We start from the raw sequence: 56,630 nt of genomic DNA, 5'->3' as shown, positions 1-56,630 counted from the left end.
CTTCCGCATACTGGAAAAGCACCAGTGGCGCGGCCTGGACTTCGGAGCCCAAGCGCGCAGCATCGAGCAAATCACGCAGCGTTACACCGTCACGTATATGGCGATCGATACGACCGGCATCGGGCAGGGCGTCTATCAGCTCGTGCGTCAGTTTTACCCGCGTGTGGTCGCGTTTAATGACTCGCCGGAAGTGAAGGGCCGGCTCGTGCTCAAAGGACTGTCGGTGGTTGGCCATGCCCGGTTGCAGTTCGATGCGGGTTGGACCGACATGGCGCAGTCGTTCATGGCCATTCGCAAGACGCTGACCGTCAGCGGCCGGCAGTTGACGTATGAGGCCAGCCGCAGCGAGCAAACCGGTCATGCGGATCTCGCCTGGGCGGCGCTGCATGCGATATCGAACGAGCCGCTCGAAGGCATGACGGCTCGTCATGCTGGATTTATGGGGATTTGCTCATGATGGGAAAAATCGAGCGGCAAAGGCAGGCTCGCAACACATCCGCTCGATGCCGTCCTGCTCGGGCGAGCGCCTTCACGTTTGGCGATTCCCGACGCTGGCTTTTGAGGCTTGCGATTCGTTTGCTTGCAGTCTTCAAGATCAAGATAGTGATCGATGGCTGCATGAAAATCTTGCTTCAGTTCAGCAACCGTCTCGCCGTGAAAACTGATCTTGTCGTCAACACCGAGCACGTGGCCGATGAAGATGTTGTCTCGCCCGTCAAAATCGACGCGAGCGAAATAGCCCTTGTAAGTCATTGCATTGGTCATGGTTTGATTCCCAATTCGATGAACCAGTCGCGCAAATTTTCCACCTGATACCGCTTTGCCTCTTTGCCCGGATGCGGACGATGCAGGTAGCGGCGTGTCCCGTTCAACTCGAAGGCAATGCGCGAGCCGGCGCCTCAGTATCGGTCTTGCCAAGCAACTCGCACAACGCATCGATCCCGTGACTGGTATTGGCGATGGCCTTGGATACCTCGCGTAGAGGGGGCAGTGGTCGGGTGAGCGGCATATCACACCTCCAACTGCAATTGCGTCATGTCCTGGCCAATTAGCGCCAAATTTGACATCGGCCAGACAGCTAGCCGATTTTTTGTCGCGTGGGGAATGCCGTTGAGGTGGACAATCTGGAAAAGATCTATTTCATCCCATTGCATCCAGCGCCGCGCCGAACCCTTGGGCTTTTTTGCGTTCCGGGGTCATAAAAACAGGGGCGGGGGATGTGGGTAAAACCCGAATCTAGTGCAACTTGGGATGATGCGCCACATCAAAACGTGCCGACAAATCGGCAAGGCGCTTGTCCAGTGTCCATAGTTGCGCGCCTGGCGTGATCAACGTTGAAGCGAGCAATGCCACGTCAACTAGCCCGCAGCCAAGCCCATGGAGCTTTTCGCGTTCGATGAACGTCATTACTTCTGTCAAGCTCGCTTGATTGGCGGGCTGCATCAACCCAATGTCGTTGAGTGTCTGGGTACGTGGAGCCGGGGGTGTCCCGCAAGCAAGCTCAATCAAGACCATAGGGTGAGTCAGTGCCAAGTCGGCTTGGATCAAGTCGACCAAAGCATTGTTGCGGATCCTGAAGTGGCTCACCCATACCGAAGTATCGACGAGTACGCTCATCTTTCGCCTGGCTCCGTACGGCGACGTGGCACGTCTTGCATATCTGTCATCGTACCGCCCAGCGCAGCTAAACGCTTGGCCGCTTGTACCCGCACGAAAGTCTTGATGGCTTCACGAAAGATGTCCGATTTATCCATGTTGGGATCGGCGATTTCCAGCGCTTTTTGGTAAAGAGCATCGTCAATGGTGACAGTGGTTCGCATGAAGACTTTCCCTCTAAAATTGATGAAATTTTTCATCAATTTTAGCATCTTTTCGATCGCAGCGCTCCCTCTACCCTACGTCGCCCCTCGCGGGGGCTTGACCGTATGCCGGTGACTGCGTCATTCAACCTTCGGCGCGCCCGGTGTCGGCCCGCAGTTGGTCGAGTGGGTATTCCGGCTCAACGTGACCGAGCATTCCGATTCATCGTGACCGGTAATTCCGGACGAACATGTGCTGCCGCACATCAATTGGCCCACGAGAGCGGTTTTCTGCCTGCGAAAAGGTGTGTTCAGCACCTTAAGTTAGTTTGTCATCGATTCGCCGTGGTTTTGCAAATCCCAAGTTGCTCAAAGCATTGATCTATACAGGGTTAGGGTGTGGGGGTAAATCTCTGTAGGGAGTGCTCGCAGCCGTCCTTGCTTGCCGAAGCCAGCGGCCCAAAAACTACACGCAGCAATGAACACGTGGCCGCTCGATATGAGACACTGTCTAATAACAGACTTATCACCCAATGAAAAAGGGCCTAGCATCGCTGCTAAACCCTTGATTTCCTTGGTAGGCCGTACTGGATTCGAACCAGTGACCAACGGATTAAAAGTCCGCTGCTCTACCAGCTGAGCTAACGACCCAAAGAGCCAAAAATTATATCGACAAAAAACCGATTGGTCAAGCGAGCGACTCACGGGGAGCCGCCCATCGGTACGCTCGCTATCGGATCTGCGACAACCGGCTTTGTGCCGCCTGCGCGGCATTCGATCCGCTGTATTGCGCAAGCACCTGTCCCAGTGTTCGCTTCGCGGCCGCCTTCTGCCCTTGCTCCAATTGGTTGTTTGCGATGGCGAGCAATGCTTCTGGCGCGCGCGGGTGCGTAGGGTACTTCGTCACGACGCCCTGCAACACCGTTGTCGATGCCTTGTAGTCACGCTGCGCGTACAACGCATTGCCGAGCCAGTATTGTGCTGTCGGCTGATATGGGCTATTCGGATACTTCGACACGAACGCCTTGAATCCCGACGTCGCGCCCTTGAAGTCACCGTTTTTGAACAGTTGCAACGCCGCGTTGAACGCGTCCGTTTCGCCTGGTTGTACCTCGCCTTGGACGCCATCGATCGTCTGTTGCTGAGGTTCGAACTTCTTCAGTCGCGCGTCTAGGTCAGTGTAGTAGTCACGCTGTTGCTTTTGCAGCGCGGCGACTTGATTGGCCAAGTCCTCGTTCTGTCCTCGTAACGTTGCCACCTGCTGGTGCAGCTGGTCGAGTCGGTTCGATTGATCGAATATCGTGCGCTGCGCCGCGCTCATCTGGTTTGACAACGAGTCGGCTTTCGCGCGCAGGTCCAGCACCGCTTGCCGTGCCTCGTTATCGTCGAACAGACCTGCGTGCGCAGGCGGCGCGGCGAGCGCGGCGCCTGTCGCAGCCACAGCTGCGGCGATGCGCAGCCTACTGAAACGGACATTCATGCGTGAGTCACCGCGGGTTATTGATAGACGAGATCGGCGCGGCGATTCTGTGCCCACGATGCTTCATCGTGGCCCGTCGCAGCCGGTTTTTCCTTGCCCAGGCTCACTGCTTCCATCTGACTGTCGTTCACCCCGAGCAGTGCCAACGCGCGACGCACCGACTCGGCACGCTTTTGGCCCAATGCCAAATTGTATTCGCTGGTACCGCGCTCGTCGGTGTTGCCTTGGATCAGCACGTGGCGTTGCGGATGGCCCTTCAGGTATTGTGCGTGGGCTTGCAGCAGCGGCTGATATTCATCGTTGACGGCGTAGCTGTCGAAATCGAAGTAGATGCTGCGTTTGGCGAGCGGGCTGTTCGGGTTGTTGAGTTCGTCAACATTAACTTGCTGCACGTCGGTCAGCTGCGGTTGCGTGCCCACGGCGCCCCCCTTGGCGTTGGCGCCTTCATCGAGTTTGACACCCGAGTGGCACGCCGCCAATGCGCCCACCATCAGCGCTGCAAAAACGATACGCAATTTGGACATCATTTGAAGCTCTCCTTGTGATTATTGCATGAAAGGGCCCCAGCACGGCTCACGCACGCCGCCGCCCGGGATCGACAACACCTGCCGTATGCTGCCGTCGGTCGAAACCGCGGCCAGCACCTGACGGCCTTTGACCTGGGTCGCGTAGAGCAGGTATTGGCCGTTCGCAGCGAAACTCGGTGATTCGTCGTGCGTCGTATCGGTGAGCGCCGTCGCGGACCCCGTCGATAGGTCTTGCAGATACAGCCTGAATGCGCCTGCGACGCGCGAAATATACGCAAGCGCTTTGCCGTCCGGCGAGACGCGTGCACTGGTGTTGTAGCCGCCGTTGAACGTCACGCGCTGCGCGGCGCTCGCCGATTCGCCCTGTACAGGCATTTTGTAGATTTGAGGCGGGCCGCCGCGGTCGCTGGTGAAGTAAATCGACTGGCCGTCCGGCGAGAAGGTCGGCTCGGTATCGATCGAGTGGCCGCGGGTGAGCCGGCGCAGGCCGGAGCCATCGGCGTTGACAATAAAGATCTGCGTATTACCCGTTAGCGACAGCGCTACTGCGAGCTTCGTGCCGTCCGGCGACCACGCCGGCGCACTGTTGTTGCCCTTCTGGGCGGAGACCATCACGCGTCGGCCGGTTGGCAAGTCGTGGATGTACACGATCGGCTTCTTTCTTTCGAACGATACGTAGGCGAGCTTCGTGCCGTCCGGAGACCACGTTGGAGAGATGATGGGCTCTGGGCTCGTCAGCGCGATATGCTCGTTCTGGCCGTCTGAGTCGGAGATCTTGAGTTGATAACGTTCGCCGTGACGCGTCACATACGACAGCCGCGTGGCGAACATCCCGCGCGCGCCAAGTAGCTTCTGATAGATGTAGTCGGCGACCTTGTGGGCGCTCATGCGCAGCCCGCTTTCCGGGCTCACGAGTGAGAGCCCGCCCAGGCTTTGCTGCTTGACCGTGTCGTACAGGCGGAATCGTACTTCATACTGGCCGTTCGCGAGCCGCGTAACGCTGCCGCCGACGAACGCGTTTGCTCCGTTGGCCTTCCAACCGCCGAGATCAACGGAGTCGGATTCGGACACTGGCGTGCTACCCGCGTCGATGCGACTGAACTTGCCGCTGCGGGCCAAGTCGGCCCGCACGATCGCCGCGACCTGCTGCGGCGAACTGGCCTCGTTTGCAAAGTTTGCCACCGCAATCGGGAACTGGGTCGAACCGACACCTGTGACGAGCACCGTCAGGTCGGCGCGCGCCGACGCGCCGGCGGTGACAAGCAATGACGCAAATAGCGTTTTCAGCCCCAGTTTTTTGATCAAACTCATGGCTTTTTCCTACGTTTCCCTGATTACGTTGTTGACGATTCCGCAACCCGAAGCAGACCATGAAACGGGGCGATCGTTCCCTTGGCGCACTCGCATCGCGACGCTTTGCGAGCGTGCAGGTCGATGCGCTGCGCTCAGCAAGCGATCATCCGCCGGCAGGCCGCATCCGGATATTGAAGCTTGCCGGTGCCTTGCCATGGGTGTCCAGCGGCATCGGATCGGAGCGCTGGACCGCGCGCAGCGCCGCGTCGTCCCACTGCGCGTTACCGCTGCTGCGCGCAATGCGCGCGTCGAGCAGCGCACCGTCGGGTGCGCAGCGTACGGCAATCAGCGCGTCCAGCCCTTCAGTGGGCCCGGACCAGATGACATTGGGCCGCACACGGCGCTGCACCTTGTCCGCGTAGCCAGCCGACGTTGCGGTTCCGCCGCTTCCCGTGCCTGTGCCGCTTTGGGCCAGTCCGTTACCCCCGGGCGCATCGCCGGCCAAGCCCTGCAGCTGCGCCAGTCGTGCCCGACGCGCCTGGTCGAGCTTCTGGCGCGCGGCCTGCTCGGCCGCCTGCTTGGCCTTGGCCGCTTGTTGCTCCTGTTGTTTTTTCGCCTGGGCAAGCTTTTCCTGCTGCTCTTTCAACTGCTGTGCCTTCAACGCTTCCTGCTTTTTCAGCGCTTCCTGCTGCTTCAGTGCCCCCTGCCGTTGCTGCGCCGCGAGCTGCTGCTCGCGTAATTTTTCCGCCTGCTGCTGCTTCAGTTTCTCGGCCGCTGCTTTTTGCGCGGCAAGTTGCTGGCGGTGCGCGTCGACTTGTTGTTCGGCTTGCCTGCGCACGCGCTCCTGTTCGGCCAGGTGCGCCTGGCGCTGCGCCTCTTGTTGCTTGCGCCGCTTCTCCTGTTGCAACGCGATGTCCGCCTCCTCGCGCTGTGCTGGCGGTGGCGCGAGCTGCGCTGGCGGCGCAGCGGCAGGGGGGGGCGGGGCCGACGGGCTCGGCACTTCCGTCCAGATTTCTGCTTCAGCGCCGGCAGGAGGGCTGTTTTGCCATTGCATCCCGTGGTACAGAAAGAGCGCGAGCAGCACGTGCATCAACGCGGCGAGCGCGAGTGCGCGCAGCGTGCCGCGCTCCCGCGGCGGTTCAAACGGATATCCTGCGTTCGGCTTCATTTCGGCTTGACGAGCAGCCCGACGCGCTTCACGCCGTTTGCTTTCAGCTCCGACATGATGTTCATCACCATTTCGTATTTGACCGACTTGTCCGCGCCGATCACGACCGGCTGGTCGGGGTGAGCTTGCGCTCGATCGGCGACAAAGTGGTCCAGGTCTGCCAGCGTCATTGGCCATTCCTGCGTGGCGCCCGACGCGTCGTCTTTGTATTGAACACTCATGGTGCCGTCAGGCTTGAGATTGACGATGACGGGCGGCGTCTGTTCCTGTGGAGCCGCATGGCCGACCGTGGGCAGGTTGATGATCGACGGCGCGACAAGCGGAGCGGTCACCATGAAAATGACGAGCAGCACGAGCATCACGTCGATGTACGGAACGACGTTGATGTCGGACATTGCGCGGCGCGAACGGCCGCCGCGCAGACTGGAGCGGATCGGAGTGCCGGCCATCGGGTTCTCCGTCAGTGAGCCTGCCGTTGCAGGATGTTCGAAAATTCTTCGATAAAGGTCTCGAAGCGGATCGACAGGCGGTCGATGTCGTGTGCGTAGCGATTATAGGCGACCACCGCCGGGATGGCCGCGAACAGGCCGATGGCGGTGGCGACCAACGCCTCCGCGATGCCGGGCGCGACGCTAGCCAGCGTCGCTTGCTGCACGTTTGCAAGCCCGCGAAACGCGTTCATGATGCCCCAGACAGTGCCGAACAGGCCGATGTACGGGCTCACCGAGCCGACCGACGCAAGAAACGCTAGATTGGCCTCGAGCGCGTCCATTTCGCGCTGGAACGCGGCGCGCATCGCGCGACGCGCACCATCCAGTATCGCGCCGGGGTCGGCGACGCGTTTTTCCTTGGCTTTCAGGAACTCACGCATGCCTGACTCGAAGATCCGCTCGAGGGCGCCAATCGTATGACGATTGTTCGCCGCGCCCTGGTAAAGCATCTGCAGGTCGCCACCCGACCAGAAATTGCGCTCGAACAATTCAGTCTGCGCGCGGGCGCGACGGATCGAGAACCATTTACGGAAGATGAAAGTCCAGGACATCAGCGACAGCAACAGCAACAATGCCATGACGGCTTGCGCTAGCAGGCTTGCGTTCAATACGAGCGAAATGATCGAAAGGTCTTGTGCGTTATTCATGGTGATTCACTGGGTGGCCCGGATCGGCTCACGTTCTGTGCAATGTCAACGTATGTCAGCGTGCGAGCGTTGACAGCCCCGCGTCGCGCGGGCGGCTCAACAGCGCTTGGCGTACATTGTCAGGCAGTGGCACGGGCCGGATTGTCGCGCGCTGGACGCAGGCCACGCGGATTGTGCCGGTGCAGAGCACTTTGCCGTCGCAACTTGCCTGTTGGTAAAAATCAACCGAGGCGGGGCCGAGCCGCTCGATGCGACTGTCGATGATGAGCACGTCGTCCAGGCGCGCCGGGGCGCGGTAGTCGACGGCGGTGCTGCGCACGACGAACATGACCTGCTGGGCGTCGGCCAGCCGCTGCTGGTCGATGCCGCATGCACGCAGCCACTCGGTGCGGGCCCGCTCGAAGAACTTGAGGTAATTGGCGTAGAAGACAATGCCGCCGGCGTCGGTGTCCTCGAAATATACGCGTACCGGCCACGTAAAGCCGGGCTGGGCTGCCGGTTCAGGCGAGATCATGTTCATCCGCGGGATTCTACCGGAACGCGTGTGACAGTCTCGAATGATGAACGGTGTCGCGCTGCGTATAAGCAGCCGCGACATCGCAATGACGGAAAAAAGAACGGGCGTTTTTAAATGTCACGCTCAGTTGCCTATTCAGCACCCTTCCAATACACTAACGCGCCTAACCCTGCGTAACTGGCGATAGCGACTTTGAAGTCGGAGGTGGAATGACCACCGTGAAGCGCGGGGTGCAGTCTTGCCGTTCGCCTGGGCAGCCGTGATCCGGTCGCAGTCGTTGCGTCACCCGGGCTGTCCTGTCCTTGCGTCATCGGAAGTCTCCTTCCGCTAAGCCGTTCCAGGACCGTATCCCTGCCGTAGGCGCGACAGTGCACCGATTCGGTTAACCGTTTGAACATTAAAGGGAACTGACGCATGTTTGACAAAGCCGAGCAAACCATTGCGAACGTCGATCCGCAAGTCTGGCAGGCGATTCAGAACGAGAACCGCCGGCAAGAAGACCATATCGAGCTGATCGCGTCGGAAAACTATACGAGCCCGGCGGTGATGGCAGCCCAGGGCTCCCAACTGACCAACAAGTACGCCGAAGGGTATCCCGGCAAGCGGTACTACGGCGGCTGCGAATATGTCGATGTGGTCGAGCAGTTAGCGATCGAACGGGTCAAGCAGCTGTTTGGCGCGGAGGCGGCGAACGTACAACCCAATTCGGGTTCGCAGGCCAATCAAGGGGTGTTCTTCGCGGTTCTCAAGCCGGGCGATACGATCATGGGTATGAGCCTCGCGCACGGTGGCCACCTGACGCACGGCTCGCCGGTCAACCTGTCCGGCAAGTGGTTCAATGTCGTCAGCTACGGGCTGAACGAGAACGAGGACATCGATTACGACGCCGCCGAGCAACTCGCGCAGCAGCACAAGCCGAAGCTGCTGGTCGCGGGCGCATCGGCGTTCTCGCTGCGCATTGATTTCGAGCGCCTGGCACGGATCGCGAAGTCGGTCGGCGCCTATTTCATGGTAGACATGGCGCATTATGCGGGACTGATTGCTGCCGGCGTCTATCCGAACCCGGTACCGTATGCTGACTTCGTGACGACGACCACGCACAAGAGCTTGCGCGGTCCGCGTGGCGGCGTGATCCTAATGAAGGCCGAGCACGAGAAGGCGGTCAATTCAGCGATTTTCCCGGGCATCCAGGGTGGTCCGTTGATGCACGTGATTGCGGCGAAGGCCATCGCGTTTAAGGAAGCGCTGGCGCCGGCGTTCAAGACCTACCAGCAGCAGGTCGTGGACAATGCGCGCGTGCTCGCCGAAACGCTGGTCAAGCGTGGCTTGCGGATCGTATCCGGCCGCACCGAGAGCCATGTGATGCTGGTCGACCTGCGTGCGAAGCAGATTACGGGCAAGGCCGCGGAGGCTGCATTGGGCGCCGCGCATATCACCGTGAACAAGAATGCGATCCCGAATGATCCGGAAAAGCCATTCGTGACCAGCGGCATCCGTCTCGGCTCGCCGGCGATGACCACGCGTGGTTTCGGCCCCGAGCAGGCCGAGCAGGTCGGCAACCTGATTGCCGATGTGCTGGATAATCCAGACGACGCGGCAACCATTGAGCGGGTGCGCGGCCAGGTCGCCGAACTCACGCGCCGGTTTCCGGTGTACAAGTAAGCTGCGGGACGAATCGTCATGCGCTGCCCGTTTTGTCGGCACGAAGACACCCAAGTGGTGGATTCGCGCGTGTCGGAGGACGGCGCAGCGATCCGCCGCCGTCGTCGCTGCCCGGCTTGCGACAAGCGCTTCACGACATACGAGCGGGTCGAACTCGCGCTGCCGACGGTTGTCAAGAAAGATGGCACGCGAGTCGAATTCGACCGCCGCAAGATTCTGTCCAGCATGCAACTTGCGTTGCGCAAGCGGCCTGTGGCCGCCGACGCGATCGACGAGGCGGTGGCGCGTGTCGAGTACCAGTTGCTGGCATCGGGCGAACGCGAGGTGCGCAGCGAACGGCTTGGCGAGCTGGTGATGGACGAATTGCGCAAGCTCGACAAGATCGCCTACGTGCGTTTCGCGTCGGTGTATAAGCGTTTTGAGGACGTGTCCGAGTTCAAGAATTTGATCGATGAATTTGGTCGATCCGCAGCCGGCGCGTCCGGCCCCACGTCGCGCAAGCGGCAGTCATAGGCGCCTCTGACGGCGTCATCGCGTTTCTCATCTTATATCGCTGTCCACCATTGCGCCGCATCGCGTGTATTTCGACGCGCGCGGTTAAAGATCCGCGACGCGAAGCGAGCGCAAGCGCGTGGTCCGGCGCCACCGGCCATTCGGTCAATTGTTGCGCGCTGCGCGCCGTCCTACAGTGTTCGTCAATTGCAACGCATCGGGCGTTGCGTGTCGCGGGCATTTAGGAGGCATGACGGTGGAACGATATCGAGCCGCGCCGCGGCGCGGATTCATGCTGACCGAGACGGGTACGGTCATGGCGATTTCATTGGCATTGGCGGCATGGGCGATTCCGTCGCTCGACGAATGGCGTTCGCGTGAGCAGATTCGGGCGGCAGCGCGTGCACTGGCGCGCACGTTGTCGTTGGCACGCAGCGAGGCTGTGGCGCGGCAGGCGCCGGTGACGGTCTGCCGCTCGGATGGCGCGGGCCGGTGCATCTTACCTGGCCGAGCGTGCGCCACGGGCGCGCTGGACTGGTCCTGCGGCTGGCTGGTGCAGACCCGGCAGCCTGGCGTCAGCGCGCGGCCAGTCCTGCTCCACGTACAACCGGCTGTGAGCGATGTGACGATCACCGGCAGTACGACGGAAATGAGATTTCTGCCGCCCGCCGGCTTATCCGCTGGCAGCTTTCGCGGCTTTGCGGTGCGCGCAGCGCACGCGTCACCGCGTATTGCGGCGTTGCATGTTCGTCTTGCGGCCGGTGGCCGTGCGTTGATCCGTGCCGATGCGTATCGCAGATGAGTTTCTCGCGCGGCTTATCGAGCCGGCTGCGGGGGACCGGCGCGGTCCCGTCCACGGTCCGGGTGCCATCGCGTGCGTTACGTGTGCCACGGCCGGGCGTGGTCGGCGCCACGATGATCGAGGCCGCGGTCGCCACTGCATTGGCCGCGGTGGCCATCGTTGGCGCGGGCGCGGCGTGGCAGGCGATAGTGCGTTCGGATCAAGCTTTGTCGAATCGTATGCGAGCGGCGTTGATCGCGGACGCCGCGCTCGAGTTGATGCGTGCCGGGCACCCGCAATCTGTGGCGCTCGCGTTCGCGAGTCGGGATGCGTCACGCCAACTGCTCAACGGTACCGTGATGGTGGAACGCGATCCGGACGGTGCCCACGTGCTGATACTCGAATGGTCGGAACCGGCCGCCGACACGTCGCAGCGGGCGGCGGCGTGTCGCGGGATGACCGTGCCGCCCGACGGATATGTGCGCCGCTGCCTATCGCTGGGCTTCCTCGAATGATCAGCGTGTCACGCAGGCGTGCTGGGGGGCATACGCTGATGGAATTGCTCCTTTCATCGACCATTGGCTTGATGCTCATGCTTTTGCTGGCCGGGTCGTACGGTGCGCTCAGCGGGACGGCCAGTCATGTCGACGAGACTCGCCGAGCCGCGGCCGCCGGCCAACAGGCGCTGGAGATCATTGTGGCGCATGCAAGACTTGCCGGAATGCCGCAGGTTTTTCCACGGACATCGCGCGCCTCAACGGCCTCAACGGCGACGTGGGCGGTCGAAGCCTCCGATGCGCTCGCCGCGGATGAGACGACACGCGGCCCGCCGATCTTCGGTTGTGAGCGCGGTATACCCGAACGCGAGCAAGCTGGGCGGTGCCGCGCGGTCATGCACGACTCGGATGGCGTGGTTTTTCGGTATGCGGCTGACCCGGTGGCGACCTGGCCATCAAAAGACAACTGGCCCACCGATTGCCTAGGCCAGAACGTGACGGGCGACACGATTGCGGTGCGTTTCTACGTTCAGACGCGTACGCCCGACCAACCGGAGCTTTATTGCCGGGGCAATGGCCACGACGTGACGGCACAGCCGTTAGTCGATGGGATCGAGCAGTTGCGGTTGTCCTATTGGCTCGCCGGCGCTCACGCCGCGGTTCGCGCGTCGTCATTATCCGAGCCGGATTGGCGTCGTATCGTAGCCATCGATGTCTGCGTCGTGTCGCGCGGACCGGTGACGACGCGTCCGACGGCCTACCTGGACTGCGACGGTAATCGGGTGATGCCGGCCGATCGACGGGTCCGTACCGCATGGATGCGCCGCGTGGCGATTCGCAACGCCGTTGCGGGCGGCACGTGATGACGCGCGCGTTGCTCAGACAGCGTGGCAGTGTGCTGCCGCTCGTGTTGATATTTGCTTTCGCGTTGACTGCGCTACTCGGCTCATCGTTGGATGCGGTGCGCTCGACGGCGCGCATGGAGCGTGGACTCGTCGCGCATATCGAAGCATTTCATGCAGCGGATTCGGCGCTGCGATGGTGCGAACGTTACGTGACGCATGCGTTCGACATCGGTGCACCGGTCCATGGTGTCACACCGAGCCCACAGGCCATGCCAGCATGGCATCAGCGCGCGCTATTCGACGGGGAGGCCGGTAGCGCGATACAGCCGGTGCGTCGCTGGCGTGCCGGCGGGCGGGCGCCGCAGTGCCTGATCGAGGTGGTGAATGTCTCAGAGGCTGGCGCGACCGCTTATCTGCTGACCGCGCGCGGCTTCGCGGTCGATGAGGAGAGCGAGATATGGTTGCAGGCGATCATGTGGGTTGGCGACGCGCAGCGGACGGTGCGTACCGGATGGCGGTTCGTGGCCCGCAGGCCGTTTTGAGCACGGTACGGTGCCGGGGCATGACGCTGGTCGAACTGGCGATGGTATTGGCGCTCGTTGCTATCCTCGCAACATATGCGTTGCCAACGTATCGTGAGCAAATGCGCCGCAGTATGCGGGTAGCCGCCGTCAGCGCCGTTTATCGCGCTGCTCACTATGTCGAGATCCAACTCGTACAGCGTACGCAGGCGCTCGGTGGGACTGGCATCGTCACGGATTCCATTGTACTTCCGACAGAGTTCGGGCGCGTACCGCCGGGTGCGCGCGCCGCCTATGCGCTACGGGTTACCGGTGCGACGCGGGTCAATGGCGGGTACTCCGTGGTGGCCGAGCCGCTGCACGACGGGCCGATGGCCGACGATCACCTGTGCGGTGCGTTCAAGCTCGACGCCACGGGACAGCGAAGCAATTCCGGCGCAGCTGGGGCTGCGGGCGGATCCGCTAGTCCGTCGGACCCGGCGCGTATTCTCCCGCGATGGCACGAGCAGACGTATTGCTGGACTCGATGATGCGCGCGCCGCACCGGCGCGTGCCGTCGAACTGCTCGTATAGCTGCGCGTTTGGAGAGAAGCAGAATTCGAATCCACCAGTGTCGGTAACACATCAAACAAGCGGGGTTCAGCCAGCAACCCGTGCGGCGAGTACGCACTTGCGCACCTCTCGATTTGCGCAAGTCCTCCAAGTCCTTTTTGGCGTCTTCAAGATTTGCAAGCGTGTTGAGTCGTTTGTATATCGCCCAGTTGACTCATATGGCTGGCTTGCGCATATTAAGCAATTCTAGCTCATGACGTTGCTTAAATACGGTTTTGAAGCATCATTGGGGCGGTGAGCGCTTGCCTGGCTGCTGCCAGTTTTGCCAGCACAGCAGCACGTGCACCCAGCGGCAGCCGTAGTGCACGTGTGTTCGCATCCTTTCTTAATGCGCATTATAATTATATTCAAATCACGTGCGATCGATGGCTAGCGGAACGCGCAACGCGACAGACTCAATGTTTTGCGCGCTCGCTGCTGAGGAGGGTTCCGCCGTATTCTCATCGTTTTCTGTCTCAACTTCTTCCTCATCAAGTGCCACGCCTTTTTCCATCGAGCTAGAGTCTTGCCGTAAAAACAGATCTTTGCTAGAGCTTTCTTTGGCCGTTGGCGCCCAATTTTTATCCATCCATTTTTCCACACACTGCGTCAAGCTCATCTGTGAATTCTGGTGCCCCTTTGACGCTAATTGCATCGCATGAAAAAAATTAATTGGGTTAGATTTAGCCGCTGCAGTCAACGAAGTAGAGGGTGCTGGTGCCGTATCGCTGGGCGCCTTATTGGTCGCCTTCTCGCGCAGCACTTCCCCAATCACCTTTTTTGCCGCGCTGCCACTTGTCTTACCCGATGCTTTGCGCGCCTTTTCGGAAAGATCCGCACCCGCTGCGGCTGCTCCACCTACTTTAAGAACAATAGAGGCAGCTTGGGCGGCGGGATGGGGAACCATGCCGAGGGCCGTTGCCACAGCGGTTGTCGCCGTTAAACCGGCTGCGGCTGCAGCCGCATCATGCGTAGCACGACCTTTAATCGCTTCTGCGACTTGCTGGATACCTTCTGGTGTTGTGGTGACGCTTGCGAGTGCCGCACTGGCGGCGCCCCGCGCTGTCTTGTACGCGCCTTGAGCCGTATCTGCTATCACAGCGCCAGTAATTTGAGTCGCCTCTTGCGGTGTAATCGAGGCATTTCCGCGCGTAATGTTGAAGGCGCCTTGCACCGTCCTAGCATCATCGGCTAGATCCTGGAATGCTGTTTGCGCATTCTGCACTGACTGAGAGGGTTGCGTGATCAAAGTCCGACATTTGTCCACCAAACCCACACGCTTGTCATATTGATGAGTAATACCTTCGATGATAGGATTTGCCCCTTCTGTTGGCGCGATGCGTCGGCTTATATCACCAAGGCGTTGGTTACCAGTTTGCAAGATAGAATTAGGGGCTTTCGGTGAATTTGTCGTTTGAACTGTCTCTGTTTCGTTAGCATTGTTGTCCCTTTTGGATAGACGGTCGATGATCACGCCTCCCACGAAACCGCCGCCAATTTTAGCTGCTTTAGTTGCTACTGTCCTGAGCATTCTACCTCCTATTTAAAAGCTGCATATAGGTCAAGCATGCCGGCCTAAAGCCCGCCCAAATAGATTGCCAATTCTGTTGCACGGCCTGGGTAATTCATGGCCATCGCCAACTGATACCGCTTTAGCCGCGTGATGCGCCATAGCGGCAAATCTTCATCTAGATCGCTATGCAACTCGTTTGCGGCATTAGCAGCGCGCCGCGACACCGTGGCCTATCGTCGCTCATCGACCGGCTCCATAACGCCGACCCTACGCTGGCGTCTGGCCGCCAATCTTCGGCTAGCATCGCATCATGTAATGCAATTGTTACGCTGGCAAGTTTCTATACAAGCGTCACATTACTATAGAACAGGGAGCGGCGTTCACCCAAGGTTTTATTGGTCGCTTCAGGCGCCAACATGGAAGCAGCACAGGCAAAGGTTGTGCTCCACCACGTTTGCGAGCGTGCGCTGCAATAGGTGATCAAGGCACGATGAAGTAAAAAACCTGAAGTTGCCGAGATTCGGGGCGTTTGGATTGGCCTCCCCCATACCGGCGCAGACCGCATGAGAAGTTAATTCTTCGGATCAGTTTTAGTTAAGTTATACAAAGCCTTGCTCCGATAAAGCCATTATTACGTAGAGTGGCTCAATGCGCTCTTAGACGACGACTTTTGTGGCAGTCGCAGCTCAAAGGTTGAATTTTCAGAGCGGTTTCCATTGCGTTTTTTCGCGCACTGTCAAGTACGAATTTAATTAAATAGCGTGGCATAATGCAGTAAATAATAACCAAGCCGTGCCGCCATTTGTTTCGCTAAGCGCGCGGCCTGACTGAATCAAGATGGCCGAATGAGACGACGCAAATAGTCTGCACGCCAGCGCGTAGCCGTGCTTAACGCGTGGCGTGTGGGGCGCCCCTTTTGGGGTTGTGCGAGGCGTACGGCATCAGTCGCGTGATGTTATATTTATGGAAGCACACCTATACTGGCATGTTGGCCGACGCGATTAAGCAACGGGATACGCTTGAAATGACGGTGGCGCAAAAGCATGCGCTGGACGCGCACGCAACGCCTAAGCGACATCACCCGCGCGACGCGGGTCAATGGCGGTTACTCCGTGGTGGCCGAGCTGCTGCACGATGGCCGGATGGCCGACGATTACCTGTACGGTGGATTCAGGCTCGACGCCACGGGAGAGCGAAGCAATTCCGGCGCAGCCGGGGCCGCGAGCGGCTCCGCCAGTCCGCTGGACCCAGCGCGTATTCTCCCTCGGTGGTAAGAGCATGCGCTTTGCTGGACTCGATGAGGTGCATACTGCGCCGGCGCAGGGCGTCGCTACGACGTTCCAGCGCGTCAACGAGCGACAGTCGCGCGTGGTGCGAACGCCCTAAGTGCTCCTGTGGGCGTCGCGCGGGCGTGTGGCCGGGCTGATGTCCTTCGCTACGGCGGCCGCCGTGCGGCGTTGCGGACGTACCTCCTTCCATAGCTTGTAGCCCTGCCACGCGGCGGCACCCACCACGGTCCATTTCAGCAACGGTTTGGCGTTGCGTATCACCACGCGACGCACGGGGCCGGCGAACGCGGCCGACGCGATTGAAGCGAGTACCGGATGCTGGTCCAGCAATGCACCGATGGCCGGAAGCCGGCGCAATGAGCGGAACCGACCGATGCCGGGCATCAGCCACCTGATCCAACTGAGTTTTGAGACGCCTTGGCGCAGTGCCTGACCGGCGTCGGCGATGTCCAGCCGGTCGAGATCGGCGCGAGCCAGCAACAGCTCCTTGCGGATTGCCCGCACCTTGGGGTCACCCGACCCGCGCACCGAAGCCGGCTGGGCGAGACGGCCGTTGGAATAGGAATGGTTCATGGCGATGGTTTGTGGAAAATGGCGCGGTCCTTGTCGAATTCGGCTAGCGTTTCCTCGAAGATCAAAGGCGCGCGACGCACGCCCGAACGCGCCTTCTGTACGCAGGCGAAGGCCGCGATAACGTACAGTACGGTCAGTATAGCCAACGCCTGCCATCGATACGTTTCCCAGAACGCCGCAGCGATTAGGACGGTCAGGGTGATCAGCCCCATTGTCGCGAACATCATGGCTGCGAGACCAGCGAATAATACGCCGAGCAGTCGCTCCTTTTCTTCCGCGAGTTCGATACCGATCAACTCCAGGCGCGTTTGAAGCAGGGAAAAGACCGATCCGACCAGGCGTCGCAGCGGGCCGTGAATCGGCGGTGGCGGTTGAGTGTCGTTGCTCATCAGCAGATCGCGCAGGGCGCGGCAGGCGGAACGTTCAATCAGCCACCGCGTCGCGCACACGCGGGACGCGGTAACACCAAGCGCTGGTAGGCATGACGCAAACGCGTCGTCGCACCAGGCACTACTTGCGGTTGATCAGTAGTCCGATCAACATGCCGACACCGGCGGCGATGCCGATGGACGTCCATGGATGGTCGTGGACATAATCATCCGTGGCACGCGCTGCCTTCTTGCCTTTTTCGACGACCACAACCTGGACATCGGTTGCCTTTTCCTTGGCTTGCTTCAGACGCGTAAGCGCCTTTTCGCGCAATTCGGTCGCACGTTCGCCGGTCGTGCTCGCTGCTTGCTTGAGCAGGTCTTCGGCGTCCGACAGGACAGTTTTGATATCCGACATTAAATTCTCCTTGTTAACTTCCGTCATGACTGCTCCCGTGACAAACTTGCCGTGACCAATATCGTAACGGAACTGTGCAGCAATGGCGAGCACATTGGCCGACTCTGTCCGGCCGGGAAGGACCTACCTGCCCTGTAAACGCTGCCCGGGCTATCAATGTCAGACAAGGAACGCGTTTCTGCCGCATCAGAGCGCGCGCACGACCACCTGGTTCCGTCGAATTCCATTGCCCATCAGACGCTGAGCGATTACCGGCATGCACCCTACACAAATGCGACGTCAAGCGTACCGTCGCGCCGTTGAAATACCCGCGTAGCTGCCCTTTAGAGCAGAGCAGAATTCGGACCCGCCCGTGTCGATAACGAATCAAACGAGGGACTTCGATCGACGTCTGCGCCGCAGGCGCTCGCTTGCGCACATGGCGGTGATGCCGTTAGCTGCGCCGCGTGGTGCGATGTCGCGGATTCCTCGCGCGCGCGTGATGACGGTGCAGCGCGTCGCGACCGATTGGATGTTGGACTGACAATCACAACCGCCTGAATATGGCCTTGGGCCGGCGCGCTCCCAACACCTCCCTGCCGCTGAACTGCGCATCTACGTGAGGCTGAGGCCAACCCAAAAAACTGGGCCATTCAAAAGTAGGAAGATCCGGCATGATGCAACCTTGATAAGCAGAAGGTCATGTCGTGCAGAAGAGCCGATACACTGAAGAACAGATTGCATGTGCGTTGAAACAGGCAGAGTTGGGCACGCCGGTAGCTGAGTGTGCCGCAAGATGGGCATCAGCGATGCAACGTTCTATAACTGGCGCCAGAAGTAGGGGGCCTGGGCCCGTCGGAGCTGCGTCGCCTGAAGCAACTCGAAGAAGAAAACGCGAAGCTCAAGCGGCTGGTGGCGGACCTGTCGTTGGACAAAGCCATGTTGCAGGATGGGCTATCAAAAAAGCTTTGAAGCCTTCCCGGCTGCGTGAACTCACGACGGATTGGATGCAACGCTTCGGCGCAAGCCAGCGCCAAGCCTGCAAAGTACTGAAGCTGTCGCGTTCGGTGTACAGCTATCAGTCACTCTCGCTATAATAATGTCTATGGTCATATGACTATAGGAGAATCAATGGAATTCAAGCAAGTTTCCAAGTCCGAATTCAAGGCGAAGGCGCTTGAATTTTTCCGCCAAGTCGAAGCGTCTGGCGAGCGTGTCGTCGTGACCGATCACGGCAAACCGGCGTTGGAGGTCCGACCGTACCGCAATCATGAGCGCAATCCCCTCGACGTTTTGCGCGGCTCCGTTGTCCGTTACGACGACCCGACCGAACCCGTTGACGTTGAGTGGGAGGCGGCCCAGTGATCGTCGTCGATACGCACGCGCTGGTCTGGTGGGCAAGCGGTGACGACGCTCTGAGTAACAAAGCCAAAGCGGCCATAGAGCGGGAGCTGGACGGTGGGCAGATTATTGTGTCTGCGATCTCCGCTTGGGAAATTGCGATGCTCGTTGAGCGCGAAAAGCTGGTTCTGTCGATGGACGTCGCAAGCTGGCTCACGACCGTCTGCGCGATCGACGCCGTTCGTTTTGTGCCTGTAGATGTTGAGATTGGCCTGAAGTCGATAGCTCTGCCCGGTGAGTTTCATCAGGACCCGGCCGATCGCATGATCGTAGCGACCGCGCGAAAGCTGGCTGTACCGTTGGTGACTCGGGATGAGAAGATTCGCGTCTACAAGCACGTCAAGACCATTTGGTAATAGGAGAGGGTTCAGCACCGTTCGATAACGCCGGTTGAATTGAGTCAAGCGCTTGAAGCCGCCGCGTTGCTGTGCAACCCGAACGTTAGAGCCGCGTTCAAGTCTTGACGTCGGAAGGGGCGAGGCCTACGGTATTCGTGTCGTGTCTGGGTACGGACTTCGACAACGCCACAAATCATAAAATTTTGCGTGCAGGCGTGGTCGGTTAAAAATCGTGATGAGAGAAAGTGTTGGATTCGTCTTTACAGCCTATGCTGGGCGCTGTTGACGCCGACAAGGCGAAGCTTGATGCGGCGCCGTCCACTGCCGCCGCATACGGTCGCATCACTGCGCGAAAAGCTGATGCTGGAACGGACTTACCACTCGAACGCAATCGAAGGCAACACGCTAACATTGCGCGAGACGAAGGTGGTACTGGAAGGCATTACGGTGGGGAGCAAGTCGCTGCGCGAGCACTTCGAGGCCACGAATCATCGCGACGCTATTCTCTACGTCGAGGAGATCGTCGCGAAGAACGAGGCGCTGTCCGAATGGCAGATTCGCAACATTCACAGCCTAGTGCTGAAAGGGATCGATGACAAAGAGGCCGGCCAGTATCGCCATGAGAACGGAGTGATCGCGGGCGCTAGCATGACGCCGCCTGACTTCCTGCATCTGCCGGCCGAAATGGCTGCGCTCATTGACTGGCACGCGCAATCGCAGGCGGTGCATCCTGTCACGCGTGCGGCCGAGCTGCATACACGGTTTGTAAAGATCCGCCCGTTTGTGGACGGTAACGGCAGAACGGGCCGACTGCTGCTCAACTTCGAATTGATGAAGTTTGGCTATCCACCTGCCGTTATCTGTAAAGAGGATCGCCTTGCTTACTACGACTCATTGGATGAGGCGTGCGTGACAGGCGATTACAGTGGCATGACATAGTTGGTCGCTGCGTCGGTTCAGCGTGCTCTCGACGCATACCTCGACGTGCTCGGTCTGCGCGAGAATCACCGGCCCGACGATGAACCGCCGTCACCCGGGTTTCGGATATAAAGGAAACCATCGAATCGGAAAATGCGCGCTACGCACACCGCGAGTTCAATCGCCTAATCCGTTTGTCCATCAAATCCATGCCTGCTTTCCGCAGTGAATAGTTTCAAGCGCTTTTTGATTGATGCTCCAGGATCTCCCGCACAAACTTCAACGTCATGTCGGGCATGCTCCGATACTCGCCGGAATCAGGCGAAAGCAGCCAGTTATCCAATGTGCGCTTCTTCGTGCCGATCCGCTGCGCGAACTGCTCGCGCGTCATGCCCAGCTCACTCATCGCGTGACGCAGAAACGCTTGCTGCGTTTGAGGCGGCATTCCCTTCTTCACGCTGTGATCCCCGACTTGTGCCCGTTCACTTCGTCATACATCGCGTCGGGCGCAATATCGACGCCGTTCGGCCAGACCACCACGCCATCGCGAATCGTTGCCTGCGCAAAATATGACTCATCGGCCAGCGGGGCGAACACACCGCTGAAATTGTCCTTCGATATGTCGACCACGCCTCGCAGACCGTCCGCAAACGAAACTTCGAGTCATTGAACGCAATCTCGGGCCTGAGCGTCGAATCGACGCGCACGGAGCCATCTGCTGCCCGATAGTCGGAAACAGTCAATTCTCCTACCTGCCGATACGGCGGCCCGTCGTGGGAATGCTGTTTGCGCTTTTTAAAGCGTTTGCTTCGGGAGGGATCATGGAACCTCGTCAGGATCAAAATCTCAAGTGCCCCGGTAATCCCGATCGGTGGGTCCATTCCGCCTGCCTACTTTGTTCTAATGGGTGCGGTTTGGAAATCGCTGTCAAAGACGAGCGCATCGTGGGCGTTCGCGGGAAGCTAGACCATCCGGTGAATTTTGGGCATCTTGGCCCTAAAGGCAAAAATGCCTGGGTGGCGAACGAAAGTCCCCGACGCGGACAGCAACCGATGATCCGGCGCACCAAAGGGGCGCCTCTGGAACCCGTTGATTGGGACGAAGCGCTGGAATTTTTTGTGCAAAAGTTTCAGAATGCATGGAAACAGGGTCACGAGAATCTCGCCTGCTACAACTCCGGACAATTGAATTTAGAGGAGTTCTATACCCTGGGCAAGCTTTGGCGAGGCGGCCTGCAGTCGTCGAACATCGATGGCAACACGCGGCTGTGCACAGCGACTTCGGCCACCGGGCTGATGGCCAATTTCGGCGCCGATGGTCCCGTTGCGTCCTATGTCGACATCGACAATGCAGAACTCCTATGCCTCTATGGGCACAATGTTGCCGAGGCACAGACGGTGCTGTGGGAGCGGATGCTAGCGGCAAAACAACGCAACCAAGGCCGTATTATTGTGGTGGACCCGCGCAAGAATCCGACCGTGCGTCAGGGAGCAGACCTGCATTTGCAAATCCGAATTGGCACGAACGTGGCGCTGATGAATGGGCTGATTCACCTGCTGATCCGGAATTCCGCGGTCGATCTCGATTTCGTGCGCGAGCACACGGTCGGTTTCGAGCAGATGCAGTCGGTCGTGGCCGCCTATCCGCCGGAACGCGTGGCCGACATCTGCGGTATCGAGGCCGCCGCGCTCGAGATGGCGGCGCAATGGATAGGCAGTACAGACCGCATGGTTTCTACCGTGCTGCAAGGATTTTATCAGGCTGTGGAGGCGACCGCGTCCTCTTCACTGGTCAACAGCGTGCACCTGCTGCGTGGCGCCATCGGCAAGCGCGGTGCAGGCCCCTTGTTAATGGCGGGACAGCCCTCCGCCATGTCGAACCGGGAAGCTGGGGCGGATGGCTCTTATCCTGGCTATCGCAATCCCCACAACCTGACCCATATGCGGGAGTTGGCCGAACTCTGGAACATTGACCCTGCTACGTTCCACCCTGAGGTACCGAAAGACATCATCACGATGCTTGAAATCGCCGAGCGTGGCGAAATCGAATTCCTGTGGGTGATCGGCACGAACCCGATCGTCAGCCTGCCCGACCAGAATCGTACGCGGCGCATCCTCGAGCAATTGTTCGTGGTCGTGCAGGACCCGTTTGTCGACGCCGAAACGGTTGCCTTAGCCGACATTTACTTCCCTGCGGCCATGTGGGGCGAAAAGACCGGTTGCGTGACCAATGCTGACCGCACCGTCAATCTGTTATGCAAGGCCGTCGATCCGCCGGGACAGGCCCGCACCGACCTGGAGATTTTTGTCGAGGTCGCGCGCCGCCTTGGCTTCAAAGATCGCGACGGTAAAGCGCTAATCGGCTACCGGGAACCACCAGAGGCGTTCGACGAGTGGCGACGCGTGTCCAAGGGGCGGCCGTGCGACTATTCAGGGATGACCTACGCGCTGCTGCTGAAAAAGGGCGGCGTACGCTGGCCCTGCAACGAACAACATCCGGAGGGCTGCGAGCGACTATACGAAGATCTGCATTTCTGGACCGGCATCGACGAATGCGAAAGCTACGGCGCCGATTTCCTAACCGGCAACAAGCACACACGCGCGGAATACGGGACCATCGATCCCAAAGGCCGCGCTTTCCTGCGGCCAGCACAATGGCGCCGGCCGCCCAACCCGCCAAGCGACGCATACCCGTTCGTCCTGTCGACCGGGCGTGTCGTCTATCATTTCCACACGCGAACCAAGACCGGACGTTCGGAAGCGCTGGATCGGCGTGTGCCGAATGCCTATGTCGAAATCCATCCCGACGACGCGCAACAGCTGGGTATTCGCCTTGGAGACTGGGTGGAGGTGTTGTCGATGCGCGGGCGATGGGAAGGGCCGGCGATGGTCGTCGACACGGTGCGGCCCGGGGAGTTGTTTATCCCCTTCCATTTCGGCAAAGGCCATCAGGCGGCCAATCAGCACACCACCTATGCTCGTGATCCTGTCAGTCAACAGCCGCAATTCAAGTCGTCCCCAGTTCAGTTAAAGCGGCTGAGCTTTGCGGAACCGGAGCGCTGGCTGGTCGAGCGTTGGAATGACTTGCAGGGTACGGATGTGAAGCCGTATGCCGCTAGGGATAGCGTGTAAGCCGCCCGAGTGATGTGCTGATCGGTATCGGGCTCAGCCAGAGAGGCTGCGATAGTGAAAAGAAGTCTTTGTTCTATCAGTGCTTAATTCTATTGGTCGGAGCGATAGGATTCGAACCTACGACCCTCTGATCCCAAATCAGATGCGCTACCAGGCTGCGCTACGCTCCGCCGAATTTGTAATTATAGTTGAATATTCGATGCGACGTCAATTTTTTGAGTGCACCGTGTCGATATACCGTACATCGCGCCCGTGCAGGTAATAGGCCACACCTGTGCATGTCATAGGCGCGTCAGCGCCAGACATGCGCGCGTCATCGCCGCCGTGCACGCTGTCGAGCAGCACGCGGAGCCGCCCTCGCGACTGACTTCGAGGCAACAGTCAATTCTGTGCTCGGACCATCGCAACGACCATGAACCTGATTCCCTGGCGTCAAGCCGACGCCGAAAACCTTCGTGAACGCGAAACCAACCGGGCGCCCAGTGACGTGGTGCGAATTAACCGCCCGCGGACACCAGTAAGCCGTGCACATCGCCCAGTGGCGGGGTCCCCGGCTGCCTGACGAGGCCGGCGTGCTCAGCAGCCCGGCCAATCGAACGGTGCAAACGGCACAGTCATTGGCTGACCGTTTTCGCGTACTACGCGAACTCGCGCCCGGTGCAGACGTCGCCGCCGTATTGGCAGCGGTGGACTGGCCGGACGGCATGGCTGAAACGGTCATTGTGGTGGGCCATCAGCCCACGCTCAGCCGCGTCGCCGCACTGCTGCTGTCCGGTGAGGAAGCGAACTGGAGCATCCAAAAAAGCGGGATCGGGTGGTGGGCCAACCGCCGCCGCGATAAACAACAAGCGCAGGGCGTGCTGCGCGCCGTCGTGAATCCGGACCTTGTGTGATTCGTGTCGATTGCGTATGTTGTTACCGAATCGTCATGTTTGCTACCCACACGTCATCGCTGATTTCTACATTGCACGCGACCTTTCTGTAATTTGACAGGATATGACAATGCGAGAGTTGCCCAATCCTACCCCGCCCCTTGCGTCCATTCCCCTCGATTCACGCAGGAGTCTTCCTCGGCCGCAAGAAACGGTGGCTGGGCAACATCATTTCGGCGTGGCCTGGGCGCGGACGGAAGAAGAGCTTCGCGAGGCACAAGGGCTGCGTTACCGCGTCTTCTCAGAAGAAATGGGCGCGCAACTCAAAGGCCCCAAGGGCCAGGACGTGGATGAATTCGACGCGTACTGCGACCACCTATTGGTGCGCGACTTGGACACGCTGCGGGTCGTCGGAACCTATCGTGTGCTGCCACCCTACCAGGCGGTACGCATCGGCAAGTTGTATGCAGAAAGTGAATTCGACATTTCGCGCCTCACGCATCTGCGCGCCAAGATGGTCGAAGTTGGGCGCTCGTGCGTGCACTCGGACTATCGTAGCGGTTCAGTGATTATGTCGCTATGGGCGGGACTAGCTGAATACATGCTGCAAAATGGCTATGAAACGATGCTTGGCTGTGCGAGCGTCCCGATGGTGGACGGTGGGCATTACGCGGCCAACTTGTTCATGTCGCTGCGCAAGGCATCGATGACCGCGGCCGAATACCGGGCCTTCCCGCATACCCCGCTACCGACGGACGAACTCGCCACTGGCTCCGCGGTATCCCCGCCGCCGCTGATTAAAGGCTATTTACGCCTGGGCGCGAGGATCTGCGGCGCACCCGCTTGGGATCCGGATTTCAACGTCGCGGATTTCCTCACGCTATTTCGCCTCGCCGATATCAACAAGCGCTACGCGCGCCACTTCTTGGGCGAGTTTAAATTGAGTTGATCTGTGGGATAGGGGCGTGATCGCGGTGGCAAGCAGGAGGACCGACGTTCCTGAGCCGGTACCCCTGTGTCTGCTTTTTGTAACGGACAATCTATCGGTACTATTGGCTAGGGGGGAGTCCGATGTCTGCGCGATTTTGGCCAAGCACGTATGATCGACGTCAACAGGTTATCGATAGCGGGGGAGGGAAATCGTGCTGCTTGCATTTTGTCTCGTTGCGCCCGTTGCAGTCGGCGTACTGATCGCATTTGCCATGCGTGTCGATCCGAAGACCGGGCACCTGCGCTGAGCCCAACGTTAGATGCTTGACGCCGCACGCAGCACGGCCTGCCGGTCAGCGCTGTGCGACGCGGCGCCTGCGCTTGCTGCTATTGCGGTGGCAAATAGCGGGCCGGGTCGATCGACTTGCCATCGTATCGCAGCTCGAAGTGCAGTGCGACCCGGTTGCTGTCGCTGTTGCCCATTTCGGCGATGGTTTGTCCTTGCGTGACGTTCTGACCTTCCTTGACTAGCAGTGCGCGGTTGTGCGCATAGGCGGTCAGGAAATTGGCATTGTGCTTGATGACCAGCAAATTGCCGTAACCGCGCAAACCATTGCCGGCATAGACGACGGTTCCGCTCGCGGCGGCGACCACGGGTGTGCCGAGCGCATTCGCGATATCGACGCCTTTGCAATCCACGCCGTTGAAACGGCGTACCACGTTGCCCCGGGCGGGCCAGATCAAGTTGATCGTCGTAGCGGGCGCCAACGAAGGCCTGACCTTGGCCGTAGCAGTGGTGTTGGGCGCGGCTGCCGCGCTGCGCGACGGTGCCGAACGAGTCGGCGGCGCGACGCGCAGAATCTGGCCGACTGAAATTACGTTCGGATTGGGCAGATTATTCCACCGCGCAATCGCAGCGACGCTTTGGCCGTTTCGTTGGGCGATCCGCGAAAGTGTGTCGCCCCGGGCGACGCGATAGAAGCCAGGACCGACCGGGGCGGAACCGCACGCGGACAGCCACAACGCGATACCGCAGCCTACCGTCACGCACTGCACCGAACCGAGGGTGCGCACGTGTTTAAAACCGAAGGCGCGCACGCGTTTAAATAGCGTGCTGCAACCATCGGCAAAACCACTTTTTATTCTCTGCATCGAAACTCGCGACGCTCGCAAGGCGCTGGCTGGGCCATGCGGGCGGGGCATAAAACGATTCATTTTACGTCATTCGTCAAGCTCTACGCGGATTCGCAGTAGCGCGCGCTCACTCGCCCCGGGCGCAAGCCAGCGCAACCCAAGTCCATTGTGAATGGCATCTGGCAAACCGAGCCAGGGTTCGATGCAATAAAAATCGGAATCAGGTTTTTCGGTCCACGTCGTGACGGCATACCATGGGATCGAGCTGGGGCGCTCGAGTGCTAGCGTGATCGTGCGGCCCAGTGACGGTGTGTGCAGCGTGACCCGCGCCCCGCCTGACAGCGGGTCCAGCACATGGAAACGGTCGACAATACGCGCGTCGTCGAGACGATACGCGTGTGCCGCGGCAGCCGCCTCGGCAATCGCACCATCATCACGTTGGTACAGCATCCGCGCCGGCGGCAACGTGAGCCGGGATTCGCCCCGCAGCGCGTGAGGCAGCGAGAAATAGAAGTGATGACCCGCATAGTACGGTAGCGGTATGTCGCCGGTGTTTGTCGTCGTGAGGGTCGCGTCAAGGGTGTGGCCGTTGACGAGATGGTAGATCGCATCGAACCGGAAGCCGAACGGATAGCCGATGCGGGTGGCGTCGCTGTCCGTCAGCGTCATGTCGATGCGGGCGTCAGCTACGTCGATTGTCGGCTCGAACGGCAGATCGCGGGCGAATCCGTGCATTGGCAATGCCCGCACAACGCCGGCGCTATCGCGCCATCGACCGATCGTGCCCTCGACGCGATGCCGGCCGAGGAAGGGAAACAGCAGCGGATTGCCGCCGCGCACCCGGGCGGGCTCGTTCCAATTCGCGTTGTCCGGCCATCCAATGACGTCGTGGTCGCCCACGCGCCAGCGCAACAGACGAGCTCCAGATTGCGGCGCAACCAACAAGCTGGCGCGTTCGCGTTCGAGTTCGATGACATCCTGGTTCTGGAAACGCATGTTGATCGAAATATAACAGTGGGCGGCCCTGCTGCCGGCGGTGCCTGCCCGGGGTTGTCACATGCCGCTTTGCTGTCAGGCGCGCTGCCTGGCGATGGGCGGGTTTTCCACGACATGGATGTGCCGCCAGATGCCGGCTATGCGGGTTCTCTCGGGTTGTCCGGTGGCAGATCGCTGTCGATAATCACTCAGACAATACCGTATTGGAGAGGAGACGATCATGGACTTGGCAATGGCGATGGGATGTGCGCTTTTTGGCATGTTTACCGGCGGCACGTTTCTCTTCTTCTATAAGCTGGCCAAATAACCGGTCTGCCACCTTGGCGTCGCCGCTGCCGCGGTCTCTGTACCACGGCCCGTGCCGAGGGCAAGTCGGGCTCGGCCAGCACTGTCAAAGCCGGCTGAGAACCTGTCCGCGCTGCTTTTGCCCGCGCGCCAGTATGCGAACAGCCGCATCCAGCAGCAAGACTGCGACGATGGCCAACACCAGTGCGCCATTGTGCCATGACGCGCCCGCGTATTTCTGAGTCGCCTGTCGGCTCGCGAGCACCGACGCAAGCTGGCCCCAGTCCTGTGCCGGCATACTGGCCAACGGTAGTTGCTTCGACGTCGTTGTCCCGGCCAGGATGGTCACCAAAAACTGCATCTGACGAGCGCCGCGTAGCGCGTGAAGCTGCGCACGGGGCAGGCATGGGGCTCGGGGTGTCGGGACCATTGATCGGCGAAAGCTAGCGTTGTCGTGGCATAGTCAAGTCCGAGTCGACGCGCAATGCATGCACAACCGTGCCGATAACTAGCGGCGGCCATCGTGTGCGATCTGCCGAACGGACAAGGCTTGGCCGTTATGCCAAAAAGGAGCCCGCATGCCGGCCGGGGGGGCAGGCGGATCCGGCCGCGGCGCTTTCGTCAACCTCGAACCCATTGCGCGGTGCGCGGCATCGTGGCCGTATGCGTGCGTGGCGGTTATCGCCGTTGCCGGCGCGCCTTCGAGCGGGCTGTCGGACACTTGTCATCGGCAGCCGGCAAACTTGGGGGGATGTCGCCAGGCGGGCATCACCTCGCCGCTTCGTTGCGCGATCTGCGCTGATGCTGTCATTTACATAGAGGACTTTCTCTCGTGAGCCTTGCGTTTCTGATCTTTCTGAGTATCTTGCAGGGCGTGACCGAGTTGTTCCCGGTCAGCAGCCTCGGGCATACATTGCTCGTGCCGGCACTGTTCGACATGCACATCGACAAGCATGCACCGCAACTGTTGCCTTTTCTGGTGGCGCTGCATCTGGGTACCGCTTTTGCGCTGCTGTGGTATTTCCGCACACGGTGGATCGCGATCATCCAAGGCTTCTTCGGCTCGCTGGGCGGCCGCCGTACTGAGGACGGCCATTTGGCGTGGGCGTTGCTGATTGGCACGATCCCGGCGGGCATCGCCGGCGTTCTGCTGGAAAAGCGAATCGAGCAGGTTTTTCACGACTTGCGTATCGTGGCATTGGCACTGGTGATCAACGGTACCCTGCTGTGGTTCGGCGACCGGTTGCAGCGCGCGCGCACGGCGCGTGCGCCCAAGGATCTGACGTTCAGGCAGGCTGCGCTGGTTGGTATCGCACAAATCGGCGCGCTGATTCCGGGTTTCTCGCGCAGCGGCTTGACGATGATCGCCGGCGTGGGCGCCGGCATGTCCGCGGGAAAGTCGGCGGAGTTCGCGTTTCTGCTCGGTACGCCGATTATTTTTGGCGCGGGCCTGCTCGAGGTGCCCAAGCTGTTTCACGCGCCGGCGCAACTGGCTGACGCGGTGCTAGGTGGCGTGCTGACTGGCATCGCGGCGTATCTGAGCGTGCGTTTTCTGATGCGTTATTTTGAAGGCCGCGGGCGGCTGGCTTCATTCGGAATCTATTGCGTGATCGCCGGCTTGGCTTGTCTCGCCTGGTTTTTCTTCCATCCCCAATCGTTGACGTAAGCGTGACACTGTCGCATATTGCGAGCTGGCGGCCGGAGCCGGTTTGCAGTGTTCAGTTATAATCGAACGCCTGTTTGCCTATCGCTCAGTTGGGATAGCGCATCGGTCTTCTAAGTCGATGGTCGGGGTCACCTGATGCGCAGCGAACGGCGCGCTTGCAGTACAATGTTGAATCTCTTGACCGCCCTTAGCTCAGTTGGATAGAGCAACGGCCTTCTAAGCCGTAGGCCGCAGGTTCGAATCCTGCAGGGCGGGCCAATAAAATTAAATATTTAAGCGGCATTTCGGGGTTGGGCTTTCTGTTCTTCAACATTTATGTTGGCATTATATAGGCGTTGCGCGTCTATGCGGATCGAAGTCAATCCCTATCGGGTGCGCTATGCGACATGCTCGACGCTCCTTTGTCAGTTGCGCATCGAGCGCTTCAATTTTTTTCGCTGCGGCTAATATGGATCAGCGGCCGGTGCTGTCGCAGAAGGGATTGCGTACGCAGCACGACAATTTGAAGGAACCGGCGAAGCTATATGAGTTCTTCAACGCGCCGCCTGCACCGCTGGACAACATTGAACTGATCCACATTCGCAGTATTTCGACTGGCGCCTGCAGGATATGCCGTTCGACGCTTGCAAGGGAGGGAACGGGTCGAGAAGGGAAACGAGGGGCAAGTTCGAGCGAATCGGGAAAAGGCGGTGTTCTCGCACATCTAGAACTTCGCGTGCGAGCAAGGCATGACGGCCAAACCCAATCCTTGCTGCAATCTGGCTGCGACTGAACAAGCCCGCCAGCGTTTGCGTGTCGCAGTGGAGGGCCCGCTTGCGGTGCTAATTCGAGCGGCTCAAGGTGAGGCCAGAGAAGGGTGGGAAGGTGCAGTCACTGGCATGGATCTGTAATGAACAGGGAGCGGCACTGATTGCTGTAGCACTCAGATTCCGAGTCGAGCGGCGACAATCGCGAAAGCGGTGGCTGGCAAGAATCTGCCGAACCGGCCGTTGCCAATGCGGTACGGCAGTGACATCAACGCGTAGCGGATTTGCGTTGAGAACATCTCGACTGGCATCGCGGCGATCGGACCGTAGATCATCGTCACGTAGATCACGAGGATGGTGAGGATCACGATGCTCATCGGCCAGTTGATTTAGGTCGGATCAGCCTTGAGCGAATAGCCTGGCATCTTTAGCGTATCGGCGAACATCCTGTCAAACGCTTTGCCCTTGCCTTTTGTATCGGCTGCCTGGTCATCGTACGAGTGGGTAACCGTATCGCCGATCCTGATTTGCGCGACCGTACCTGCCGGTGCAGTGACGCTCTGGTAGTTCAGGCCGGCTTTTGCAAGCGCGCTTTGGGCGATATCGCACAAGCTCGTGCACTTGGACGTGCCGACCAGGTTAAACTGGAGCGACGAGCACTTGCCAGGATCGGCCACGACGGTAATCGGCGCCCATGCGGTCGTCGCTTCGAGCGCCGGGCTGGCATGGTGTGTCAGTGCTTTGAACAACGGGAAGTACGTCAGCGCGGCGAACAGACACCCGGCCATGATGATCGGCTTGGTGCCGATCCGGTCGGATAACGAGCAGTATGATCGATGTAATGAACGGCGCACGCTAGGATCCACACAGTTCAATCGCTGTTGTTGAATGCGCCAAAGTTGCCATTACAATCGGCGCCAGTAGGTTAACACTTGCACGGCGGAGTATCCTGCTTAAAAGGCTCCGCCCATTTTGCTGTGGCGGAGTATCGTTATTTTAATTTTCTTACTAATGAAGTTTATAAAGAAGCCCATCTCGCGCACAGCGCTGGTATGCACGCTCGTGTTGTCCGCATGCGGCGGCGATGATTCCGGTATACGCGATTCCTCCTCTAAAACATATGAGCAAATCGACCATGAGCCTGGGCATGCCCATCTGCTCATGCGCGGCCCCCACCGTACGGCACTGAAGTTACCGCAGCGGCCGGGCAGTGAGAAGCTGACCGGTGGGGACGAGCGCCACCTGAGACAAGATCCAATAGATGTGGTAGATGACCACGCTTATTGGAAGGCCATTTATGGCACGACCTTTTATGGGCTGAGAGCGATCTGGATAAGTGGGTTGCTGTCGGACATGCTGCAAGGTGCTTTCGATGAGCCGCCGCAACGCGCGAGCGCATGTTCACCTCCGCCGTCGGATGGCGCCTCCAAATGGGAGGTTTGCCCGCACGGCGGCTCAATGCATCTGACTCGTATGGAAGCGGCCGGGCCGGAACGCGCGGTGACGATACATGCGGCCTACGCGCAATGCCGAGTAAGCGATTTCACATTGGGTATCGAAGTCGAGTTGACCGGCGAAGCATCGATTGCCGTGAAGGAGAAGGCTGCGCTCCAAAGCGCTGCCCTCACCATGGGAGGGAACGGTAGCGCACTGTGCGTAAGTGACATACATACCTCGATGGCCATCCACGGTGGCGTCTCAATCAAGCAGATTGACAGCTTAAACAGTGTTCCCTCGGTTCGCTTTTTTAATACACAACCCGGCTTTATTGTTTCGCAGACGTCGTCAGGTGGCGATAAGAGCACAATCGGTTTGCAAGACGTCAACGTGACGCGTCGAGCACTCGACAGCGACGGGACGGAACAGCTATGGCTGAAGGGTGCGTTGACGCTGCAACGCGACGCGTCGGGAGCTGATGGCCTCATGCCGGAAAAACTGGACATACACGTGGATACGCTAAACCGCCTCCTGGTATCGGCGCGTGGGATAGATGCCGGTTCATTGATCGCGATAACGAAACCGGACAATAGAGCAACTTTGGCCGATTTGACCGGCTCAAGCGATCTCGTAATCCATACAGACACGCCCATTAATACATCGCTTCGCGAGCTATCGGACGTGTTTCGCGATTAAGCGAACCCGGTGCGTGGATCGATCGACGGATCCGATTTCAGGCGCTACTTCATCGCGGTGAGTCGGCTTCTCGATCGTGTCGATGTAGGCGGCAGTCCGTGCCGGGATGGCTGGCGCCAACCCGCACCGTGTATTGCTTGATATGTCAAACGAATGGTCTTTCCCGACGGACTTTGGTAAGGCAGACGGCGTACAGGGCACCACACAACATCTCAGCTGCACAACCTACACCGGCTTATTCACATATTTTGTTTGCAACAATGTGGACAACCTTGGGATACGCAAGCTAAGTCCTTGTTGCCAAAGCCGGAACTGAGCCTGCTACCGCGTGACGCAGCGACGCACGGTTCCAACGCGGGTGCACGAATTGAGCGAGCTGTGCCGCTGCACGTGTGCCGCAATGCTGTATTCTTTGCGTTCAACCTGATCTGGGTCGGTCTGGCTATTCGGCTCGCCGCACAGGAATTCGCGCGTTGCGGGCGCGAATCGATGCCGAGCGATGCTGCCGTCGAACGCGTATCGTTTCAGAAAACCGTGCGACGAAGCCTTAAGTTAGGAAAGGCGCGTCGTGGCTGGCGCGGTGCCGCATCCGACGCGTTGGGTGCTCGCGTCACGGCCGCTTCGCCATCGTGCCACGCACCACACAGGTCGATCTGCCGCGTCGCCTGCATCAGTGTTTCATTCAGCTTGCCGCGCAGGTCGCGGTAGCGTTTCGGCGCGCTTTTCATCAGATAAGTCGCCAGCTTGTCGTGGCTGGATGCCAAATCGGCGCGGGGCGCATGCGGGTCGACGAGTTCACCCTGTTGCACCGAGATAAACTGATCAATTGCAATGGCCAGTTGCCGCTCGTGTGCCTTCGTCAACGGTAGCTGGCGCTTCAGCTTCCGGCATTGCGCCCGTACGGCTAATGCGTCGCGATACAAGCGCTGATCATATTCCAAATCCTTGTCCAACCCAACCAGGATTTCCTTCAGCGCGAGGTTGCGCGGCATGTCGGCCGGATGGTTCTCGATGCGAACATCCTCGACGTGCGTGATGGTCGCATCGAGCGGGGCGAATATTGTCTTGAACGGGTGTTCGCGCGACGTGTTGTCGGCGGCGTCCACGGTGCTAAGCCTGACGTCCTCGATGGCGTGCTCGTCCGGAGACGGAGCAGGCGTGCCGCTCAACTTGCTTACTACGTTTTGGTAGGTCTGTATTTTGGCCTGCAGCTTCCTGCGCAAATAAGTGGCCTGGGTGTCCAGCATGCCTTCAAGCAAATCAATCTGGGCCGCTTGTGCTTCCCGTGTCGGTTGGGCGAGCCATGTTTTCAAGCTGCTTCGAGTTAGGTACGCGCGCGAGTCGTTCCAAGCTTGCTTGGCGGCGCGCGTCGCGCTATGCGGTGAGTTCAGCTTGGCGCTGTGGGCAAGGAACGATGACGCCGCCTTCAGACGTCCCAATGAGTCTTGCGCTGCGCGTCGGGCTGTGCTCGCGATCAATTGCTGAGTAGACGGCTTGGCGCCACGCGCTTCAGAATCGCCGGTGTAGACATATTTGTCGTCGTAGCGTTGGCCGAGCTGGTCTGCGACTTGGCTCAGAAATGTTTGACGCCGGTCTTCGCGCTGGTATATCTGTTTGTAGAATGCTGATTGCAGTAGCAAGCCGTCCAACGGCGTTGCAGTGCTGCTGCCCCAATTGAGCACGTCCATTGATTCCAGGAACGTACGATTCAATTCCGGGTCATCGCCAGTGTAGTAGGTTTGGTAGCGCTGTTGCCTGCGGTAGTCAAAGAGCGCGCGCTGCGATGATGCGCTCATCATGAGCAGCCCGCTTATTGTCACGGCCAGCAGGCCCCCGGCGACGGCGGGATGGGCTACCGCAGCGCCTGCCGTACCGGCGGCGATGGCGCCCGCCACACCGGCCTTGGCCAGTGTGCTCGCGGCGTAGACGGCGCTGCCAGCGAGGAAACTGTTGTTCCATCGCGCATAGCTTGTAAAGAACTGATCCCGCTGTTCCAACTTCAGTGATTGGAATCGCGCGTAGCGGTGCAGCCATTCGACGTCTTCAGGGCTCAGAGGGTGCCCGTTTTGACGCAATTGATCGATCAGGGCATCGATAGTTGCGTCTTTCAAGCGCGCGTCGGTTGTGGCCTTGGCGGTGCGGAACGCATTGAGCTGTTGGCGCGAACGATGAACCTTGTATGCGCCACTGGCGAGCGCTGTGGCGCCGACAAGCGGCTCCAGGCCCAGCGTCGCGAGGCCTGCGACGTGATCCAACGCCGCCGTGGCAGGACTGTCTGATGCGCACAGCGCAGCCTTGGCGGCAATGCCGACTGAGGCCTTGGCCATCACGGTGCTACCGGAAGCGATCGAGCATGCCCCTAATGCGGCGCCGGCACGGTTTTGCTGCCGCGTAAACGTCATCACTTGGCGCTTGACTTCCATGACGGCGCGCAAGCATGTCGTCATCGATTGCGCGTCGGTGAACAGTCGGACCGAAGCCGCTTGCGCGGGACGGTTGTGATCCCGCGTTGAGCCGGCAAAGCCGGCGAGACGCTCAAGACAGGCGACCTCTTGTTCGAGTTGCTTGATCGAGCGCTTCAGTTCCTTGTGGTGCTTGGCGGCATGCGCCATTTCTTGAATGCCTGACTTTATCTCCATGACCGCCAGCAAGGCCAACGTGCCGTCGGCAGCGATTTTTTCGTTCCGGCTGAAAATTTCCTCGGAGATGCCTGCTCGCTTGAGGGTGTCCAGCGGATCAGATTCAATTAATTCGGATGACTGGTCAAGACTGTCGGAAGTGGTTTGCGTGCACCCTTTGAAGAGCTGAATTGGGGTGGCCATCGCGGCATACACGCCGCGCATGGCGGTACCTAAGCCCACCCGCGTGATGGTGCGCGGCAGGCGAACCGCGCGTTGCGATGCGCCTGCAACGGAACTTTCCGACGAAACGGTCTGCCGTTCGGCCGGGGATTGCGTGATGCGGGCTATTAGGTTCTTGCAATTCCGAGCAAGGTTGTGTATCTCGGCCAAGCTCAGCGCAGATGAGATGCTATCGGGCGTAGGCAGGGTTTGCACTGAAGGTTTTTCCACCGCTGACACAGGTACTGAACGCACGTTCCCGTCATGGAGCAGGCTTTCCAATTGAGTCATCGCGCGGCTGCGTGCCTCAACTTGTTTTTTCCATGCGTGAGGCAGGCTTGCAATCTGGCCGTGGTGATGCGCATGGCTGGACGGTGCCGTCTGCAGCCGTGGTGGAGCGCCAACCAGTTGCGCTAGGCGTTCACCAAAATCTATTGTTAGGTCTGCGTCATAATTACGAGGATGAAGTGACGGGCTCAACGTCATATCGGGTACTCTCTGGTAGTGCTGACGTTGTCACTCTAGGACGCTTTGCAACGCGTTACCATGAACGCGCGCGAAGCCCCGTTGCCAGGGGCGTACACGGCAGGAAGTTCCCGAAATACAATATTGACGTGACTGCAAGCAATAGAGCCGCGCGGCTTCGATCATTGGGGAAGGCGCGTGCGTCATCGCTTTTCGAGAAACCTAACAAATGCCCGACAGGTGGCGAGCGCGTGCGGATAAGCGCGGCAAGTTGCGGCTGATCGTGTCCGCGCACAGACAGGACGGATCGCTGCAGATCCGCCAGGATGGACGGCTATATGCCGGCTGGTTCGACGGCGACGCCAGTGAGCGCTTCATGCTGCCAGTGCAGTGCTATGCGTATCTGCATGTCGCGTGCGGCACGCCGGTAACGGCTGAGCCACGCCGCAACGGCGTGGATCAGCCCTATGAAGACTATTCGTAGAACTGATTGCCGGCAGGCGCCTGAACGACGCCCGAAGGGTCAAAGCGGCTATTGCCGGAAGAACCAAAGGGGTCTGCGGACACGGTGGAGTTCGTCGACGCGTCCTTGCTATTGCTGCTCCCTGGATGGGTGATCGTGCTTGAGTCGCCGTTGGATGCCGGGCTGGTGATTGTGCCCGAGCCGCCGCTAGTGTCCGGATCGGTGATTGTGCCCCAGCCGCCGCTGGTCACGGGATGCGTGGTCGTGCCCGAGCCGCCGCTGGTGACCGAATCGGTGATCGTGCCTAAGCCGCCACTGGTCACGGGATCAGTGATCGTACCCCAGCCGCCGCTCGTGACCGGTGCCTTGCCATCGTGCTGGGAACGATCGGCAGCTGAGTGCCCATGATGCGGTGAGCATGGACATTCGCAGTCGCCATCCTTTGGCGGGGCCGGGGAGCGATGTCCGCACGCCGTGCCGTCGTCATCGAACGAATTGTCGTCGTCGTCGCTATGCGAATTCTGCAGCATAGCCAGCAATTGTTCGATGAGTTTTTGCAAGAAATCGGAGTCGTCTGATGACGTGCCGTTCGCCGGACGCCCCATGGAATCGCTTTGCTCAGCGCGTTTGTGGTGCGCAGCGTCCGGGGCGGTGCCGTACGTGCCGCTCGGGCTACCCGGGCCAAACGGCGAGTAGGACGAATCTGATTGAGTGATAGAAATGGTAATGGTCATGTTGTGCTCCTTGTTGGGCTGCGCGCCGTTATTTTGGAAAACCGCTGCCAGTACGGCTGGTCATGGGCCCAGCGGCACGCTCGGGTTCTGTCGTAAGACTCACTGATACTGGGTTGGCACAGCCCTGAGCCGGGCTGCCAGCAACGGCAACTGTGCCCCGTGGGACACGGGGCGCTGATTGCGCCGGGCAACACCGCGCGATCGATGGAGGGCTCCGGCGCTTCTGCGCACTATTGGCTGTCGTCCAGTTCTTTATGCTGGTTTAATACGTTGTAGTTAGTCATAACATGTCTTGCGTATTTCCCCTCGTCGCCAACTCCAACGTATTCTTCAAGTCCCTTCTTCAGCGCTTTTTCGTTGGCCATCGGATTGTTGCGATCACCGCCGTGATCGATGATGTGGGTCTTCAGTTCGAAGGCTCCCGCAATCACGTTGTCGTGTGGATTGCTCACGGCCAGGTCCTTCGCATCCTTGCCAGTCAACTTCTTGATGTTTTCTTTGTCCTGTTTCGTCAGTTTCGGCAGCACATCCTCTTCCCAGCGCCGCTGGCCGATCTGCATCAGGCTCAGGTCCGGCGTGCCGTCGCTGTTTTTCGACCATTCCTTCGGATTACCGCGCGATTCGGCCCACATCTGTCCACCGATCAGGTTGCCATCTAGCCCCGTCAGCTGCGCGGCCAGGTTGATGTCGTTTTCCCATCGGTCGATCTTCGGATTCTTCCCTGGCGTATAGGCCTTGCCTGGCGTTGTTGGACCGTCCAGTGCCGGCTGGTTCTTGCCGGACCTGCTGCTCGCTTGGGTCGAGTCGGTAGCGTCGCCGTCGGAGGAGGTGCCGTGGGTCTTGTCGGATGATCCGCCCGTGCCGTCCTCCGGCGCGTCGCAATGGTGATGGTGACATTTGCCGCCCCCGCCGTGATGTCGGCCGATGGCATCACCCGAGCCCGGGCCATCGCCGGTATTGCCCTCGTGATCGTTGCCGTTGAACTGCATCAACAACTGGATCAGCTGATTGAGCAAATCGTCGGTGTTCGACCATTGCCCGTCCGATGACGTCGAGGTTTGTCCGTCTCCTGCCCGCTTGTGATGGATTCCAGACGTGTCGTTGTCGTAAAGCCCGGGCCATTGGGACCAGTTGGAAGACGGCGAATCGGTTTGGATAATCGTGATCGTGGTTGTCATGCAAGGCCTCGTCCGAAATGAACAGATGTGTCGTTATTTCATAGGTATTTGGTTGGTTGGATAAGCTGGACGCGAACACGAGGTGCCACAAGCGAACCCGATGGCCCGAACCGGGCCGGGCGTGGCTGATGATGCTCGTCGGGACGAAGAGACGGACGGTGGCCACTCACCACGGCATTTGCTAACCAGGTGTGGAGAAAATGAAGAGAATGTTCTGTCGCCGATAAACCGGACGGGGCGATTCGAGCGGCGTCCCGGGTGGGGCGGGGGCCAGGCAGGTAGGTTGGCAGGCGCGCGCCGGTGCGACGCGCGCTGTGTTCATTGGACGTTACGCGTGCGAGGGGGGCGCATTGAACGGCGCATCATCGCCGGTTGGCGCGTACGGGCTTATGCAGGCTCGGTCCGGATTTCGGTCCCCATTTCAGCGCTGGCTCGCGCTTCGGTTCCGGCTTGCACGGCAGCCGGGGGGACGGTCTCGGCACCCGGCGCAGGGGCCGGATCGCTATGCGCAGGGTCGGCGGCCGTGCGCGCGTCCATGCCGGCGCCAGGCAGCTTCGTCTCGTGCGGGGAGTCAACCGCGAGCTCTGGCGCCGCGACAGAACCCGCCGGTGCCACGGCGCTTGCCTTCGGCTCGACCGGTTTGGCGTCCGTACCCTTGCGCGGTTTTCTGGCCAACGGGATCAAACCGAAGGCGCGCGCCGCCTCTGCGATCTGCTGCGGAGAGAAGAGTTCGTCGGGCGTGATGCCGAACGTGCGGATGTGGCTCTCGGTCGTCTGCATCGCTTGTGCACGATCGTCCCGACGCTGCTGCGCGCGCGCGACGATATCGCGCAGTTCATCGGCCTCGTCGCTCGAAATCATGAACGCCGATTGTTTCTGTTGCAATTCGTTGAAGCGCTGGAATTCCTGGTCTGTCAAGAGTTTAGCCATGAAGATATGCAGTTGAAGCAGGGGGGAACGCATGTATCGGGCGATGCGCAAGCTGCGCGGCACGCGATCGCACTCGATGCGGGGGCCGTATTCTACCTGCTTCGACGGGGGCCGACGTCATCGCCGCGCGACGGCGTTGCCCTCGCCCGGTCCGCGGTGCAACGCCGCCATCGGCTTGCGCGTGTGCCGATGTTTCGTGCCGGCCCGGACGCAGCAACATCGTGCCCCGGGCACCGTTACGCGGAGCACCGCCCGGGCGGCGTTACTCGTCGTTGCCGAACGCGTGGCGCGGCGGGACGTGCTCGCCGCCGTGCCGCGCGCCCCACCAGGTACGAAGCCGGTCCATGTAGAGGTAAACCACCGGCGTCGTATAGAGCGTCAGCAATTGGCTAACAATTAATCCGCCGACGATGGAGATGCCCAGTGGCGCGCGCATCTCGTGTCCTTCGCCGTGACCGAACGCGAGCGGTAACGCACCGAGTAGCGCGGCGCAGGTGGTCATCATGATCGGCCTGAAGCGCAGCAGGCAGGCTTGGCGGATCGCTTCGCGCGAGCTCAAGCCGGTGCGCGCGGCGTCAATCGCGAAGTCCACCATCATGATCGCATTCTTCTTGACGATGCCGATCAACAGGATCACGCCGATCAGCGCAATGAGGCTGAACTCGGTATCGAACAGCAGCAACGCCAGTAGCGCGCCGACGCCGGCCGACGGCAACGTAGACAGGATCGTCAGCGGATGGATATAGCTCTCGTACAGAATGCCCAGCACAATGTAGACCGCGGCGAGCGCTGCGAAAATCAATAGCAACTGGTTCGACAACGCTTGTTGGAACGCCTGCGCCGTGCCGGAGAAACGGCCGTGAAGGGTACCGGGCATGCCGATGTCGGCCATGGTCTGGTAGATCGCGGCGGTCGCGTCTGACAGTGATTTGCCCACCGGCAGATTGAATGAGATCGTCGTCGCGACGAATTGGCCTTGGTGGCTGACCGCCAGCGGCGTATTGCCGGGGCCGAAGCGCGCGATGGCTGACAACGGGATCATTGTTTCCTTGACGGTGGAGACCGCGGCGCCGGACGATGAGCTGGATTTGCCACTGGAGGCAATCGAATTGATCGCCTGGTTACGCGCCGAATCGAGCGCGACGTTCGCTGCATGGCTGGTGGCATGGGCCACTGACGCGCCAGCCGTCTTCTTCGCGCCCGATGCGCTAGTGACGGTTCCGGCCGTCGCGTTGGTGCTCGCGGTGCCTGATGCGCTGCCGCCGGATTGGCTAATAAAGATGTCCTTCAGGATGTCGGGGTTCTGCCAATAGCGGGGCGCTACTTCCATCACGACGTGATATTGGTTCAGCGAATTGTAGATCGTTGACACCTGCCGCTGGCCGAAGGCGTCATACAGCGTATTGTCGATCTGCGCAGGGGTGATGCCGTAGCGTGCAGCGGTTGGCCGGTCGATGATCACGTTCGCCTCCAGGCCGCCTTGCTGTTGGTCCGAGTTCACATCGACGAGCTCGGGCCGCTTTTGCAACGCCTCGGTTAGGATCGGCGCCCATTTGTACAGCTGGGCGGTCGAATCGCCGAGCAGCGTGAACTGATACTGCGCGTTCGATTGTCTTGCGCCCACGCGGATATCCTGCACCGCTTGCAGGAACGTTCTGGCGCCGGCGACCTCGGCCAACGGCGCGCGCAGTTGTTCGATGACCTGGTCTGCGGACACGCCGCGCTCGGCGAGCGGCTTCAGCGAGATGAACATGAAACCCGCGTTGGTCTGACGCCCGCCGGTGAAGCCGACGGCGGAGTCGACTGCCGGGTTGCGCTTGACGATGTCCATCATCTGCGAGAATTTCACTCGCATCGACTGGAACGACGTGCTCTGGTCTGCCTGGATTCCGCCGACGAGTCGGCCGGTGTCCTGTTGCGGGAAGAAGCCTTTGGGTACGACCGTGTACAGGTACACATTCAAGCCGATGGTGGCGACCAGTACGGCCAGCACTAGCAACGCGTGGTCCAGCGCCCAGCCGAGCGAGCGCTCATAGCCGCGCTGCAAGCGGGCGAAGCCGGCTTCGAGCCAGCGTGCGAGCCGGCCGTCGCCGCGCACGTTGGCGGTGGGCGTGAGCAGTCTGGAGCACAGCATGGGCGTGAGCGTCAGCGACACGAGCAGCGACACGAAGATCGCCAGCGACAGCGTGACAGCAAACTCGCGAAACAGACGTCCCACAATGCCGCCCATCAACAGAATCGGCAGGAACACCGCGACCAACGAGACGCTGATCGACAATACCGTGAAGCCGACTTCGCGCGCGCCAACGATGGCTGCGCGCATGCGCGGCATGCCGGCCTCGATGTGTCGCGAGATGTTCTCGAGCACAACGATCGCATCATCGACGACAAAGCCGGTGGCGATCGTCAGCGCCATCAGCGACAAGTTGTCGATCGAATAGTCGAGCAGGTACATGCCGGCAAATGTACCGATGATCGACACGGGCACCGCAACGCTGGGGATCAGCGTCGCACGCCAGTTGCGCAAGAATAGGAACACGACCATCACCACCAGGATCACCGCGATCAACAGCGTACGCTCGGTGTCCCGCAGTGAAGCACGGATCGTCATCGTGCGGTCGGCAGTCGGCGTCACGTCGATCGCCGCGGGCAGCGCCGCGCGTAGCTGGGGCAGCTTCGCCTTGACGCGGTCAACCGTCTCGATGATATTGGCGCCGGGCTGCCGGTACAGGATCACGAGCACTGCGCGTTCGCCGTTCATCATGCCCATGGTGCGCAGGTCTTCGACCGAATCGACGACTTGCGCGACGTCGGAAAGCCGCACCGCGGAGCCGTTGCGGTAAGCAATCACCAGGTCACGGTATTGGTCGGCGCGCCGCGCCTGGTCGTTCGTGTACAGCTGCAAGTGCCGGCGGCCGGCCTCGATCGCGCCTTTTGGGCTATTTGCATTGGCCGACGCGAGCGCGGCGCGGATGTTTTCCAGTCCGATTCCATAGTGGAACAGCACGGTCGGATTGACCTCGACGCGCACGGCCGGATTGGCCGCGCCGCTGACGTTGACCTCGCCGACTCCGTCGATTTGCGACAGCGCCTGTTGCAGCACGGTCGACGCCGCGTCATACATCTGTCCGGCCGTCATCGTTTTCGACGTTAGCGCGAGGACGAGGATCGGCGCGTCGGCCGGGTTGACCTTGTGGTACGTTGGATTTTGTCGCAGGCTGGCCGGCAGATCCGCCCGCGCGGCGTTGATCGCGGCCTGCACGTCGCGAGCCGCCCCGTCGATGTCGCGGTTCAACCCGAATTGCAGCGCGATCCGCGTATTGCCGATGCCGCTCGTCGACGTCATCTCGGTGACGTCCGCAATGGCACCCAGGTGTCGCTCGAGCGGGCTGGCCACGCTGGTGGCGACGGTCTCCGGGCTGGCGCCAGGCAGCGTCGCCAGCACCGAGATGGTCGGAAAGTCCACCTGCGGCAATGGCGACACCGGCAGCTTCACGAAAGCGAATAGCCCGGCCAGTGTGATGCCGACGGCCAGCAACGTGGTGGCGACGGGGCGCGCGATGAAAGGGCGGGAAAGGTTCATTGTCTGCTGCCTTCGCCGCGGGCATCGCGCGACAAGCGTTCGCGCAGCGCCGACGCGAGCCGGTCGAAGCCCAGGTAAATCACCGGCGTCGTGAACAGCGTCAGCAACTGGCTGACGACCAGCCCGCCGGCGATCGCGATGCCCAGCGGATGGCGCAACTCGTGACCGGAGCCGGTGCCCAGCATCAGCGGCAACGCACCGAGCAGCGCCGCCATCGTCGTCATCAGGATCGGCCGCAAGCGCAGCAGGCAGGCCTGGTAGATCGCGTCGCGAGGGGGCTTGCCATGCTCCCGCTGCGCTTCGAGCGCGAAGTCGATCATCATGATCGCGTTCTTCTTGACGATGCCGATCAGCAGCACAATGCCGATGATGCCGATGATATCCAGGTTATGTCCGGTGACGATCAGTGCGAGCAGTGCGCCGACGCCGGCGGAGGGCAGCGTGGACAGGATCGTGATCGGATGGACGAAGCTCTCGTACAGCACGCCAAGGACGATGTACATCGTGACGATCGCGGCCAGGATCAGGAATACCTGGTTGGACAGCGATGCCTGGAATGCCAGTGCCGCGCCCTGGTAGCGGATTTGGAACGAGGGCGGCAGACCAATGTCGTCTTTCGCTTGCTCAATGGATTTTACTGCCGCGCCGAGCGATTCACCCGGGGCGAGGTTGAATGAAATGGTGGTGGACGGGAACTGGCCCAAGTGCGAGATCAGCAGCGGCGCGTTTTGCTGATGGAAGGTCGCGATGGACGACAGCGGGACCTGAGCGCCAGTCGCGGTGGCCGATGGCAGGTAGATCATGCCCAGTGCGTCTGGGGACTCGTGCACCTTCGGGTCCGCCTCTAGAATCACGCGATACTGGTTCGATTGGGTGAAGATGGTCGAGATGATGCGCTGCCCAAAGGCGTCATACAGTGCGTTGTTGACCGTCGCCGGAGTGATGCCGAAGCGGGCGGCGGTACTGCGATCGATCTCGATATAGGTTGAGAGCCCATTTTGCTGCAAGTCGCTGGCGACATCGGCCAGCTCTGGCGCTTGCTTCAGCCGCTCGACGAACTTTGGCACCCAGTCGGCGAACGCTTGAGCGTTCGCGTCGGTCAGCATGAATTGGTATTGCGTCGCGCTGACCGTCGAGTCAATCGTCAGGTCCTGCACCGGCTGCATGTACAGCGAGATGCCGGGTATATGTGCGACGCGCTGCTGTAACGAGCGGATGATCTGCTGTGCATCACGCCTGCGTTCGTCGAACGGCTTCAGATTGATCAGCAGACGGCCGCTGTTCAGCGTGATATTGGTGCCGTCTACGCCGATGAACGACGACAGGCTCTGGACATCCGGGTCCTTCAGGATTTCGGCGGCGAGCGCTTGCTGGTGCTCGGCCATGGCCGCGTACGATACACTTTGCGAGGCCTGCGTGATGCCCTGGATGATGCCGGTGTCCTGGGTCGGGAAAAAGCCCTTCGGCACCACGATGTAGAGCACGATCGTGAGCACCAGCGTGGACAGCGCGACGAGCAGTGTGAGCGGCTGGTGATCAAGCACCCACGAGAGCATCCTTGCGTAGGCGGCGATCACCGCGTCGAAGAACGCACGGGCCCGGGCCTCGAAGCGGGTGCTTTCCTTCGGCGGACTGTGCCGAAGCAGCTTGGCGCACAGCATCGGCACGAGCGTGAGCGATACCACTGCCGAGAACACGATCGTCACGGCCAGCGTGATCGCAAACTCGTGGAACAGCCGGCCGACGACGTCACTCATGAACAGCAGCGGGATCAGCACCGCGATCAACGATACGGTCAGCGAGATGATGGTGAAACCGATTTGCTTGGAGCCCTTCAGCGCGGCTTGCAACGGCGTGTCGCCGTCCTCGACGTAGCGCGCGATGTTCTCGATCATCACGATCGCGTCATCGACGACGAAGCCGGTGGCGATGGTCAGCGCCATCAAGGACAGATTGTCCAGCGAAAATCCGTCCAGGTACATCACCGCCAGCGTGCCGATCAGCGACAGCGGCACGGACAGGCTGGGAATCACGGTCGCTTGCCAACTGCCAAGGAATAGGTACATCACCAGCACCACCAGCACGACCGCCGCTGCCAGTTCGAACTGCACGTCGCGCACCGACGCGCGGATCGTCGTGGTGCGGTCGGTCAACACGCGGGTCTCGACCGAAGCGGGCAGGCTTTGCTGCAACTGCGGCAGCAGCGCCTTGATATTGTCGACTACCTGAATTACGTTGGCGCCCGGCTGCCGCTGCACATTGAGGATGATCGCCGGCTCAGTATCGACCCACGCGCCGAGCTTCGTGTTCTCTGGGCCGGAGACGATCTGCGCGACGTCGGTCAGCATCACTGGACGGCCGTTCTTGTAGGCGATGACCGCACTGTGATACGCATTGGCATCGGTCAACTGGTCGTTGGCATTAATCGTGTATGCACGCGTCGGACCATCAAAGTTGCCTTTTGGCGTGTTGACGTTCAGGTTCGAAATCGTGGTGCGCAGATCATCCAGATTTAGGCCGTACGCCGCGAGCGCACGCGGGTTGGCCTGGATGTGAATCGCGGGCCGCTGCCCACCGCTCAAGCTCACCAACCCGACGCCTCCCACTTGCGAGATTTTCTGCGCGAGCCGGATATCGACCAGCTCCTGCACCTGCGTCAACGGCAGCGTCTTGGAGGTGATTGCCAGCGTGAGAATGGGGGCGTCGGCCGGATTGACCTTTGCGTAGATCGGCGGCGCTGGCAGGTCGGATGGCAGCAGGTTGCCTGCCGCGTTGATGGCCGCCTGCACTTCCTGCTCCGCGATGTCCAACGGCAAGTCCAGCGAAAACTGCAGTGTGATCACCGATGCGCCCGCTGAGCTTTGCGACGACATCTGATTTAGCCCTGGCATCTGACCGAACTGACGCTCCAGCGGCGCGGTCACCGACGAGGTCATCACCTCGGGGCTGGCACCCGGATAGAAGGTCTGCACTTGAATCGTCGGATAGTCCACTTCCGGCAGCGCGGACAGCGGCAAAAATCGCAGCGACACGAGGCCGACCAGCATGATGGCAGCCATCAGCAGTGCTGTGCCGACTGGGCGGAGAATAAAGAGGCGAGATAGATTCATGCGTCGAATGGTCCGGGAGCGCGGCGCCGGGGCAAACCCCGGCCGGAATCAAGACTGCGGTGGGCGCGTGTGGCCGTGCGTGGCCGACGCGTGACGCGCGCCATGCGCGGCTTGGCCTGCGGATGCGGCCGAGCTGTCATTGGCGCTCGCGGCCGGAATCGTGATCTTGGCGCCTTCTCGCAACCGGTCCGAGCCATCGATGACGACACGCTCTCCCACCGCCAGGCCGGAGACGATGCTGGTGCGCTCGCCATCGACCGGACCCGTCTTCACTGGGCGCACGGTGACGGTGTTGTCGGCTTTGACCACGTAAACAAAGGTTTCCATCGAGCCATTGAGCACCGCGGAAGTCGGTACGATGGTCGCGTTGCGGATCGTGTTGACGAGTAGCCGCACGTTGACAAACTGATTCGGGAACAACGCCTGCCCCGCGTTCTGGAACACCGCGCGCAGCTTCACGGTGCCGGTGGTCGTATCGATCTGGTTGTCGAGGGTGTGCAACTCGCCGGTTTCCAGCGGCCGGCTGTTGGTGCGGTCGTAGGCGGTCGCGGACATCTTGGCGCCCGCGCTCCATTGCTTAAGGATAACTTGTAGGTTGTCCTCGGACGTGGTGAACACGACGCTCATGGGTTGCATCTGCGTGATCACGACAATGCCGTTTGTATCGCTGGTGGTCACGTAGTTGCCCGGATCCACCTGACGCAGTCCCACGCGGCCTGTCACCGGCGCGGTGATCCGTGCGTAGGTCAGGTCCAGCTTGTACGTATCGATCATCGCCTGGTCCGACTTCACCTGGCCACGGTACTGCTCGACGAGCGAGGCCTGCGTGTTGACCTGCTGGCGCGAGATCGAATCCTGCTTGAGCAACGCTTGGTACGCGTTCAGGTCTGACACTGCCTGGCGCAGTAGCGCCTGATCCTTCGCCAGTTGCCCTTCAGCGTTGCGCAGTGAGATTTCGTAGGGGCGCGGATCGATTTGTGCCAGGACATCGCCGCGCTTGACGAGTTGGCCTTCCTGGAAATTGACCGACATCAGCGTGCCGTTCAACTGCGTGCGCACGGTCACCGTCGCGAGCGGTGTCACGGTGCCCAGCGCATTGATCACGATCGGCATTTGGCCATGGACCACGGTCGCGACTTTAACCGGCTGTGGCATGTTCGCGAATGCGCCGCCGCCGCGGCTGCCACGTTGCGCGCCAGGCGGCTTGCCGTCACTGCTCGTGGTTGCGCCGCTGGCGTGCTCGCCTGCCGTGCCGCGCATGGCATGACGTTGCCACGGATGCCACCAAAGCAGCACGGCGACGACAGCCATGAGTCCCGTGACTCGCCGCAGCGTGCGCGTGCGGGTGCGGCGCGCCACGGCGCGCGGCGCGGCATCGGATGATTGGGCTTGTTGTTGTTCGTCTTTCTGCATGGTCGAGCCAATCGTTGGGACGTGATGGTGGGGAAGGGCTGCGACGATGAGCCGGCGTGGTCCGGTGCCTGGTTTGTCGGTACATCATCGTGCGGTTGAGTGAACGAACTGGACGCGCGTGCTCGGGCGCAAGGCTGTATCGCACAGCGCTCGCTGGCCGTATCCTGTCAAGGATCGAAAACTGCACGAAATCCTACGTGCGTCAACCGTATCAGTCCAGCGCCTTTTTTTCGGAACGTTACACCGCGCTCGCCGCCTGCGACAACCGTGACGAGCGTGCGGCATTGCAGCGACGCGGCACGTCGGGCCGCCGCGTCCGGGGTCGCACCGGTGGCGGCGGGCGCGAACGCAGTGGCTGGGCGCCTGCTCCCAAGGGGATTGTGCTTGACTCGGTCGGCATTAATCAGGAAGATACCCGGCTTGCGCACTGCGGCGTGTGCGACGCGGCCGCGGTGCCCGTTGACGCGCCATGGCGTCGGTATCGTCTCTCAGGTTCTAGCACGGCCCTCGGAATGGCTAGAACTTTTAAGCGCCGTCTATTCGACGGCGCTTTTTTCTCAGCGGCGCTTTTTTCGTTTTGCGTGCGCGGCCATCCAGCCGCGATCTCTCGTGACGTGGTGCCCACGAGCCTAGGCGCCCACCCAGGGCAGGCCATGGAAACACCAGCCGCCCACCGTCTTACGGTGGCCTCGAGCGTCCTTGTCGCCCTCGAAACCTTCGAGAATATCGTAGGCACGCATGAAGCCCGCGTTCGCCGCAGCCACTGCGGCCAGCTTCGAGCGCGCGGCGCTGCGGCACAGTAGCAGGATCGGCGTGTGCGGCATCGCCACTTGGGACAGTTGCTCGACGAACTCGGGGTTGGGGACGCCGCCCGGGTATCGCGTCCACTCGACGTGTACGTACTGGCCGCTCTCGACGACTGGGCGGCCGACCCAGTCGAGTTCCGCACGGGTGCGTACGTCAATCAGCCGGGCCCCCGGCTCGCGTGCCAACAGCTCGAATGCCTCACCTGGTGCCAGCGCGCCGGCATACTGCAACTGGTGTTGTACGCGGCGCTGTTCGGCCGCTGCGTAAATCACGTCACAGGAAGTCATCACGGTGCCCAAAAGCGTAATAGCTTTATTTTAGCGTCGTCGTAGAATGACCGCTCAGGTAGCGGTACGGTGCGCGAAGTGGGTACATTATCGTCGTTTTGCACCGAATAGGTGCTTGTTCGGCGCTGCCCATCGGGATTGCACCGAATTTGTGCACGACGCGCTGCGGCCAGGGCGGGCAATACGCTGCTCGTGGGTCGCGGCGATGCGTAAGCACCCCAAGGGGGCGTGCCCGACGTCCCTGTGTCTTAATTTGGCATGAAGTGTGCTTTATTGGAGCCGATCCCGTTGCATGACCGGGACGCCGGAAGCCGGAGGCGGTATCGCCCCCATTGTTCACCAGGAGAAAGGAATGACTAAAACCGTGGCCGACGTCACCCAGCTCGTCAACGACGAGGACGTCAAGTTCGTCGATTTTCGCTTCACCGACACCCGCGGCAAGGAGCAACACGTGACGGTGCCGGTGTCGGCGTTCGACGAGGACAAGTTCGAAGTCGGCCACGCGTTCGATGGTTCCTCGATCGCCGGCTGGAAGGGAATCGAAGCGTCGGATATGCTGCTGCTGCCGGACCCGAACACGGCGTATATCGACCCATTCTACGAAGAATCGACGTTGGTCCTCACCTGCGACGTGATCGAGCCGTCGGACGGCAAGGGCTATGAGCGCGACCCGCGTTCGCTCGCCAAGCGCGCCGAGGCGTACCTAAAGAGCACGGGCCTGGGTGACACCGCGTTTTTTGGTCCCGAGCCCGAGTTCTTCATTTTTGATTCGGTGCAGTGGAACATCGATATGTCGGGCTGCTTCGTGAAGATCGGTTCCGAAGAGGCCGCCTGGTCGTCGGGCAAGGCGTTCGAGCACGGCAACAGCGGTCACCGTCCGGGCGTCAAGGGCGGCTATTTCCCCGTCGCCCCGGTCGATTCTTTCCAGGACATGCGCTCGGAGATGTGCCTGTTGCTCGAGCAACTGGGCGTGCCGGTTGAAGTGCATCACCACGAGGTGGCCGGCCCCGGCCAGAATGAGATCGGCACGAAATTCTCGACACTGGTGCAACGCGCTGACTGGACGCAGATCTTGAAGTACGTTGTGCAGAACGTGGCGCATACGTACGGCAAGACCGCGACGTTCATGCCTAAGCCGGTGGTGGGCGACAACGGTTCCGGCATGCACGTGCACCAGTCGATCTGGAAGGATGGCCAAAACCTGTTCGCAGGCAACGGCTATGCGGGCCTGTCCGAGTTCGCGCTGTTCTACATCGGTGGCGTCATCAAACACGCCCGTGCGTTGAACGCGATCACGAACCCGACCACGAACTCGTATAAACGGCTGGTGCCGCACTTTGAAGCGCCCGTCAAGCTTGCCTATTCGGCGCGTAACCGTTCCGCGTCGATCCGGATTCCGCACGTGTCGAACCCGAAGGCGCGCCGGATCGAGACGCGTTTCCCGGATCCGACGGCTAATCCGTATCTGTGTTTCTCGGCACTGATGATGGCCGGCCTGGATGGCGTGCAAAACAAGATCCACCCGGGCGAGGCCGCGGACAAGAATCTGTACGACCTGCCGCCGGAAGAGGACGCGAAGATCCCGACCGTCTGCGAGAACCTGGACACCGCACTGGACGCGCTCGATGCCGATCGCGAGTTTCTCACGCGCGGCGGCGTGTTCACGGATTCGATGCTGGATGCGTACATCGAACTCAAGACGCAAGAGCTGCAACGCTTCCGTCAAACCACGCATCCGATTGAGTTTGAGATGTACTATTCGCTCTGAGCGAGGGCGCGTGCTGTCCGGCAGCCAGCAGGCCGCGCGGCGCGCCGATTGCGCGTTACCGCCCGCGCCCGCGAGGTGAGCGGCGGGGAAGGGGGATGGCCGTGCGCTGTCCCTTTTTTATTGGGCCGGCCCGATGGTATTGAAGAACGTGACCCAATCGAAACGAAGCCAGTCCGATACGCCGGACGATTCGGTGTTGTCCTGCTCCGGGCTACTGCCTGGGCTCGATGCGCTGCCGACGGTCGTGCTGGTGCTGGACAAACGGACGTTGCGGGTGGCCTATGCGAATCCATCGGCCGAGTCGATGCTCGGGATGTCGCGCCGGCAACTGGCGCAGACCACGTGGCCGGATCTATTCTCCAATGGCGACGAGTTGGTGACGACCATCGCAGCGATTGCCGACAACCGGTTCCAGGCGACGCACCTGGACGCCACCCTGGAGCGCCAGCTGCGTGAACCGTTGCGTGTGCACGTGATTGTGGGCTATCTCGACGCAGCATCGGACTACGTATTGTTGGAGCTGTTCGCCAACGACCAGCAATTGCGCAGCGATCGAGAGGAACGCATCCATGACCTGACGTCGGTCAACAAGCAACTGATCCGCAATCTGGCGCATGAGATCAAGAATCCGCTAGGCGGCATTCGCGGCGCAGCGCAGTTGCTCGAGTTCGAGTTGGGCGAGCGCGAGGCGCGCTACGACCTGCACGAATACACGCAGGTCATCATCAAGGAGTCTGACCGGTTACAGACGTTGGTGGACCGGCTCCTGGAGCCACATCGCCATCCGCACATCGTGGGCGACGTGAACATCCACGAGGTCTGCGAACGGGTGCGCACGGTGATCCTGGCCGAGTTTCCCCGGGGGCTGACGATCGAGCGCGACTACGACGTGAGCGTGCCGGAGATTCGCGGTGATAAGGCGCAACTGATCCAGGCATTGCTGAACATCGTGCGCAACGCGACGCAGGCGCTTAAGGAGCGCATCTCGCAAGGTGACGCGCATATCGCGTTGCGCACGCGCGTCGCGCGCAAGGTCACGATCGCCAAGCGGTTGTGCAAGCTAGCATTGGACTTGCGTATAACCGACAATGGCCCCGGCATACCGGAGGAAATCCGTGACCAGATCTTTTATCCGCTGGTGTCGGGACGCGAAGAGGGTAGCGGGCTCGGACTCACGCTGGTTCAAACCTTTGTGCAGCAGCACGAAGGATTGATCGAAGTGGAAAGCCGTCCCGGCCATACCGAATTTCAGATCCTGTTGCCGCTGACTCGATGATCGGAGCAAAGGCGACAGGTGCACGCATACCGCTATTGAAGAAAACCGCCCAATCAATCTATGAAGCCCATCTGGATAGTTGACGACGATCAGTCGATACGCTGGGTGCTTGAGAAGGCACTGGCGCGCGAGAACTTCGCGACCCGTAGCTTTACCAGTGTGCGCGACGTGCTGGCCGCATTCGAGCAGGACCAGCCGCAGGTGCTGGTATCGGACATTCGCATGCCGGGCGGCTCGGGACTTGAGCTGCTCAATGCGGTACGCGAGCGTTTGCCGGAGTTGCCGGTGATCATCATGACGGCATTCTCGGACCTAGACAGCGCCGTGGCGGCCTTCCAAGGCGGGGCGTTCGAGTATCTGGCCAAGCCGTTCGATGTCGATAAGGCAGTCGAATTGATTCGCCGCGCCGTCGACGAGAGCATGCTCGGTGAACCAGGCTACGACGACCGGCTCGCCGAGGCGCCGGAGATGCTTGGGCAGGCCCCGGCGATGCAAGACATGTTCCGCGCAATTGGCCGATTGTCCCATTGCGTCACGACGGTGCTGATCACGGGCGAGTCCGGGACTGGCAAGGAACTAGTGGCCCGTGCGCTGCATCGACACAGTCCGCGCGCCAATGGACCGTTTATTGCCTTGAACACGGCGGCGATTCCGAGAGACCTGCTCGAGTCCGAGCTGTTCGGGCACGAGCGCGGGGCGTTCACTGGCGCGCAGGCGATGCGGCAGGGCCGCTTCGAGCAGGCCGAGAACGGCACACTGTTCCTGGATGAAATCGGAGACATGCCGTTTGATCTGCAGACGCGACTGTTGCGTGTGCTCTCAGACGGGCAGTTCTACCGCGTGGGTGGCCACAGTCCTTTGCGGGCGAACGTGCGGGTGATCGCGGCGACGCATCAGAATCTGCAGACGCGGGTGCGGCAGGGATTATTCCGCGAGGATCTCTATCATCGGCTCAACGTAATCCGGCTGCGGCTGCCGCCGTTGCGCGAGCGCAGCGAGGATATCCCGCTGCTCACGCGGCATTTCCTGCAAAAAAGCGCTCGCGAGCTGGGTGTCGAGCCCAAGCGCGTCACCGACGCAACGCTGGCGTACTTGGCATCGCTGCCGTTTCCCGGCAACGTGCGCCAACTGGAGAATCTGTGCAACTGGCTGACTGTGATGGCGCCCGCGCAGACCATCGAGATCAAGGACTTGCCGCCGGAACTGGTCACAGAGCAGCAATCGTCGACGCACGCGGTGGCCGATGAAAGGCAGCAGATCGGCGAGGCTGTCGGCGTCGCCGCCGGGGCGGTAGCGACGTCCCCGTCCGGCGATGCCCGCGTCGCAGCACTGGCGCGCAGCGACGGGATGCCACTGACCGACCCCGGCAGTGGCACGTGCGCGCCGGTATTGCCCCACGTCAGTGCATGGGAGGTCGGCTTGCGCGCCGAAGTAGCGCGACTGTTGCGCGAGCACTCGGCTGAGGTGATGGACGGGCTGGCGCGCCGCTTCGAAGCCGCGGTGATCCGCGAGGCGCTGGACTTCACGCGCGGCCGCAAGGTCGAAGCCGCCGAGCGGCTCGGCATCGGGCGCAACACGATCACCCGCAAGATCCAGGAACTGCACCTGGAATTATGACGGCGATCGGATCGCCGCTCGCTTAGCGCTCCAGCGTCGCGATGACCGGCGCATGGTCCGATGGCTGGTCCCAGCGACGCGGGGTCTTGTCGATCTCGCACGCGCTGCAGCGCTGCGCGAGCGACGGCGACAGTAGGATGTGATCAATGCGTAATCCCGCGTTGCGGCGAAAGGCCAGCATCCGGTAGTCCCACCACGAGAACGACTTGTCAGGCTGATCGAAGCAGCGAAAGGCATCGACGAGCCCGAGTTCGACGAGCGATCGGAAGGCATCGCGCTCTTCGGGCGACACAAGGTTTTGTCCTTCCCACGCTTGCGGATCGTGCACGTCGCGATCTTCCGGCGCGATATTATAGTCGCCCGTTAGTGCGAACTGCGGGTGTGCACGCATTTCGGCGGCGACCCATTCACGCAGCGCGGCCAGCCATGACAGTTTGTACGCGAATTTGTCGGTGCCCGGCGCCTGTCCATTGGGAAAGTAAGCGCTGACCACGCGCACGCCGTCGATGGTTGCGGCAATCAAGCGCTGCTGCAGGTCGTCAAAGCCGGGAATGTTTCGTATGACGACCGCTTCATCGACCGGCAAACCGTCGCGTACGAGGATCGCGACGCCGTTATAGGTCTTTTGCCCGGAAAACCAACTGCGGTAGCCGACCGCTTCGAGTGCCGCGCGCGGATACTTGTCGTCGGGCAGCTTCAGTTCCTGCAAGCACAATACGTCGACACGACTCATGGCGAGCCAGTCGATGACGTGTTGCAAGCGGACTTTCAGGGAATTGATGTTCCACGTGGCGATTTTCATAGTTGAGTGAATGCCGTGACAGGACTGGCTTTGCGGCGATGTTTAAAGGGTAGTGGGCTATTGGGTTACCCATCTAGCTACCCACGTTGGAGGGGGTAGAGGAACTGATGGAAGCCGCTTATGATAGCTTGAGTCGGTTGCTTGGCCCTCGCAGCGCTTGGGTGGCAACGGCGCTAGCTTCTAAAGGAACCCGTGCAGGCACGCTGTTTGCGGTAGTCGCAGGCAGCTAGTTCACCCTGTTTCTTTGTATTTCTTTAGGAGATTACTATGACTATCATGACCGCCTGTGGCGCACGTTCCAACTTACTCGACTGGATTGCCGGCGTGCTGGTCATCATTGGCGCGCTTAACTGGGGGTTGGTCGGACTGTTTCAGTTTGATCTCGTCGCGGCGCTGCTCGGCGTCGGATCGGTTGCGTCCCGTATTATTTACGGGCTGGTGGGGTTGTCGGGGATTTATTGTCTGGTTAGGGCTTGCATGGCGGCCAAGGTTACGGCATCCGACGACCGAGTGCATTGACCGTCCATGCGGTTACGCCGATGAAATCATGGCTGACCGCAAGTGACTTCAACTTAATTGTAATGCAAAGTATCTTTCGATGCTTTCGTGCAATTGTCTTCCGTAACAGGCCAAACGCTATCTGTTTAGCACGCGGGGGGGCGTCAATTCGCTTTTTCTCTTAACGTTTGGTGTTTTAAGAAAGAATAAAAAAACTTGGTATTGACAAAGCGGTACGCTATATTGGATTGAACCTCATCAGGTTAGTCCGTGCATTGATGACCGGGCGCCATGCGAGCGGGTAGTAAAAACGATGAGGTGATTCGTCAACGGAACGGGTGCATTGCTGCTCGCCAACGCCCGTTTCATAAAAGCACTGTCTGGAGTGAACAAGCATCTCATAGAGCACCCGTAGGCTGGCAATTTCGCGCTATCTGCATCGCGCGTCATGGTGATGTGTTGCATAAAACCACGGCACGCGTGTTGCTCACCCTTGCTTAACCCGTAGAACGACGTGGTGATTCGACAGTAAGGCAGGTGATTGGTAAAGACGGGTCTCTGTCTTATTGGGAGAAGTTTTTTTTGCATAACTAAGCATATTGAATGCCGATGGTACTGTTTTGGTGTAAAAGTTATTTTTTATTCATAAAAATCATTTAGTAAAGCTAAATAAGAGATGACTATGTCAGAAACAACAACGGTCTCATCGAACATTGCGGACCAGCGATTACTTGAGGCGGGCCTTTTGTTTCTCGCGGGCTCAAGCATCTGGCAACCGAGAATCATGAGTCTGTAGCAAGTGCGGTTGGAAGTATTGTGATGTCTGGAAAGAATCCTGGGATTATATCGAGCGATTTTATTGGTCATTCTGCTGCGTCTTCAACGGAAAGATATAATCTTCTTGCGGAGATCCATAATGGGATTATTGCGAGCCGCCATAGAGATCGAAGGTCTTCATTGCAATAATAATTGGGCACGCGGTTAGCGCCGGATGCTCAGTTAAGGGCGTCGAGTCAGACTAGGTCACGTCTCGTGTTTTGGAGGCTGCTGATTGTTCGGGATTGCGAACACGCGATCAGCAATTCAACTTGGTATTACAATTTTGCACGCCTAGACCCAGCGTGCGACCAACGTGCAACGTCGGGATGCCCTGATACAGAGGAGCTTCGGATGGATTTGATTATCCGTAACGCATCGTTACCCGACGGGCGTACGCCAGTTGACATCGGCATAAGCGGTGCGCGTATCGTCGCGGTAGAGCCTGCGCTGGCGGCGACCGCATCACACGAAATCGATGCGCAGTGCAACCTGGTCACGCCACCGTTCGTTGACGCACATTTTCATATGGACGCGACACTGTCGTATGGGTTGCCACGGGTCAACGCGTCGGGCACGCTGCTCGAGGGTATCGCGCTATGGGGTGAACTGAAGCCAACGCTCACTCAGCACGCCGTGCTCGAGCGCGCGCTGCAATACTGCGATTGGGCCGTCGCGCGAGGATTGTTGGCGATCCGCTCGCACGTGGACGTTTGCGATCCGAGGCTGCTGGCCGTTGAAGCCCTCGTCGAGGTCAAGCGCCGCGTCGCGCCGTACCTCGATCTTCAGTTGGTCGCGTTTCCGCAAGATGGTCTGTTGCGCAGTCCCGGCGCTTTTGATAACTTGAAGCGCGCGATCGCGCTAGGCGTGGATGCCGTAGGCGGTATCCCGTATTTCGAGCGGACCATGGCCGACGGTGCCGAGTCGATCCGACTCTTGTGCGAGTTCGCGGCGCAAAAAGGTTTGCGAGTGGATATGCATTGCGACGAATCAGACGACCCGATGTCGCGCCATATCGAGACGCTAGCCGCCGAAGCGCACCGGCTTGGGTTGCAAGGCCGTGTCGCCGGCTCCCATCTGACGTCGATGCACTCGATGAACAATGACTACGTGAGCAAACTGCTGCCTTTAATCCGCGAAGCCGGCGTGGCCGTAATCGCCAATCCGCTGGTCAACATCACATTGCAGGGGCGTGCAGATACTTATCCGAAACGGCGTGGCATGACGCGTGTGCCGGAGATGCTGGCTGCCGGCATCGACGTCGCGTTCGGTCACGATTGCGTGATGGACCCGTGGTATGGGCTCGGTTCGGGCGACATGCTGGAGGTCGCGCATATGGCGCTGCACGTCGCTCAAATGACCGGCGTTGATGCAAGCCGTGCTTGCTTTACCGCGATTACGCAGACACCGGCACGGATCCTGGGCCTCGAAGGATACGGCGTTGAGCCCGGCTGCCATGCCGACTTGGTATGGCTCGACGCACGCGATCCTGTCGAGGCGATCCGTCTGAGAGCCGCACGGCTCGCGGTGATCCGGCGGGGTCAGGTGATCAGCCGGCAACCCGCAGCGCAGGCGACGCTGGCGTTGCCCGGCCGCCCCGCCTCGGTCGACTTCAAGCTGTGTCGGTGACGCGCATCGTCTGCGTCATGCCGCATCGGCTTGCGTAGTCATGCCATTGTGCCGTAGCAGCGCATCGATACTCGGTTCGCGGCCGCGGAAAGCCTTGAACGACGCCATCGCAGAACGGCTGCCGCCGACCTCGAGTATTTGCGCGCGGTAGCGCGCTCCGGTGTTGCGATCGAGCACGCTACTGCCGGCGCTGGCCGCCTCCTCGAACGCGGCATAGGCGTCGGCCGACAGGACCTCGGCCCATTTGTAGCTGTAGTAGCCTGCCGCATAGCCGCCCGCAAACACGTGGCTAAACGTGTTGGGCCATCGCGAAAACGGTGCTTGTGCCACGACATGGCAGCGATCGTTGACCTGGCGGGCCAGTGCGTTGACGCTCAGCTCGCCGTCGGGATCATACGTCGTGTGCAGCAGCA

The 56,630-nt window shown here is 60.3% G+C and carries 48 protein-coding genes, 3 tRNA genes, 7 pseudogenes and 1 riboswitch (2 of these 59 cut by a window edge); of the genes and pseudogenes, 24 read left to right on the top strand and 34 right to left on the bottom strand.

Features of this window, described 5'->3' with window-relative positions:
• A pseudogene (locus KQH60_RS09310) lies at positions 1-457 on the top strand (terminase family protein); its annotated part reaches 311 nt to the left of the window's first position; the annotation flags it as partial.
• Here the strand turns inward: KQH60_RS09310 and KQH60_RS09305 are convergent.
• From KQH60_RS09305 to ybgC, 13 genes and pseudogenes are all read right to left on the bottom strand, one after another.
• On the bottom strand, positions 427-765 hold the full coding sequence (locus tag KQH60_RS09305) for a type II toxin-antitoxin system HicB family antitoxin (protein WP_237576196.1): 339 nt from the start codon (positions 763-765) through the stop codon (positions 427-429). The pseudogene KQH60_RS09310 and the gene KQH60_RS09305 overlap by 31 nt on opposite strands.
• A pseudogene (locus KQH60_RS15050) lies at positions 762-905 on the bottom strand (type II toxin-antitoxin system HicA family toxin); the annotation flags it as partial. The gene KQH60_RS09305 and the pseudogene KQH60_RS15050, both read right to left, overlap by 4 nt.
• Positions 869-1,009, bottom strand: coding sequence for a hypothetical protein (locus tag KQH60_RS09300; protein ID WP_237576195.1), 141 nt, complete (start codon positions 1,007-1,009; stop codon positions 869-871). The pseudogene KQH60_RS15050 and the gene KQH60_RS09300, both read right to left, overlap by 37 nt.
• Before the next feature lie 227 nt (positions 1,010-1,236).
• Positions 1,237-1,617, bottom strand: a complete 381-nt coding sequence (locus tag KQH60_RS09295; RefSeq protein ID WP_237576194.1) for a type II toxin-antitoxin system VapC family toxin — start codon at positions 1,615-1,617, stop codon at positions 1,237-1,239.
• The gene (locus KQH60_RS09290; protein ID WP_235091378.1) at positions 1,614-1,820 is read right to left on the bottom strand and encodes a type II toxin-antitoxin system VapB family antitoxin; all 207 of its coding nucleotides are present in this window, start codon (positions 1,818-1,820) and stop codon (positions 1,614-1,616) included. The genes KQH60_RS09295 and KQH60_RS09290 overlap by 4 nt, the downstream gene beginning before the upstream one ends.
• A gap of 554 nt (positions 1,821-2,374) precedes the next feature.
• A tRNA-Lys gene (locus tag KQH60_RS09285) sits at positions 2,375-2,450 on the bottom strand.
• Between the two features lie 79 nt (positions 2,451-2,529).
• A complete protein-coding gene (gene ybgF, locus KQH60_RS09280; RefSeq protein ID WP_237576193.1) occupies positions 2,530-3,279 on the bottom strand; it encodes a tol-pal system protein YbgF in 750 nt (249 codons plus the stop codon).
• Positions 3,280-3,296: 17 nt separating this feature from the next.
• The gene (gene pal, locus KQH60_RS09275) at positions 3,297-3,806 is read right to left on the bottom strand and encodes a peptidoglycan-associated lipoprotein Pal (RefSeq protein WP_237576192.1); all 510 of its coding nucleotides are present in this window, start codon (positions 3,804-3,806) and stop codon (positions 3,297-3,299) included.
• 18 nt (positions 3,807-3,824) lie between these two features.
• A complete protein-coding gene (tolB, locus tag KQH60_RS09270) occupies positions 3,825-5,117 on the bottom strand; it encodes a Tol-Pal system beta propeller repeat protein TolB (RefSeq protein WP_237576191.1) in 1,293 nt (430 codons plus the stop codon).
• A gap of 145 nt (positions 5,118-5,262) precedes the next feature.
• The gene (gene tolA, locus KQH60_RS09265; protein WP_237576190.1) at positions 5,263-6,267 is read right to left on the bottom strand and encodes a cell envelope integrity protein TolA; all 1,005 of its coding nucleotides are present in this window, start codon (positions 6,265-6,267) and stop codon (positions 5,263-5,265) included.
• Entirely contained in the window at positions 6,264-6,716 is a 453-nt protein-coding gene (gene tolR / locus KQH60_RS09260) for a protein TolR (RefSeq protein ID WP_237576189.1), read from the bottom strand. Before tolR ends, tolA begins: the two co-directional genes overlap by 4 nt.
• A gap of 11 nt (positions 6,717-6,727) precedes the next feature.
• Positions 6,728-7,405, bottom strand: coding sequence for a protein TolQ (tolQ, locus tag KQH60_RS09255; RefSeq protein ID WP_237576188.1), 678 nt, complete (start codon positions 7,403-7,405; stop codon positions 6,728-6,730).
• A gap of 55 nt (positions 7,406-7,460) precedes the next feature.
• Positions 7,461-7,934 carry a tol-pal system-associated acyl-CoA thioesterase gene (gene ybgC, locus KQH60_RS09250; RefSeq protein ID WP_237576210.1) on the bottom strand — a complete coding sequence of 158 codons (474 nt, stop codon included), beginning with the start codon at positions 7,932-7,934 and terminating at the stop codon, positions 7,461-7,463.
• Positions 7,935-8,085: 151 nt separating this feature from the next.
• A riboswitch (ZMP/ZTP riboswitch) is annotated at positions 8,086-8,184 on the top strand.
• Positions 8,185-8,336: 152 nt separating this feature from the next.
• On the opposite strand from ybgC, the gene glyA reads away from it, so the two are divergent.
• The 7 genes from glyA (at position 8,337) to KQH60_RS09215 (ending at position 13,250) form a co-directional block, all read left to right on the top strand.
• Positions 8,337-9,584: a serine hydroxymethyltransferase gene (glyA, locus tag KQH60_RS09245; RefSeq protein ID WP_237576187.1), complete on the top strand. Its 1,248-nt coding sequence runs from the start codon at positions 8,337-8,339 to the stop codon at positions 9,582-9,584.
• A gap of 18 nt (positions 9,585-9,602) precedes the next feature.
• On the top strand, positions 9,603-10,097 hold the full coding sequence (gene nrdR, locus KQH60_RS09240; protein WP_237576186.1) for a transcriptional regulator NrdR: 495 nt from the start codon (positions 9,603-9,605) through the stop codon (positions 10,095-10,097).
• 235 nt (positions 10,098-10,332) lie between these two features.
• Complete coding sequence (locus KQH60_RS09235) at positions 10,333-10,878, top strand: GspH/FimT family pseudopilin (protein ID WP_237576185.1); 546 nt, start codon at positions 10,333-10,335, stop codon at positions 10,876-10,878.
• Entirely contained in the window at positions 10,875-11,372 is a 498-nt protein-coding gene (locus tag KQH60_RS09230; RefSeq protein WP_237576184.1) for a hypothetical protein, read from the top strand. The genes KQH60_RS09235 and KQH60_RS09230 overlap by 4 nt, the downstream gene beginning before the upstream one ends.
• 38 nt (positions 11,373-11,410) lie before the next feature.
• The gene (locus KQH60_RS09225; RefSeq protein ID WP_237576183.1) at positions 11,411-12,217 is read left to right on the top strand and encodes a PilW family protein; all 807 of its coding nucleotides are present in this window, start codon (positions 11,411-11,413) and stop codon (positions 12,215-12,217) included.
• Complete coding sequence (locus KQH60_RS09220; RefSeq protein WP_237576182.1) at positions 12,217-12,741, top strand: hypothetical protein; 525 nt, start codon at positions 12,217-12,219, stop codon at positions 12,739-12,741. The genes KQH60_RS09225 and KQH60_RS09220 overlap by 1 nt, the downstream gene beginning before the upstream one ends.
• A complete protein-coding gene (locus tag KQH60_RS09215) occupies positions 12,657-13,250 on the top strand; it encodes a type IV pilin protein (RefSeq protein WP_368669330.1) in 594 nt (197 codons plus the stop codon). Before KQH60_RS09220 ends, KQH60_RS09215 begins: the two co-directional genes overlap by 85 nt.
• A 434-nt stretch (positions 13,251-13,684) precedes the next feature.
• On the opposite strand, the gene KQH60_RS09210 is transcribed toward KQH60_RS09215, so the two are convergent.
• From KQH60_RS09210 to KQH60_RS09195, 4 genes are all read right to left on the bottom strand, one after another.
• Positions 13,685-14,842 (bottom strand): hypothetical protein, encoded by a 1,158-nt coding sequence (locus KQH60_RS09210; RefSeq protein WP_237576180.1) that lies wholly within the window; start codon positions 14,840-14,842, stop codon positions 13,685-13,687.
• Between the two features lie 1,364 nt (positions 14,843-16,206).
• On the bottom strand, positions 16,207-16,686 hold the full coding sequence (locus tag KQH60_RS09205; protein ID WP_237576179.1) for a DUF3318 domain-containing protein: 480 nt from the start codon (positions 16,684-16,686) through the stop codon (positions 16,207-16,209).
• Positions 16,683-17,075 (bottom strand): phage holin family protein, encoded by a 393-nt coding sequence (locus KQH60_RS09200; protein ID WP_237576178.1) that lies wholly within the window; start codon positions 17,073-17,075, stop codon positions 16,683-16,685. The genes KQH60_RS09205 and KQH60_RS09200 overlap by 4 nt, the downstream gene beginning before the upstream one ends.
• Positions 17,076-17,196: 121 nt before the next feature.
• Complete coding sequence (locus KQH60_RS09195) at positions 17,197-17,499, bottom strand: YqjD family protein (protein WP_237576209.1); 303 nt, start codon at positions 17,497-17,499, stop codon at positions 17,197-17,199.
• Positions 17,500-18,158: 659 nt separating this feature from the next.
• On the opposite strand from KQH60_RS09195, the pseudogene KQH60_RS09190 reads away from it, so the two are divergent.
• The 4 genes and pseudogenes from KQH60_RS09190 to KQH60_RS09175 form a co-directional block, all read left to right on the top strand.
• Positions 18,159-18,539: pseudogene (locus KQH60_RS09190) on the top strand (transposase); the annotation flags it as partial.
• Between the two features lie 43 nt (positions 18,540-18,582).
• The gene (locus KQH60_RS09185; RefSeq protein WP_237576177.1) at positions 18,583-18,816 is read left to right on the top strand and encodes a type II toxin-antitoxin system Phd/YefM family antitoxin; all 234 of its coding nucleotides are present in this window, start codon (positions 18,583-18,585) and stop codon (positions 18,814-18,816) included.
• Complete coding sequence (locus KQH60_RS09180; protein ID WP_237576176.1) at positions 18,813-19,208, top strand: type II toxin-antitoxin system VapC family toxin; 396 nt, start codon at positions 18,813-18,815, stop codon at positions 19,206-19,208. Before KQH60_RS09185 ends, KQH60_RS09180 begins: the two co-directional genes overlap by 4 nt.
• Positions 19,209-19,496: 288 nt before the next feature.
• Positions 19,497-20,129, top strand: coding sequence for a Fic family protein (locus KQH60_RS09175; protein ID WP_368669329.1), 633 nt, complete (start codon positions 19,497-19,499; stop codon positions 20,127-20,129).
• A gap of 214 nt (positions 20,130-20,343) precedes the next feature.
• Here the strand turns inward: KQH60_RS09175 and KQH60_RS09170 are convergent, their stop codons facing one another.
• Both KQH60_RS09170 and KQH60_RS09165 read right to left on the bottom strand, forming a co-directional pair.
• Positions 20,344-20,565 (bottom strand): transcriptional regulator, encoded by a 222-nt coding sequence (locus tag KQH60_RS09170; protein ID WP_237576175.1) that lies wholly within the window; start codon positions 20,563-20,565, stop codon positions 20,344-20,346.
• Positions 20,562-20,759, bottom strand: a pseudogene (locus tag KQH60_RS09165) (DUF2442 domain-containing protein); the annotation flags it as partial. The gene KQH60_RS09170 and the pseudogene KQH60_RS09165, both read right to left, overlap by 4 nt.
• Positions 20,760-20,887: 128 nt before the next feature.
• On the opposite strand from KQH60_RS09165, the gene KQH60_RS09160 reads away from it, so the two are divergent.
• Entirely contained in the window at positions 20,888-23,239 is a 2,352-nt protein-coding gene (locus tag KQH60_RS09160; RefSeq protein ID WP_368669331.1) for a molybdopterin oxidoreductase family protein, read from the top strand.
• Between the two features lie 93 nt (positions 23,240-23,332).
• Here KQH60_RS09160 and KQH60_RS09155 read toward each other — a convergent pair.
• Positions 23,333-23,409, bottom strand: a tRNA-Pro gene (locus KQH60_RS09155).
• A 354-nt stretch (positions 23,410-23,763) separates the two neighbouring features.
• Between KQH60_RS09155 and KQH60_RS09150 the strand changes: the two genes are divergently transcribed.
• Together KQH60_RS09150 and KQH60_RS09145 are read left to right on the top strand one after the other, a co-directional pair.
• Positions 23,764-24,132 carry a histidine phosphatase family protein gene (locus KQH60_RS09150; RefSeq protein ID WP_237576172.1) on the top strand — a complete coding sequence of 123 codons (369 nt, stop codon included), beginning with the start codon at positions 23,764-23,766 and terminating at the stop codon, positions 24,130-24,132.
• Between the two features lie 109 nt (positions 24,133-24,241).
• The gene (locus tag KQH60_RS09145) at positions 24,242-25,060 is read left to right on the top strand and encodes a GNAT family N-acetyltransferase (RefSeq protein ID WP_237576171.1); all 819 of its coding nucleotides are present in this window, start codon (positions 24,242-24,244) and stop codon (positions 25,058-25,060) included.
• A 368-nt stretch (positions 25,061-25,428) separates the two neighbouring features.
• Here the strand turns inward: KQH60_RS09145 and KQH60_RS09140 are convergent, their stop codons facing one another.
• The 3 genes from KQH60_RS09140 to KQH60_RS09130 all read right to left on the bottom strand — a co-directional run bounded on the left by KQH60_RS09140 (position 25,429) and on the right by KQH60_RS09130 (position 27,817).
• Complete coding sequence (locus KQH60_RS09140) at positions 25,429-26,256, bottom strand: peptidoglycan DD-metalloendopeptidase family protein (RefSeq protein WP_237576170.1); 828 nt, start codon at positions 26,254-26,256, stop codon at positions 25,429-25,431.
• 6 nt (positions 26,257-26,262) lie between these two features.
• Complete coding sequence (locus tag KQH60_RS09135; RefSeq protein ID WP_237576169.1) at positions 26,263-27,171, bottom strand: aldose epimerase; 909 nt, start codon at positions 27,169-27,171, stop codon at positions 26,263-26,265.
• Positions 27,172-27,562: 391 nt separating this feature from the next.
• Entirely contained in the window at positions 27,563-27,817 is a 255-nt protein-coding gene (locus KQH60_RS09130) for a hypothetical protein (RefSeq protein ID WP_237576168.1), read from the bottom strand.
• Positions 27,818-28,288: 471 nt separating this feature from the next.
• Between KQH60_RS09130 and KQH60_RS09125 the strand changes: the two genes are divergently transcribed.
• Positions 28,289-29,122: an undecaprenyl-diphosphate phosphatase gene (locus tag KQH60_RS09125; RefSeq protein ID WP_237576167.1), complete on the top strand. Its 834-nt coding sequence runs from the start codon at positions 28,289-28,291 to the stop codon at positions 29,120-29,122.
• Positions 29,123-29,303: 181 nt separating this feature from the next.
• Positions 29,304-29,380, top strand: a tRNA-Arg gene (locus KQH60_RS09120).
• Between the two features lie 676 nt (positions 29,381-30,056).
• Here KQH60_RS09120 and KQH60_RS09115 read toward each other — a convergent pair.
• A pseudogene (locus KQH60_RS09115) lies at positions 30,057-30,698 on the bottom strand (MFS transporter); the annotation flags it as partial.
• 232 nt (positions 30,699-30,930) lie between these two features.
• Between KQH60_RS09115 and KQH60_RS09110 the strand changes: the two are divergent.
• Positions 30,931-32,001, top strand: coding sequence for a hypothetical protein (locus KQH60_RS09110; RefSeq protein ID WP_237576166.1), 1,071 nt, complete (start codon positions 30,931-30,933; stop codon positions 31,999-32,001).
• A gap of 524 nt (positions 32,002-32,525) precedes the next feature.
• On the opposite strand, the gene KQH60_RS09105 is transcribed toward KQH60_RS09110, so the two are convergent.
• Positions 32,526-34,823 (bottom strand): hypothetical protein, encoded by a 2,298-nt coding sequence (locus KQH60_RS09105; RefSeq protein WP_237576165.1) that lies wholly within the window; start codon positions 34,821-34,823, stop codon positions 32,526-32,528.
• Positions 34,824-35,562: 739 nt separating this feature from the next.
• Here KQH60_RS09105 and KQH60_RS09100 point away from each other — a divergent pair.
• Positions 35,563-35,730 (top strand): annotated as a pseudogene (locus tag KQH60_RS09100) (quercetin 2,3-dioxygenase); the annotation flags it as partial.
• Between the two features lie 50 nt (positions 35,731-35,780).
• Here the strand turns inward: KQH60_RS09100 and KQH60_RS09095 are convergent.
• The 7 genes and pseudogenes from KQH60_RS09095 to KQH60_RS09065 all read right to left on the bottom strand — a co-directional run bounded on the left by KQH60_RS09095 (position 35,781) and on the right by KQH60_RS09065 (position 47,811).
• A complete protein-coding gene (locus KQH60_RS09095) occupies positions 35,781-36,503 on the bottom strand; it encodes a hypothetical protein (protein WP_237576164.1) in 723 nt (240 codons plus the stop codon).
• A 230-nt stretch (positions 36,504-36,733) separates the two neighbouring features.
• On the bottom strand, positions 36,734-37,681 hold the full coding sequence (locus KQH60_RS09090) for a hypothetical protein (protein WP_237576163.1): 948 nt from the start codon (positions 37,679-37,681) through the stop codon (positions 36,734-36,736).
• Positions 37,682-38,359: 678 nt separating this feature from the next.
• Positions 38,360-38,611 (bottom strand): annotated as a pseudogene (locus KQH60_RS09085) (hypothetical protein); the annotation flags it as partial.
• A gap of 262 nt (positions 38,612-38,873) precedes the next feature.
• Complete coding sequence (locus KQH60_RS09080; RefSeq protein WP_237576162.1) at positions 38,874-42,194, bottom strand: efflux RND transporter permease subunit; 3,321 nt, start codon at positions 42,192-42,194, stop codon at positions 38,874-38,876.
• On the bottom strand, positions 42,191-45,304 hold the full coding sequence (locus KQH60_RS09075; protein WP_237576161.1) for an MdtB/MuxB family multidrug efflux RND transporter permease subunit: 3,114 nt from the start codon (positions 45,302-45,304) through the stop codon (positions 42,191-42,193). Before KQH60_RS09075 ends, KQH60_RS09080 begins: the two co-directional genes overlap by 4 nt.
• A gap of 48 nt (positions 45,305-45,352) precedes the next feature.
• Positions 45,353-46,717, bottom strand: coding sequence for an MdtA/MuxA family multidrug efflux RND transporter periplasmic adaptor subunit (locus KQH60_RS09070; protein ID WP_237576160.1), 1,365 nt, complete (start codon positions 46,715-46,717; stop codon positions 45,353-45,355).
• A gap of 629 nt (positions 46,718-47,346) precedes the next feature.
• Positions 47,347-47,811: a rhodanese-like domain-containing protein gene (locus tag KQH60_RS09065; RefSeq protein ID WP_237576159.1), complete on the bottom strand. Its 465-nt coding sequence runs from the start codon at positions 47,809-47,811 to the stop codon at positions 47,347-47,349.
• Positions 47,812-48,163: 352 nt separating this feature from the next.
• Here KQH60_RS09065 and glnA point away from each other — a divergent pair, with 352 nt between their 5' ends.
• From glnA to ntrC, 3 genes are all read left to right on the top strand, one after another.
• Positions 48,164-49,579 carry a type I glutamate--ammonia ligase gene (gene glnA / locus KQH60_RS09060; RefSeq protein ID WP_237576158.1) on the top strand — a complete coding sequence of 472 codons (1,416 nt, stop codon included), beginning with the start codon at positions 48,164-48,166 and terminating at the stop codon, positions 49,577-49,579.
• Between the two features lie 133 nt (positions 49,580-49,712).
• Positions 49,713-50,855, top strand: a complete 1,143-nt coding sequence (gene glnL / locus KQH60_RS09055; protein ID WP_237576157.1) for a nitrogen regulation protein NR(II) — start codon at positions 49,713-49,715, stop codon at positions 50,853-50,855.
• A 60-nt stretch (positions 50,856-50,915) separates the two neighbouring features.
• On the top strand, positions 50,916-52,472 hold the full coding sequence (gene ntrC / locus KQH60_RS09050) for a nitrogen regulation protein NR(I) (protein WP_237576156.1): 1,557 nt from the start codon (positions 50,916-50,918) through the stop codon (positions 52,470-52,472).
• A gap of 22 nt (positions 52,473-52,494) precedes the next feature.
• Here the strand turns inward: ntrC and xth are convergent, their stop codons facing one another.
• Entirely contained in the window at positions 52,495-53,274 is a 780-nt protein-coding gene (xth, locus tag KQH60_RS09045) for an exodeoxyribonuclease III (RefSeq protein WP_237576155.1), read from the bottom strand.
• Positions 53,275-53,541: 267 nt separating this feature from the next.
• On the opposite strand from xth, the gene KQH60_RS09040 reads away from it, so the two are divergent.
• Both KQH60_RS09040 and KQH60_RS09035 read left to right on the top strand, forming a co-directional pair.
• The gene (locus KQH60_RS09040) at positions 53,542-53,793 is read left to right on the top strand and encodes a DUF378 domain-containing protein (protein WP_237576154.1); all 252 of its coding nucleotides are present in this window, start codon (positions 53,542-53,544) and stop codon (positions 53,791-53,793) included.
• A 1,149-nt stretch (positions 53,794-54,942) separates the two neighbouring features.
• Positions 54,943-56,217 carry an amidohydrolase family protein gene (locus tag KQH60_RS09035; RefSeq protein WP_237576153.1) on the top strand — a complete coding sequence of 425 codons (1,275 nt, stop codon included), beginning with the start codon at positions 54,943-54,945 and terminating at the stop codon, positions 56,215-56,217.
• Between the two features lie 15 nt (positions 56,218-56,232).
• Here KQH60_RS09035 and KQH60_RS09030 read toward each other — a convergent pair whose 3' ends face one another.
• Positions 56,233-56,630 carry the final stretch of a M3 family metallopeptidase gene (locus tag KQH60_RS09030; RefSeq protein ID WP_237576152.1) on the bottom strand. 1,699 nt of this gene lie beyond the right edge of the window, so the window shows 398 of its 2,097 coding nt (coding positions 1,700-2,097); its start codon lies off the right edge, out of view; it ends in the stop codon at positions 56,233-56,235.

Source organism: Mycetohabitans sp. B8 (genome assembly GCF_021991875.1).
Taxonomy (GTDB): domain Bacteria; phylum Pseudomonadota; class Gammaproteobacteria; order Burkholderiales; family Burkholderiaceae; genus Mycetohabitans.
The sequence above is the reverse complement of the archived record's forward strand: the minus strand, read 5'-3'. Positions and strand labels throughout refer to the sequence as shown.

Excerpts from the sequence above, each read along its gene's own strand:
- ybgF (WP_237576193.1), bottom strand. The coding sequence starts at position 3,279 with ATGAATGTCCGTTTCAGTAGGCTGCGCATCGCCGCAGCTGTGGCTGCG.
- glyA (WP_237576187.1), top strand. The coding sequence starts at position 8,337 with ATGTTTGACAAAGCCGAGCAAACCATTGCGAACGTCGATCCGCAAGTC.
- KQH60_RS09225 (WP_237576183.1), top strand. The coding sequence starts at position 11,411 with ATGGAATTGCTCCTTTCATCGACCATTGGCTTGATGCTCATGCTTTTG.
- KQH60_RS09185 (WP_237576177.1), top strand. The coding sequence starts at position 18,583 with ATGGAATTCAAGCAAGTTTCCAAGTCCGAATTCAAGGCGAAGGCGCTT.
- KQH60_RS09095 (WP_237576164.1), bottom strand. The coding sequence starts at position 36,503 with ATGACCATTACCATTTCTATCACTCAATCAGATTCGTCCTACTCGCCG.
- KQH60_RS09290 (WP_235091378.1), bottom strand. The coding sequence starts at position 1,820 with ATGCGAACCACTGTCACCATTGACGATGCTCTTTACCAAAAAGCGCTG.
- KQH60_RS09175 (WP_368669329.1), top strand. The coding sequence starts at position 19,497 with ATGCGGCGCCGTCCACTGCCGCCGCATACGGTCGCATCACTGCGCGAA.
- KQH60_RS09040 (WP_237576154.1), top strand. The coding sequence starts at position 53,542 with ATGACTATCATGACCGCCTGTGGCGCACGTTCCAACTTACTCGACTGG.
- KQH60_RS09300 (WP_237576195.1), bottom strand. The coding sequence starts at position 1,009 with ATGCCGCTCACCCGACCACTGCCCCCTCTACGCGAGGTATCCAAGGCC.
- ntrC (WP_237576156.1), top strand. The coding sequence starts at position 50,916 with ATGAAGCCCATCTGGATAGTTGACGACGATCAGTCGATACGCTGGGTG.
- glnL (WP_237576157.1), top strand. The coding sequence starts at position 49,713 with ATGGTATTGAAGAACGTGACCCAATCGAAACGAAGCCAGTCCGATACG.
- KQH60_RS09080 (WP_237576162.1), bottom strand. The coding sequence starts at position 42,194 with ATGAACCTTTCCCGCCCTTTCATCGCGCGCCCCGTCGCCACCACGTTG.
- KQH60_RS09090 (WP_237576163.1), bottom strand. The coding sequence starts at position 37,681 with ATGACAACCACGATCACGATTATCCAAACCGATTCGCCGTCTTCCAAC.
- KQH60_RS09220 (WP_237576182.1), top strand. The coding sequence starts at position 12,217 with ATGACGCGCGCGTTGCTCAGACAGCGTGGCAGTGTGCTGCCGCTCGTG.
- pal (WP_237576192.1), bottom strand. The coding sequence starts at position 3,806 with ATGATGTCCAAATTGCGTATCGTTTTTGCAGCGCTGATGGTGGGCGCA.
- nrdR (WP_237576186.1), top strand. The coding sequence starts at position 9,603 with ATGCGCTGCCCGTTTTGTCGGCACGAAGACACCCAAGTGGTGGATTCG.
- KQH60_RS09295 (WP_237576194.1), bottom strand. The coding sequence starts at position 1,617 with ATGAGCGTACTCGTCGATACTTCGGTATGGGTGAGCCACTTCAGGATC.
- KQH60_RS09035 (WP_237576153.1), top strand. The coding sequence starts at position 54,943 with ATGGATTTGATTATCCGTAACGCATCGTTACCCGACGGGCGTACGCCA.
- KQH60_RS09065 (WP_237576159.1), bottom strand. The coding sequence starts at position 47,811 with ATGACTTCCTGTGACGTGATTTACGCAGCGGCCGAACAGCGCCGCGTA.
- KQH60_RS09140 (WP_237576170.1), bottom strand. The coding sequence starts at position 26,256 with ATGAATCGTTTTATGCCCCGCCCGCATGGCCCAGCCAGCGCCTTGCGA.
- tolR (WP_237576189.1), bottom strand. The coding sequence starts at position 6,716 with ATGGCCGGCACTCCGATCCGCTCCAGTCTGCGCGGCGGCCGTTCGCGC.
- KQH60_RS09135 (WP_237576169.1), bottom strand. The coding sequence starts at position 27,171 with ATGCGTTTCCAGAACCAGGATGTCATCGAACTCGAACGCGAACGCGCC.
- KQH60_RS09145 (WP_237576171.1), top strand. The coding sequence starts at position 24,242 with ATGCGAGAGTTGCCCAATCCTACCCCGCCCCTTGCGTCCATTCCCCTC.
- tolQ (WP_237576188.1), bottom strand. The coding sequence starts at position 7,405 with ATGAATAACGCACAAGACCTTTCGATCATTTCGCTCGTATTGAACGCA.
- KQH60_RS09160 (WP_368669331.1), top strand. The coding sequence starts at position 20,888 with ATGCTGTTTGCGCTTTTTAAAGCGTTTGCTTCGGGAGGGATCATGGAA.
- KQH60_RS09305 (WP_237576196.1), bottom strand. The coding sequence starts at position 765 with ATGACCAATGCAATGACTTACAAGGGCTATTTCGCTCGCGTCGATTTT.
- KQH60_RS09070 (WP_237576160.1), bottom strand. The coding sequence starts at position 46,717 with ATGCAGAAAGACGAACAACAACAAGCCCAATCATCCGATGCCGCGCCG.
- KQH60_RS09205 (WP_237576179.1), bottom strand. The coding sequence starts at position 16,686 with ATGAACCATTCCTATTCCAACGGCCGTCTCGCCCAGCCGGCTTCGGTG.
- KQH60_RS09105 (WP_237576165.1), bottom strand. The coding sequence starts at position 34,823 with ATGGCCACCCCAATTCAGCTCTTCAAAGGGTGCACGCAAACCACTTCC.
- KQH60_RS09130 (WP_237576168.1), bottom strand. The coding sequence starts at position 27,817 with ATGCAGTTTTTGGTGACCATCCTGGCCGGGACAACGACGTCGAAGCAA.
- KQH60_RS09200 (WP_237576178.1), bottom strand. The coding sequence starts at position 17,075 with ATGAGCAACGACACTCAACCGCCACCGCCGATTCACGGCCCGCTGCGA.
- xth (WP_237576155.1), bottom strand. The coding sequence starts at position 53,274 with ATGAAAATCGCCACGTGGAACATCAATTCCCTGAAAGTCCGCTTGCAA.
- tolB (WP_237576191.1), bottom strand. The coding sequence starts at position 5,117 with ATGAGTTTGATCAAAAAACTGGGGCTGAAAACGCTATTTGCGTCATTG.
- KQH60_RS09215 (WP_368669330.1), top strand. The coding sequence starts at position 12,657 with ATGGTTGCAGGCGATCATGTGGGTTGGCGACGCGCAGCGGACGGTGCG.
- tolA (WP_237576190.1), bottom strand. The coding sequence starts at position 6,267 with ATGAAGCCGAACGCAGGATATCCGTTTGAACCGCCGCGGGAGCGCGGC.
- KQH60_RS09075 (WP_237576161.1), bottom strand. The coding sequence starts at position 45,304 with ATGAATCTATCTCGCCTCTTTATTCTCCGCCCAGTCGGCACAGCACTG.
- KQH60_RS09230 (WP_237576184.1), top strand. The coding sequence starts at position 10,875 with ATGAGTTTCTCGCGCGGCTTATCGAGCCGGCTGCGGGGGACCGGCGCG.
- glnA (WP_237576158.1), top strand. The coding sequence starts at position 48,164 with ATGACTAAAACCGTGGCCGACGTCACCCAGCTCGTCAACGACGAGGAC.
- KQH60_RS09195 (WP_237576209.1), bottom strand. The coding sequence starts at position 17,499 with ATGACGGAAGTTAACAAGGAGAATTTAATGTCGGATATCAAAACTGTC.
- KQH60_RS09210 (WP_237576180.1), bottom strand. The coding sequence starts at position 14,842 with ATGCTCAGGACAGTAGCAACTAAAGCAGCTAAAATTGGCGGCGGTTTC.